The following is a 53,962-nucleotide window of genomic DNA, read 5'->3' on the forward strand; positions in this document are numbered from 1 at the left end:
GCCCAGGGTGAGGGCGTGGATGTTGAACGCACTGGCGCCTTCGTGCAGGTGCGGCACCTGCATCTCGTCGGGGTCTTTCTGCACGAACTCGTAGCGGCCGTACACGGTGGGGCGGCCCAGCGTGAGGTTGGTTTCGGTCAGCACGGCGTGCTCCCGGCCGTGGTCCGATTTATTCAGGCCCCAAATCAGCGAGGAGGCCACGAAGCGGTAATCGGCCCACTGGTGACTGTGGAGCACGGCGGCGGTGGTGCGCGTCACGTTGTCCTCGAGGTGCAGCTCCTCGGGGCTTTTGATGCGGGCCTGCCCGGCTTCGAGCACCAGCTCCTTGGTCGGGGCCCACTGCAGGCGGGCGGCCCAGGAGTCGGCGCGGGGGCGGTCGAAACCGTAGCGGTGCTCGTCGGGCTCCCGGCCGGTGAAGTTGGAGCCCTCGATTTTGAATTGCTTGTAGCGCAGGCCCACGGTGGCTACCCCGAAGGTGATGTGCGTCGCGTCGACCCAGTGGTGGGAGAGGGGCGCGTCGGGGTTGGGCATGGCCGAAATGCGGTGCATAAAGGCCGTCGGGCCCACGGCCGGCTCGCCGGGGTAGCCCAGGTACAGCGTCAGGTCCACGTCCTGCGAAAAGGCGTGGGTGTAGCCGATGCTCAGGGCCGAAAACAGGTCGTGCGGGTGCTGGCGGTCCACCAGCGGCTGGCCTCGGTAGGCTTCACCCGACTGAAACAGCAGCGGGTAGCCGTTGCCGCCCTCGGTCAGCGGGTCCAGCGAAATCATGGCCGTCAGGTTCAGCAGGCCTTTTTCGCCGATGTTGCGCTGGGCCATGGTCATAAACCAGTTGGGCGCGTCGAAGGTGCGGCCGCCGCGCTGGCCGCCGGAGCGGCCGAGGTTCTGGTTGGTGTAGCGGCCGAACAGGGCGCCGTGGTTCATCACCATCCACTTGCCGTGGTGGCTCATCCACATATACATCGGCGTGGCGTCGGGCTGCCAGGCCGTGCCCGAGCCGTTGCGGGCCATGGGCAGGTTGCGCGAGTACGCGTGCGACATGCCTTCCATCCCCCCGTGCATGTCGTGCGACATGGCGGAGTCGGCACCCATGCCCGGCATCGGGTGGCCAGCGTGCTGACTGTGGTCGGGGGCGGCTGGCTGAGCGTGGTCGGCGTGGTTCATGCCCGGCATGGCGTGGCCCTGGTGGGTGGTATCGGCGGGCGCCGGACGGGCGGGCTGCGCGGGCGGGTTATGCTGGTGCTGGGCAGCGGCAGCCAGGGGCAGCAGTAGCGCCAGGAGGGGCAGAAGTCGTTTCATCGGAGGCAGTAGTCAGTGCTAGCCTACATACCCCGATACCGGCCCCGGGGTTGGTGCAGGATTAGGGGTCCGGCCGTACGATATTTGGCGGGCCCGGCCGCACCCGAGGCGTGGTTTTGGTGTTAAGCGTAAACACCCGCGTGGGCCCCGCTGCCGCATTCCCGTATGAGCACGAATCCATTCTATCAGCAGATTCAGGCGGCGTACCGCGCCCAGCTACGGCCTTCGGAGCAGGAAATCGAGCAGGCGCTCCGCCGCATCTACGGCCACCAGTTTCACCTCACCTCCGCCGGCCCGCGCATGATTGCCGGCGCGGAATCGGTGCGCAATATCATCCGCACCATCAACCGTATCCGGCTGGAAACCGGGTTTCTGGAAAGCTATGTGGCCGTGCCCCCGCCCAGCCCGCCGGCCATCCGCTGCGCCCACGAGGGCTGCCAGGAGCTAGCCCTCGACCGGGGCAGCTTCTGCTACATGCACGACGCCGAGTAGCGCTAGGCTAGCTGGTCGAGCGAGGTGCGCCGGGGGTGGGCCTTGTACTCGGTTACCGTCTGGCCCGTCACCTGCCGAAACTGCGTGCTCAGGTGCTGGGAGGAGCTGTAGCGCAGCTCGTCGGCAATTTCGGCCAGAGTGAGCTGCCCGTAGCTGAGCAGCTCCTTCACCCGCTCAATTTTCAGGCGGATGAGGTATTTCTCCAGCGTCAGGCCCACCAGGCGCGAAAACAGCTTGCTCAGGTGGGCATACGACGCTTCAAACCGCTCTTCCAGGAAAGCCGAGGTGGTCAGCGGGGCGCGGGCCGTGCGCAGGTGCTCCAGGTAGGCGGCCAGCGCCACTTTCACCTGCTCCACCAGTTGCTCGTCGCGGCTTTGCAGCAGCTCGAAGCCGGCCGCTTCCAGCCGCGGGCGCAGCTGCGCCGGGTCGGCCGGGGTGGCCTCATGCAGCACGGCGTGGCCCAGCGTGACTTCCGTGGGCTGCAGGCCGGCGTCGGTCAGGATTTGCTGCACGGTGCTGATGCAGCGCGGGCAAACCATGTTTTTGATGTGCAGCTCGGTGGTCATGGCGCGGGTTAGTCGGAGGTGGTCGGCGTGCGGGGGGCGTAGCGGGTGGGCTTGGGCGTGGCCGGCGTTTTGGGCGTGTTGCTGGCCCGGGGCTTGCGCGCGGGCTGTGGCGTGGGATGCTCGGCCCAGCTGCGGCCAAACCAGTTGTCGGCCGCCCAGTTGACAAACGGCACCACCGCCAGAAAAGTGACGCCCAGCAGCACAAACCACACGAACGTGGCCCCCATCAGCCGGCCGAAAAAGCCGTCGAACCCGAACAGGTAGGCCACCAGCAGCAACGATAGCCCGAAGCTGACGGCCAGCAGGATGCCGGCCCGGCGCACCAGTGGGTGCGTCAGCCAGGATGAATTGCGGGAAGCAGAAGCGCGACGACGGGGAGCAGCCATTCGGCAAAGATAGACCCCGGAATCGGTCTGCCCGCAGGCCCGCCCGGGGGGCGGGCGCGGAGCCCTTGGCCGGGGGCAGGTGCGTTGCAAGCGGGGCATTCGGCCGGTTTCGGGGCAGCCGGGGCGCTTAGCGGCCGCGAAATCAACCACATAACCAAAGCCCGGCGGCCGCGTTTGTGCTAGCAGCGGCATTTTGCCGGCTCCGGCCGCTGCGTATATTGCCTGCCGACCATACTTACTCCCTCAACTTCCATGAACACCTTCCTCCACCCGCTGCGCACCCTGGGCGCGGCCCTGCTGCTGGCCGCCGGCCTCAGCGCCTGCAGCACCGGCACCGAATCGGGCGACACCAACGTGGAACGCGGCACCGAAAAAGTGGCCCGCGACCCTGGCGCCCAGTCCGCCAACGGCGGCATCGACACGATGCGGGCCCAGCGCGACACCGCCGTCAGCGCCCAGGAACGTCTCTACGATAAGTCGCGCAACCGGAAAGACCGCGACAACGACGGCAAAGCCGACCAGTAAATTGGCTGCCTGCTAACGAAACCGGCCCCGCCAGCACGTAGCTGACGGGGCCGGTTTATTGTAGTGAGGCTGGGCGCTCTGGGTCGGCTTAGCGGAACGAGAAGGCGCTGGCCCCGATGCCCACCGTAAACGAATCAACGGGCGCGTAGCTGGTGTTGTAGCGCACGGCGCGGCCATCGGCCGAGAACGAGCCGGTAGCCAGGTACAGCTCGTTGTTGCTCGGGTCGACGCCGAAGCCGTTGAAGCTGCGGCGGCGCAGCACCGGCGTCGTGGGCGGCGCCGTGGCGGTGGTGGCCATGCGGTAGATAGCCGAGCCGTAGCTGTAGTACAACGCCGTGCGGTCGGAGGAAAGCTGCAGCTCGGTGGGGCCGCCCGCCGTGAAGGCGAAGGTAGCCTGGCTGGCGTACGGGGCCGTGGCCGAAAAGCGAATCAGCGCCCCGGGCCTCGCGCCATAGTTGCCGTCGCAGGCCACCCACACGTTGCCGCTGGCGTCTTGCACGAGGGATTTGGGGCCCGCCGCCACGGTCAGCGTGGTTTCCACTTGGTTGGAGGTCAGGTCAACGACGCTGATGGTGTTTTCGTCGCCGTTCGGCACAAACAGCTTGTTGCCGGCCACCAAGGCCTTTTCCGGATTGCGGCCTACCGTCACGGTGCTGGTCACGCTGTTCGTGTTCAGATCGATGACGGACACGCGGCCGGCCAAATAGTTGGGGTAGGCGCCCTGCCACTCGGTGAGGTAGCCCTTGCTGCCGCTCGCAGCCAGGTAGCGCGGCTGCGAACGGCCGTCGATGGAGGCCACGGCGTTGAACTTGGGCAGTTCCACCACTTCCACCTTGCCGCTGTTGTTCACCACCACGTAGCCCTTGTTGCCCACCACCGTCATCGACTGCACCACGTCGCCCACGGTGCGGCCGTTAGCGCGTTGAAACTGGTCTTTTTCCGATTCCTTGGTTTCGCGCCGGTAGCCGCTCACCGAGCCATTCGGGGTACCGTACTGGCCCTGGTTCAGCACGTACACGTTGGCGTCAAGGGTCTTTTTTTCGGTTTCGTCTTTGCCGCAGCTGCTCAGTAGCGTGGCCGCCAGCGGCAGCGTCAGCAGGGGGCGAAGTCGGAGGGCGAGGGGAGAGAATTGCATGGGGTATGATGGAAAAGTGAATGTCGATTAGTGCCAGGCCACGCGCAGGCTCAGCGTGCCCGCGCGCGGCGGCATAGCCCGGAACGCGTAGTTCTGGTAGCGGGCGTTGGTGAGGTTATGGCCCTGCAGCAGGGCCGTCAGCTGCCAGCGGCCGCAGTGCCAGCGGCGCCCCACGCTGCCGTGCAGCAGGGCGTAGGCGGGCAGAAAGTCCGAGCCCGAGGCCGTGGTGTAGCGCTGGTCGGTGAAGGTGGCGGCCGTGGTCAGCAGCCAGCCGCGCCAGTCGTGGTCGGTGCTGAGCGAGGCGGTGTGCCGTGGCACGTAGGCCAGCTGCACGCCCACCGGGTCAGAATCCTGAACGTAACCGCGGCGCTTCTGGCTCTGAGTAAAGGCATAGCCAGCCGTGGCGCGCAGCTGGTAGCGCCCGCGGCGCCACTGGGCCTGGGTGCTGGCTTCGAGGCCCTGGCTGCGCACCTGGCGTAGGTTCTGGGGCGTCCAGGTACCGTTGGCGTCGGGCAGCCACTGCACCCAGTTGTCCACCAGCAGGCGGTAGGCCGTCAGGTCGGCCTGCAGGCTGAGCTGGGCGCTGGGCAGCGCTGCGTAGTGCAGGCCCGCTTCGCCACCGACGCTGGTTTCGGGCCGCAGGTCGGGGTTGCCGCCGGGGCGCCAGTACCGCTCGTTCAGGGTAGGGGCGCGGTAGCTGCGGGCGGCGCTGGCCTTCAGCCACAGCTGCTGCCGGGCCGTGCGCCAGGCCTGCCACTCCGCGCCGGCCGTGGGCGCCAGCGGCGGCCGGCGGCCGGGCAGCGCGGCCTGGCGGGCGTTCAGCGTGAGACGCAGCCGGGCCGAAGGGTCGTAGCGCAGCAGGGCAAAGCCGGCGTAGCGCTGCTCCTGCACCGGGCGACGGTAGCCATCCACGCGGGCCACGAAATGCTGGGCTTCGGCCCCAAGGCGCAGGCTGAGATTAGGGCGCCACTGCCAAGTGTGTTCCAGCTGGGCCTGCCGCACGCTGCTGCGCGAGTGGCTGGTGCTGAGCTGGTCGTTCTGGTAGTCGATCAGGTCGCCGAACCAGGCGGCCCGTACGCTGGTTTCGCTGCGGGCGGCGCGGCGGCGGTAGCCCAGCACCGCGCGGGCGCTTTGGTCCCGCTCGCGGGCGTGGTTGTTGCTGGAGCCGATGGCGGGCTGAATCTGCCGGTTGGCGTCGGTGAGCCAGAGCGCAGCCGTGACTTCGCCGCGCCGGCCGACCTGCACCGTCACGTCCTGCTGCAGACTGCTCTGCGTGAGGGCCGCGTTTTCCTGGCGCCGCCGCACCTCGCCCTGCAGCTCCCGGCTATAGTAATGGAAGTCGTTGTCGGCCTGCCGCACCAGGAAGCTGGTGCGCACCGCCACGCGGGCGTCGCGCTGGCTGCCGCTGAAGCTGAAGGCCCGGGCCCCAAAGCTGCCCGCTTCCGCCGAGGCGCTGACCTGCGTGCCCGTTGGCGCCGTGGCCGAGCCGAGGACCACCGCGCCGCCCACCGCGCCGGTACCGTAGAGCGCCGCCGCTGGCCCGTGCTGCACGTCCACGCGGCCCAAACCGGCCACTGGCAGCAGGGAAAAATCCGCTTCGCCCAGGGTCGGAAAGTTCAGGTTGAAGCCGTGCCAGAGCACCGCCGTGTGCCGCGCCGACGTGCCCCGAATCGACAAGGAAGCCAGCTGCCCCGGGCCGTAGGTGCGCAGATACAGCGGCGTGCGGCCCGATAGCGCATCGGCCACCGTGCCACCCTGGTAAGGCGCCAGCGCGGCCGAGTCGAGGGAGGTGAAGCGGCTACCGGCAGCGTAGCGCGTGGGCCGCAGGGCCTGCACCCGCACCGTGGGCAGCACGTGCCGGGCTGAATCAGCCGAGGCGGTACGGCCCGATTGTGCCCACGCCGGCGCGAGGCCGCTGCCAAGCAGCAGCGCTAGCCAACCGCGACCAAGCGCGGAGCAGAAACGGGGAGCGTACAACCGAACCAAAATTTTCGTAGCCGAAAAATTCGGTTCAGAACCAGGCGCGCGGCCGTGTAGGCTACTTACCGGGCTGAGGCAGAATCAGGGAAGCCGGGCCCGCCGCCAGATGACGACACCGCCCAAAATGATTCATTCTCCGCCCGTCCTCCGCAGGCGCCGAACACTAAGATGCGCACGGGCAGGTCTCCTGACTTGCTTCGCGCCGGGCGGCCTTCCCATTCCTCCGCCGGTCAGGTCGACCGGCATCAGCGGAACAGTGGCGAGGTGGGCCCGGCGCATGATGGAAGCTTACAGTTGCGGGGACAGCTGCCGAATTTCACGGCATTCCCTTTTCAGCCGCGCCCCCCGATTGGGGTCTGGCCACCCATGCGTGGGGCAAAGATAACCACGGATTCGACGGATTTTTCGGATTCCACGGATTTTGTGGACGGCTGCCGATGGGTTATTGCTGCTCGTCAGAAAGTTATCAGAGGAGCTGCGGCAGTCGTAGCCAGCCACAGCCCGCTTTGACCGTACAAGGCCCATGAAACTCCCGCTTGCCTACTACCGGCAGCCCGACGTGGTGGCCATTGCCCGCGACCTAGTGGGCAAATACCTCTTCAGCCGCATCGACGGCGTGCTGACCGGCGGCCGCATCGTCGAAACCGAAGCCTACGCCCACATCGACGACCAGGCCTGCCACTCCCACCTGGGCCGCTTCACCAAGCGCACCCGCGTGATGTACGAAGCCGGCGGTGTGGCCTACGTGTACCTGATTTACGGCCGCTACGCCCTGTTCAACATCATCACTAACGTGGCCGGCAAGGCCGACGCCGTGCTCATCCGGGGCCTGGAGCCCACCGAGGGCCTGCCCGAAATGCAGCTGCGCCGCGGCCTCAGCCAACCGGCCCGCAACCTCACCGCCGGCCCCGGCCTGCTCACCCAGGCCCTCGGCATCGGCGTGCCGCACTACGGCACCGACCTCACCGGCAACCTCATCTGGCTCGAAGACCGGCAGGAGCCCGTAGCCGCGGCCGATATCGTTGCCAGCCCCCGCGTCGGCATCGATTACGCCGGCGCCGATGCTGCCCTGCCGTGGCGCTTTCGCCTGAAAGGCAACCCCTGGACCAGCCCGGCGAAGTGAAATGGTGAGATGGTGAGTTTGACGTTCTGATAGCGCCTAAATACACAACGGCCCCGACAACCAAGGTTGCCGGGGCCATTGCTTCTGAAATAGATGATGGTGCCGATTGAACATCAACTCACCAGGTCACCACCTCGCCATTTCACCGCCCGTCAGGGCGCCAGCCGGTCACACACCAGCACGATCAGGCGGCCGGTCAGGTCCGTGGTGGCCATGAGGTAAGTGGTGCCGCCTTCGCGGATGCCGGTGCGGTGGCGGAAATCGGCTACCGAGTCGGGGAAGTTGCGGGTGGTGACGTGGGCGCGTTGCTCGGGCCCGAGGTGGCTCAGCAGCTCCTTTTTGTCGTAGCGGCATACGGCCCGGCAGCGGAAGATGCGCCCCGGAAAGTCCTCGCGCAGCTGATTGGAGGTGTAGAGGTGGCTGTGCTGGTGCAGCTTCAGCAGGCTGAAGCTGGTGCCAATGCTCTTGAAGCTGCCGGCCTTGAGCACCGCCACGTTGGGTTCGTAGATGTAATCCTGCGGTTCGGCATAGCGCGGCACGGCTTTGGTCTCCCGGGTGCGGTTCGAGCGGAAGGTCTGCTCCCGCCCGTCGCGTAGCAGGTTCACCGTCAGGCGTTCCGGGTCCACGGCCGGCTCCTGTCCCAGCTCGTACAGCACTTCCTTGCACTCGTTATCGACAGCCACCACCCAGAGGCGGCGCACGCGGCCCAGCTCCTGAATGGCCTGCTCCACGTCGAGCATGGGCGAGGTCTTGAGCAGCACGCGCTCGGCCTTGCGCAGCAGCAGCGGCAGCAACTTCACCACGTCCGGCTCGCAGTCGGCCAAGCGGTAGATTTTCTTGTCGGCCGAGTCGCGGCGGGCCGGGTCGAGGTACAGCCAGTCGAAATGCCCGTCAGGCTGCTCGCGCAGCCACGCGGCGGCGTCGCCTACGTGCAGGTGCACGTTGGTCATACCGAGCACCTCGAGGTTGTGGCGTACCACTTCCACCAGCTGCGCGTTGCGTTCCACGTAGTGCACTTCCTGCACGCTACGGGCGAAGTGGCTGCTGTCGACGCCAAAACCGCCGGTAAGGTCGGCCAGGCGGGTGCCGCTCACCAGCGAGGCCTTAAACGCCGCCGTGCGGGCCGACGAGGCCTGCTCCACCGACAGCGCAGGCGGAAATACCAGGTCGGGATTGGCCGCCCAGGTGGGTAGCTTGGTTTTGGCCTTCTGACGGGCCTGAATCTGGCGCACCAACTCGGGCACGGGCAGATTGGGGTAACGGCGGGCCTGCAGAGCCAGCTTGGCGGGGTCGTCGTGCAGGTGCTCGGCCACGTATTGGCGGGCCTCCGCCGACAGAGAAACGTCCATCACAACGGTAAGATAGCGCCCAAATGGCGCAAAGGTAGGGGTGGGACTAGCGCAACGTCCAGCCCACCAGCAGCTGCGGACGGCCCGTAGGGGCCGTCACGCCGAGCAGGTCGGGCATGGCGCGCTCCATTCCCATACGGCGCGCGGCCGGCGAAGTCGCATTCTGGGCCTCCACCGCGCGGATAAAATGCTGGTTGGTGTGGCGCGTGATAAACGCGTTCGAAATCAGGCTGACCACGGCCACGCCGATAGCGGCCTTCTGGACGTTGCTGAAATACTGCGGCTTATCGGTGCTGAGGATCTGCTGGGCGTATACCCCGGCCGACCCTACGAATACCGCCCGCTCGGCCAGGTGCAGCCAGCGCTGCCGGCGGTAGCTGTCGAGGCTGGCAATGGCTTGCTCGTCGGTGAGGTAAGGACGCAGGCGCTGGCCGAAAAAGCCCGCGTTCTGGTACTGCTCGCCGCTGCCAGTGGTAAACCAGAAGTTCTTCTGCACGCCATTCAGGCCGCGGTCCTGGTCTTCAGGGCTCAGGCGGATGCTGGTGCCGGGCGTCACCGGCGTCTGCTGGGCCAGGGCCGGAGCCGCGGCGCCACACAGCAAGGGCAAGAAGAGAGCAGCGGCGCTTTGGCGCAACGGTTTCAGCAGGGCGGTAGACGTCATGCTACAAAGTTAATATTCAGGGACTCGGAATTGGGCAGGTTCCGACGAACAGCCCAACCAAACCGACGAACGTTACGTTTTCAGGCCCAACGCATGTGGTGTTCACTTAATTCCTTCCTTCATGAACCACCCTCTGAAACGCATTGGTCACCTCCTGCTTCTGGCCGCGGTGCCAGCCACCTTTCTCGCCAGCTGCGGCGGCGACGATGATCCGGATCCGGTGACGCCCGCCCCCGACCAGGGGCAGGTGCAGGCAGTACACGTAGCTCCCTACAACAAGGTCAAGATTGATCTGCTCGTCGATGACCAAAAAGCCGCCGACGCGGATTACGGCCGCGCCACCGGGTACAAGGCTGCCAACTCTGGCAACCGGGTGCTTAAGGTGAAAGCCACCACCACTCAGGCTGACGTGGTGCCTGCTATTACCCAGACCATCGAAAAAGACAAACGCTACACGCTGTACGTGTACAACCCCACGGCTTCCACCGTCGGTACCCTTATTACCACGGATGATCAAACCGCGCCTGCCGCGGGCAAAGCCAATGTGCGATTTGTCAATGCCGGCTTTGGGGCGGGCAACGTGACGTTGACGTACCAGGGCACCGGGGCGACGCCCATTGTGTCGAACCTGGCTTACGGTGCCGCTTCGCAGCAGCCCACGACGGTAGATGCCCGGGCGTACACCTTGGAAGCCCGCGAGGCGGCCGGGCTGGGCAACACGTTGAAATCCAAGGCCGTCACGTTCGAATCCGGGAAAATCTACACCGTAGTGCTGCGGGGGCGCAACTCCCTAGCCGTGCCGACGGATGAACAGTTGGAATTGGATGTGATTACCAACAACTAAAGCTCGTTTTCGAGCCACCTGCGCTAAGCCCGGGCCACTTGGTCCGGGCTTTTTGCTATGCCTAGTTCAAGGCAAACAAATTGGTTAACTTTGTACTTGTATTGCGACATTTCCACGACTGACCATGGTTGAGACCAAGACCTACGTACCGTATAAGGTAAAAGACATTTCGCTGGCCGAGTGGGGCCGCAAGGAAATCCGTTTGGCTGAGGCTGAAATGCCCGGTCTGATGTCCCTGCGCGCGCAGTACGGCGCCAGCAAGCCCCTGCAAGGTGCCCGCATTGCCGGCTGTCTGCACATGACCATTCAAACGGCCGTCCTGATCGAGACGCTGCAGGCCCTGGGCGCGGAAGTGACCTGGTCGTCGTGCAACATCTTCTCGACGCAGGACCACGCCGCCGCGGCCATTGCTGCCGCCGGCACGGCCGTGTACGCCTGGAAGGGCATGAACGAGGAGGAATTCAACTGGTGCATCGAGCAGACGCTGTTCTTCGGCGAGGAGCGCCAGCCGCTGAACATGATCCTCGACGACGGCGGCGACCTGACCAACATGGTGCTGGACCGCTTCCCCGAGTTGGTGAGCGGCATCCGCGGCATCTCGGAAGAAACGACCACCGGCGTACTGCGCCTGGTGGAGCGCATGAAAGCCGGCAAGCTGCCCCTGCCCGCCATCAACATCAACGACTCGGTTACCAAGTCGAAGTTCGATAACAAGTACGGCTGCAAAGAGTCGGCCGTGGACGCTATCCGCCGCGCTACCGACGTGATGATGGCCGGCAAGATTGCCGTGGTGGCCGGCTACGGCGACGTAGGAAAAGGCACCGCCGCCTCGCTGCGCGGCGCCGGCGCCCGCGTGGTCGTGACGGAAATCGACCCGATCTGCGCCCTGCAGGCCGCCATGGACGGCTACGCGGTGAAGAAGATGGAAAACGCCATCAAGGAGGCCGACATCGTCATCACCACCACCGGCAACTGCGACATCGTGCGCGAAGAGCACTTCCGCGCGCTGAAGGACAAGGCCATCGTCTGCAACATCGGCCACTTCGATGACGAAATCGACATGGCTTGGCTGAACCAGAACTACGGCCACACCAAGGACACGGTGAAGCCGCAGGTGGACATCTACACCATCGACGGCAAAGAGGTCATCATCCTCGCCGAAGGCCGCCTGGTGAACCTGGGCTGCGCTACCGGCCACCCCTCGTTCGTGATGTCCAACTCGTTTACGAACCAGACGCTGGCCCAGCTGGAGCTGTGGCAGAACCACGACCAGTACGAGAACAAGGTGTACACCCTGCCCAAGCACCTCGACGAAATGGTGGCCCGCCTGCACCTCGCCAAAATCGGCGTGGAGCTGGACGAGCTGACGCCCAAGCAGGCTGATTACATCAAAGTACCGGTGGAAGGCCCGTTCAAGTCGGACCTGTACCGCTACTAGGCTTGAAGCCGAGATAAAAAAGCCCCGCCGGACGATTCCGGCGGGGCTTTTTGCTTTCGTGGCGCATCAGGAGAAAATGCGCAGGGACAGTGGATACCGCCACAGCACGCCCTCGTTGGCCTTGATGGCACCGATGATGGGGAAGATCAGAGAAACCAGGCCCAGAATGGCCAGCAGCGGAAAACCAATCAAGACAAACACGAGCAGGCCGCCGACGGCACCGTAAATCAAGGCACTGATAAGCCAGTTGACGACCACTTTGCCGTGGGCATCAATACCGGGCAGCTCATCTTTCTTGAGTTGCCAGAGGATAATGGGCAGTATAAAGCCGGCGCCGGGAAGCAGCAGGCCGGCTAGCAGCGACAAATGCAGAAACGTGGCCCATTGCCGTGCCTCAGATTCGGTTGTGTAAGTCATTGGATGAAAGCCGGGAAAGTTGAAAGGCGGAAAGAACACGAAAAACCGGAACAAACTCTCGCCTTCCTTCTGATCTGAAGCCATGTGCTTAGCCAATGGAATACGGATATTTGCCCTTATGCCCACGGTTCCGCTCTCGGTTGTCATCATCACCTTCAACGAAGAAGCCAACATCGGCCGCTGCCTCGCGGCCCTGGACGGCCTGTCCGACGACGTGGTGGTGGTCGACTCCGGCTCCACCGACCGCACCGTGGCCATCTGCCGGGAGCATGGCGCCCGCGTCGTGGTGCATCCCTTCGCCGGCTACGTCGCGCAGAAGAACTTTGCCACCGCCCAGGCCCGCCACAACCACGTGCTGCAGCTCGACGCCGACGAAGTGCTGACCGAGGCCCTGCGCGCCGAAATCCAGCGCGTGACGGCCGACTGGCAGCACGCCGGCTACAGCCTGCCGCGCCTCACCAACTACTGCGGCCACTGGGTGCGCCACGGCGGCTGGTACCCCGACCGGAAGCTGCGCCTCTACGACCGGCGCCTGGGCGCCTGGCAGGGCCAGCTGCTGCACGAACGGTACGAGGTACAGCCCGGCCAGACGCTGGGCCAGCTCCAGTCCGACTTGCTGCACTATTCCTATCCGACCATCGAAAGCCACGTGCAGCAGCTCAACAAATTCACGACCATCGGCGCCGAGGAGCTGGCCGCCCGGGGCAAACGCGCCAACGGCCTGCAGCTGTGGGTGAAGCCGACGTGGAAGTTCTGGCACCTGTACCTGCTGCGCGGCGGCTGGCTCGACGGCTTTGCCGGCCTGAGCATTGCCGCGCTATCGGCCTGGGGCGTGTTTCTGAAGTACGCCAAGCTGCGCGTACTCACCCGCAAACCAGCTGCCGCATGAAGACCTTCCTCGTCAGCCGCACCGACGCCATCGGCGACCTGGTGCTGACTTTGCCCGTCTGCGGCTGGCTGAAGCAGCGCTACCCCGGCTGCCGCGTGGTCTTGCTCGGCCGCGACTACACCCGCGCCGTAGCCGCCGCCTGCCCCGCCGTCGACGAATTCATCAGCGACGATGACCTGCAAAAGCTGCCCGCCGCCGAACAGGTAGCCACGCTGCGCGCCGTGGGCGCCGACGCCGTGCTGCACGTATTTCCCAGCCGCCGCCTAGCCCGGCTGTGCCAGCGGGCCCGCATTCCGCTGCGCATCGGCACGCGCAACCGCTGGTTTCACTGGCTGAGCTGCAACCGCCTGGTGCCGCTCAGCCGCCGCCACTCGCCCCTGCACGAAGCCCAGCTCAACATGGAGCTGCTGCGCCCGCTCGGCCTCACCGCCATTCCCGCCCTGGCTGAGCTGGTGCCGCTTGGCCGCTTGGCCGCCGATTCGCCGTTGCTGCCTGCTCACGCGGCCATGTTGGCGCGCGAGCGGCCCGAACAGCTCAACATCATTCTGCACCCCCGCTCCCGCGGGCACGGCCGCGAGTGGGGCCTGGAGCACTACGGCACGTTGGCCCGGGCGCTGCACCAGCGCGGCCACCGCGTCTTCGTCAGCGGCACCCAGGCCGAGGGCGACTCCATGCGCGAGTGGCTGCAGGCGCACGCCGCCGTCCTCACCGACCTCACCGGGCAGCTGTCCTTGCCGCAGTTTCTGGCGTTCATTGCCGCCGCCGATGGGCTGGTGGCTTCCGGTACTGGGCCATTGCACCTGGCGGCGGCGCTGGGGCGGCACGCGCTGGGCGTGTTTCCGCCCATGCGGCCCATTCACCCGGGCCGCTGGGCGCCGCTGGGCCCGCACGCCGAGTACGTAGTGTTCGACAAGCCCGACTGCGAGGACTGCCGCTCAACGCCCGCCGCCTGCACTTGCATCAAGGCTATTACGGCCGCCGAGCTGCTGAGCCGCATCGATACTTGGCAGCCACTGGCCGCGTTGTAGCTTTAGCCGCTCGTTTTTGTCTTTTCGCGTGAATGTTCGTCTGAACCCGTTACCGGATTGGTACCGTCGCGGCTACCTGTCGCAATACTTACTGCTGATTGCCTGCGTAGCCGGTGGCATCGGGTTACTATTTACAGCCCGGGCCTTGGTGGCGCTGGCGCCCTTAGCGGCCGTTGTAGCAGCGCTGCTCAATCCTCACCTGCGCCGGGCTGTGCCGCAGTGGCTGCGCAACGGGGCCGCCCGCCGCGCTGCTGTACTCTACCTGCTCATCCCGCTCACTTGGTGGTACACCTCCGACTGGGACGTGTGGCGCCACGAACTGTACCGGCAGTTGCCGCTTATCGGCGTACCGCTGGCCTTTGTCTTGGCCGTGCCGTTGTCGGGGCGGCAGCGCTTCGGGCTGGGAGCGGGCTTCGTGGGTAGCACCGCACTGCTGGGCCTGGCTACCCTGGGCCGCTACCTCGCCGACCCTGTCTGGGCGCAGGAACTGATTGGTACCGGGCAAAATGTGCCTTCGGTCACCAATATCTTCCACATCTATTTCGGCGTGATGCTGGCCCTGGCGGCATTCTGGGCCGTGTCGCTCAGCCAGGAGCCGCGGGCCGGGCGGCTCGGGCGCTGGCTGCTGCTCGGCGCGGCGGCGGCGGCCACCGTCAGCCTGCACGTGCTGGTGTACCGCACCGGTTTGCTGGCGTTTTATACGGCGCTGTTCGTGTCGGGCCTGTTGCTGCTGTTCCGCCGGCCGCTGCTGGCGCTGGGGCTGCTGACCGTGGGCCTTGGGCTGGCCGTAACCGCTTACGTCAGCCTGCCCTCGGTGCAGAAACGCGTCGGGGCCACGCTCTACGACCTGCAGGAATACAACGCCGGCCGCGACATCAACCAGCTGTCCATCGGTCGGCGGCTGGCGGCCCTGCACAATGCGCAGGCGCTGGTAACCGAGCACCCCTGGCTGGGCGTGGCCCCGGCCGACGTGCGCCAGGCCATGGACGCGCAGTTCGCGTGGCAGACCTACGGCCTGGAGCAGCAGAACCGCGTGATGATTCACAACCAGTACGTGCACTACCTCGTCGGGGCCGGCGCACTGGGCCTGCTGGTGTGGCTCTGGGTGCTCATTACGCCCCTGGTGCAACCCGGGCTGCGCCAAAATCCGTACGTGAGACACTACCTGCTCATTTTCGCGGCGGCGGCCCTGGCCGATTCGCTGCTGGAAATGCAGATAGGCTTCAACCTGTTCGTCTTCCTCTATGGCTTTCTGGTCGTCGCGGCCGAACGGCGCCGCCAGGCCAGCGGTGTAACCCGTTGAACCCAACCTTTCGTTACATTTAGCCGAGGCAATACTCACCTGCCTGAACCACCCACCTCTATGAGCGACACTCCCGAACGGGTTCCTAAACTGAGCAAGGAGGAGAAAGACCGTCGTTTCCAAGCCGAGCTGCTGCCCGTGCTGGATTCCCTCTACAACTTTGCCTTCCGCCTGACTCTCGACGAAGACGACGCCAATGACCTCGTCCAGGAAACCTACCTGAAGGCCTACCGCTTCTTCGAATACTTTGAGCCCGGAACCAACGCCAAAGCCTGGCTGTTTCGCATCCTGAAAAATTCGTTCATCAACGATTTTCGGAAAAAAAGCAAGCAGCCCGCCAAGGTCGACTACAGTGAAATCGAGGGCTACTACAACACCGAGGACGTGGATGCCGACGCCGATACCGGCGCCACCTCGCAGGACATGCGCCAGCAGTCCACCCGCGACCTGATCGGTGACGAAGTAGCCAGCGCCCTGAACTCCCTGCCCGTCGACTTTCGCACCGTCATCATCCTCTGCGACCTGGAAGGTTTCACCTACGAGGAAATGGCCAAGGTGCTCGATATTCCTATCGGGACGGTCCGCTCCCGCCTGCACCGCGCCCGTAATTTCTTGAAAGACAAACTGGAGCGCTACGCAAAAAAAATGGGTTACGGCAACGATTCTGAGGAAGACGATGTTGCCCCAGCGTACGATGAAGACGAAGACTAAGTACATTTAACCTCCTCCACCGACCTACTTCCTCCGCTATGGCCCCGAAGTCTACACCCAACCAACAAGGCCCGGCCGCCCACATTGCCGCCGGCGCCGACTGTGAGCGTGTGAACACCATCCTCGACCAGATTATCGTAGGCCACGAGCCTACCATCGAGGACGAAGAGTACTTCGTCCATCATGCGGAAGATTGCTCGCCCTGCTTCGATAGTATTGATAAGCAGCGCGTTTTCGTTGACTTCGTGAACCAGTACGTAGGGCGCAAAGGCGTACCCGCTGGTCTTTCTGCCAACATTATGGCGCGCGTACAGGCCGAAAAGGTCTAATTTTGCCCTATGCAGGGCAAAATCATCGCGTTTTCGGCGCCTTCAGGGGCCGGCAAAACCACCATCGTCCACCGGCTCATGGAACGCATTCCGGAGCTGAGCTTTTCTATCTCGGCCTGCACGCGCGACCGTCGCGGCCGGGCCGAGCAGAACGGCAAGGACTACTATTTCATCACCGTTCAGGAGTTTCAGGAGAAAATCCGCCACGACGAATTTGTGGAGTGGGAGGAAGTCTACGAAGGCTCCTACTATGGCACCCTGAAGTCGGAAGTTGAGCGTATCTGGGAAGGCGGCAAGCACGCCATCCTCGATATCGACGTAAAGGGTGGCCTCAGCATCAAGGAGTTCTACAAAGAGCGTGCCTTGTGCATTTTCGTCAAGCCGCCGTCCCTGGAAGTGCTGGAGCAGCGCCTGAAGTCCCGCGCCACCGATTCGGCGTCGAGCATTTCGGCCCGCCTTTACAAGGCCAACTTCGAGCTGACTTTCGAGGACCGCTTCGACGCCGTTATCGTCAACGACGACCTCGACTTGGCCACCTTCCAGGCCGAAAAGCTGGTGCGCGACTTCATCACCGCCGAGCCGGCCATCGTCTGATGAGCAGCCCGCGCCGCGTGGGCCTGCTCTTCGGCTCGTTCAACCCCGTCCACGTCGGGCACCTGATCCTGGCCAACCACCTGGCCACCCGCACCGATCTGGAGGCGGTGTGGCTGGTGGTGTCGCCGCAGAGCCCGTTTAAGGTGGGGGAGGAGTTGCTATCCGAGCAGGCGCGCCTGCACCTCGTGCAGCTGGCCATTGCCGGCAACGAACGGCTGCGCGTGCTCGACGTGGAGTTCGGCCTGCCCAAGCCCAGCTATACCATCGATACCCTCGATGAGCTGCGCCGGCAGTATCCGGGCACCGAGTTCGTGCTGCTCATGGGCGGCGACAACCTGCCGGGTTTGCCCCGCTGGAAGTCCGCCGACCGCCTGCTGACCGAGTTTGAAGTGTACGTGTACCCCCGGTCCGGTTATGCGCTGCCGGAGCCGTTGCCCGCGAAGGTGCGCGTGGTGGAAGCTCCGCTGCTGGATATTTCGGCTACGTTCATCCGTGCCAGCATCCACGCCGGGCAATCCATCCGCTACCTCGTACCGGAGGCGGTGGAGCGTGAGATAGAAGCGCAGGGCTACTGGCGCGGCAACTAGACCAAGTAAACGCAACGCGGCCCGGCTGATTTCTCAGTCGGGCCGCGTTGTTTTTCAGCTTGAGCCGAAAGCTTAGATGGTCATAATCTCCGCTTCCTTCTTGCTCATCGCGTCGTCAATCTTCACGATGTAGCTGTCGGTGTACTTCTGCACCTTGGTTTCGGCGTCCTTCACGGCGTCTTCCGAAGCGCCTTCCTTCTGCAGCTTGCGCAACGACTCGTTCACGTCCTTGCGGATGCCGCGGATGCGGACTTTGCCGTTTTCGGCTTCGTTCTTCACCTGCTTCACCAGGTCGCGGCGCCGCTCCTCGGTCATCGGGGGCAGGTTCAGGCGAATCGAGTCGGCATCCGAAATGGGGTTCAGGCCCAGGTCGCTGTTCTTGATGGCCTTGGAGATTTCGCCCAGCATGTTCTTTTCCCAGGGGCGGATAACCAGCGAGCGGGCGTCGGGGGCCGATACGTTGGCCACCTGCGCCACCGGCGTAGGCGTGCCGTAGTAGTCGACGCGCAGGGAGTCCAGCATCGAGGGCGTGGCCTTGCCGGCCCGGATGCGGCTCAGCTCCGTGTTGGTGTGCTGCAGCGCCTTCGCCATCGATTCTTCGGCGTCGCTCAGGTACAGCTGAATTTCTTCGTCCATGTGTGGAAAGGGAATGGTTAAATTGTTGAATGGCTAAAGGGTTGATTGTTCTGCAAACCTAGAACGACCAGCCGTTTAACCATACAGCCATTTGACAATTAAGAGTTACGCCTGTTGCCCGCTGGCAGCGGGGGAGGAGTGGTGCAGGTCGGGCTGCAAGCCGCTGTGCTTGGGGTCGAGGTTGGGTTCGGCACCGTTCATCGTCACCAAAGTACCCACGGCCTCGCCGCGGAGCAGCTTCTGCAGGTTGCCTTCCTTGTTCATGTCGAACACGATGATGGGCAGATTATTCTCCTTGCAGAGCGTGAAGGCGGTCATGTCCATCACGTTGAGGTTCTTTTCCATCACCTCGTCGAAGGTAATCTGCGGGTAGCGCGTGGCCGTGGGGTCCTTCTCGGGGTCGGCCGTGTAGATGCCGTCGACGCGGGTACCCTTCAGCACCACGTCGGCCTCCACTTCGATGGCGCGCAGCGAGGCGGCCGAGTCGGTGGTGAAGTACGGGGAGCCGATGCCGGCGCCGAAGATGACCACGCGGCCTTTTTCGAGGTGGCGCATGGCCCGGCGGCGGATGTACGGCTCGCACACGCGCTGAATGGTGAGGCCCGAGAGCAGGCGCGTAGGCGTGCCCAGCTTTTCCAGGGCGCTCTGCAGGGCCATCGAGTTGATGACCGTGGCCAGCATGCCCATGTAGTCGCCCTGCACGCGGTCGAGCCCGAAGGCTTCGGCCTGCACGCCGCGGAAGATGTTGCCCCCGCCGATGACCACGGCCACTTGCACGCCCAGCTCGGCCACGGCGCGTACTTCTTCGGCGTACTGCATCAGGCGCTCAGCATCAATGCCGTACTGCTGCTTGCCCATCAGGGCCTCGCCGCTCAGCTTCAGCAGGATTCGGTTGTATTTCAACGGTCTGGAGTTAGGTTGATGACTTTGCTAGGTACGCGACGCGGCAAGGGAGCGGCCGAAACAGCTTAGGCAAACTGAATCAGCACCTGGCCCTTCTGCACGTTGTCGCGCATGCCCACTTTTACGGCGCCTACCACCCCGTCGCCGGGCGACTTGAGGATGTTCTCCATTTTCATGGCTTCCAGCACCAGCAGCGGGTCGCCCTTCTGCACGGCCTGGCCCGGCTCCACCCGAATGGCTACGATAAGGCCCGGCATGGGGGCTTTCACCTCGTTGATCTTGGTACTGGCCGCCTGGCTCATGCCCAGTTTATCGAGCAGCAGGTCGAAACGGTCCTTGGCCTGCAGCTCAAAACGCTGCCCGTTAAGCTTAAGATGCACGGTCTTGCTGGCCGCGTCGATTTCCAGCAGTTCGGCGGCGTAGGAGCGCCCCTGATACAGCAGGTGGTAGCGGCCTTCGCCCAAGTCAATCAGGTCCCACTCAAAGGGTTGCTCGTCGACGGAGATGCCGTGGGCGTTGATGTCGACACTCCATGAGTGTCCGGGGCCAGCGCTGACCTGTAGCATGCGGGTGGGGTAGGATGAGGGGGAGAATGCGGCGGAAAAGGGCTTAAAGATAGAGGGAATCTGAAATTATTTCGGAACTTCAACCCTCAGATTACCCCAACTAGCTCCTCATGAAATATCCGGCACTCGGGGCTTTTACGCTGGCTATTGCATTGCCTTTTACCTTGCTGGGACAGCCTTCGAAGCCGGGTTCGGCCAAGAAGAACACCCCCCACAAGGCCGCGGCCACCGAGCCGACCGACAGCAGGCAGCCGGCTTCCCAGTCCATCATGATTGTGCCGAACTGGCTGCCGCCGGTCAATCCCGTTCAGCCCGCCGCCACCCTGCTGCACGACCTGGTCGATACCAAGCTCGACGTGCGCTTCGACTGGGCCAAGCAGTGGCTGCTGGGTACGGCCACCCTCACCGTGCGCCCGCATTTCTACCCGCAGACGCAGCTGGTGCTCGACGCCAAGGGCTTCGACGTGAAGAGCGTGAAGCTGGTGACGAGTGGCAAGGAAAAGACCCTGAACTACCAGTACGACAAGCGCCGCCTGGCTATTACGCTGGACCGGGCCTACGCCCGCACTGAACCGTACCAGGTCCGTATTCAGTACGTGGCCAAGCCCAATGAGCTGCCCGCCGGCGGCAGCGCGGCCATTCGGGCTTCCAAGGGCCTGTACTTCATCAACCCACTCGGCGCCGAGAAAAACAAGCCCCGCCAGCTGTGGACGCAGGGCGAGACGGAAGGCAGTTCCTGCTGGTTTCCGACCATCGACCGGCCCAACCAGCGCATGACGCAGGAAATCAGCCTGACGGTGGAGCAGCAGTTCAAGACCCTGTCCAACGGCTTGCTGATCGGCTCGAAGAAGAATAACGACGGCACCCGCACCGATACCTGGAAGCAGAGCCTCGCCCACGCGCCCTATCTGGCCATGATGGCCGTCGGCGACTTTGCCGTCGTCAACGACTCCTGGCACGGCAAGGCCGTCGACTACTACGTGGAGCCGCAGAACACCGCCGACGCCCGGCCGCTGTTCGGGCGTACCCCGCAGATGCTGGAATTCTTCAGCAAGAAGCTTGGCATGGAGTTTCCCTGGGAGAAATACAGCCAGGTCGTCGTGCGCGACTACATCTCGGGGGCCATGGAGAATACCTCGGCCACCGTACACGGCACCGAGATGACGCTGAAAACCCGCCGCCAGCTCCTCGACGGCAACAGCGACGACGTCATTGCCCACGAGCTGATTCACCAGTGGTTCGGCGACCTGGTCACGGCCGAATCCTGGAGCAACCTGCCGCTCAACGAGGCCTTCGCCAATTACGGCGAGTACCTCTGGAATGAATTCAAGTACGGCCGCGACGCCGCCGACCTCTGGAGCCAGAAGCAGGCCGCGCTGTATTTCGAGGAGGCCCAGAGCAAGCGTGAGCCGTTGGTGCGCTACCGCTACGCCGACAAGGAGGACATGTTCGACCGCCATTCTTACCAGAAAGGCGGGCAGGTGCTCCACATGCTGCGCAACTACGTCGGCGACGACGCCTTCTTCACGGCCCTCAACCGCTACCTGACCCAGCACAAGTTCTCGGCCGTGGAGCTGGCGGAGCTGCGCATGACCTTCGAGGAAGTCACCGGCGAAGACCTGAACTGGTTTTTCGACCAGTGGTTTCTGCAGCGCGGCCACCCCACGGTTGCCGTGGCGCATTCCTATGCCGATGGGAAAGTGACGCTGCGCGTGGTGCAGAAGCAGGATACCCTCTACCAGCCCATCTACCGCCTGCCCGTTACCGTTACCACCTGGGTCAACGACAAGCCCACCGACCACCGCATTGTCGTTACCAAAGCCAGCCAGACCTTCCAGCTGCCCGTTAGCCAGAAGCCCGGGCTAGTACAGTTCGACTCAGATAAGACCTTGCTGGCCGAGCTGACCGAGGAGAAAAGCCAGGACGAGCTGGTGTATCAGTTCTACCACGCCCGCAACCTGCTCTCGAAAACCCAGGCCATTGCCGAGTTGAAGCCCAAGCTGGCCGATCTGGGCGTGAGCAGCATGATGCGCAACGCTCTTAACGACCCGTTCTGGGGCGTGCGGGCCGCCGCCGCCGAAGGCCTGCGCCGCTACCGCGGCCCCGAAGGCGGTGCGGTGCGCAAAGACCTGGAGCGCGTAGCCACTACCGACAAGGACAGCCGCGTCCGCGCGACAACCCTAACCACCCTCGCCGCCTTCCAGAACGAGGACTTCGGCAAAGTATTCACCCAGGCGCTGAACGACAGCTCCTACTTAGTAATGGGCGCCGCCATTACGGCCCTGACCAAGGCGCCCACGGTGGCCGCGCAGTCGCGCATCGACGGCCTGCGCACCGAGAAGAACCCGCTCATCGTCGGGGCCCTCTCGACGTATTTTACCCTGAACGGCAGCATCGACCAGTACCAGTGGTATCTCGCCCAGCTCGACGACGCCGACGCCGCCACGCTCTACCAGCTGCTGCAGGATTTTGGTACCTACATGCTGCGCATTCCGGCCGTGGAACGCGACAAGGCCTTGAAGAAAATGGAGCAGATGGCCCGGACCAATCCGAACTACGAAGTGCGCCTCGGGGCCTACAAAGGGCTCAGCACGCTGTCTTCGAACATGCCGGCGCTGAAAACTACCCTGGCCGACATTCGCAGCAAGGAAAAAGATGAGCGCCTCATCGGTATCTATAACCTGCTGCAATAGCGCGGTTTAGGCCTTTTTCGAGGAAAACGACGAAAAAAAATAGTTCAGGTTTTTGCGCGGGTGCTTGACTTGCATCAGAAAGCCCCTAATTTTGCAATCCAATTCAGCGACCTAGCTACCACGGCGGGTTAATGAGGCGAACAAAATGAGTTTCGGCATCCGGCCGAAGTCCTGAAAACGGGGGGATTCCAGAGCGGCCAAATGGGACGGACTGTAAATCCGTTGTCTTACGACTTCGAAGGTTCGAATCCTTCTCCCCCCACTTCATTTCTTCTTGCTAATCAGCTCATCACGCGGGAGTAGCTCAGTTGGTAGAGCGGCAGCCTTCCAAGCTGCAGGTCGCGGGTTCGAACCTCGTCTCCCGCTCTTTTTCCGCTGACCGAGTCTGATAAAACAAGAAACAAGCCGTTGTAGCTCAGGGGTAGAGCACTTCCTTGGTAAGGAAGAGGTCCGGGGTTCAAATCCCCGCAACGGCTCAAGAGTGAACCTAACGGGGCAGCGCGCCTGCCGCCGTCTGGCCTGCAGCAAGCGACGTGCAGTTTTTTCCTAGGGAGAAGTCTGCGTATCGCTTTCTTGCAGTATACCCGCAGCGCGTAAGCACCCTCTTTTCCCTCAAAATTTCTTCCCAATCTCTTTACAATGGCTAAAGAAACTTTTGACCGGTCCAAGCCGCACGTAAACATCGGCACGATCGGTCACGTGGACCACGGCAAAACGACTCTGACCGCCGCCATCACCACGGTGCTGGCTAACAAAGGTCTGGCCGCTAAGCGTGACTTCTCCTCGATCGACAACGCTCCGGAGGAAAAAGAGCGCGGTATCACCATCAACACCGCTCACGTCGAGTACTCCACCGCCAACCGTCACTATGCTCACGTTGACTGCCCGGGTCACGCTGACTACGTGAAGAACATGGTAACCGGTGCTGCTCAGATGGACGGCGCTATCCTCGTGGTAGCTGCTACCGACGGCCCGATGCCCCAGACCCGTGAGCACATCCTGCTGGCTCGCCAGGTAGGTGTACCGCAGCTGGTGGTGTTCATGAACAAAGTCGACATGGTCGACGACCCCGAGCTGCTCGAACTCGTTGAGATGGAAATCCGCGAGCTGCTGTCGTTCTACGACTTCGACGGTGACAACATCCCGGTTATCCAAGGTTCGGCCCTCGGCGGTCTGAACGGTGATGCCAAGTGGGTTGGTACCATCGAGGCTCTGATGGATGCTGTTGACTCCTTCATTCCGATTCCTCCCCGTCTGACGGACCAGCCGTTCCTGATGCCGGTAGAAGACGTCTTCTCGATTACCGGCCGTGGCACCGTAGCTACCGGTCGTATCGAGCGCGGCGTAATCAACTCGGGTGAGCCGGTTGAAATCCTCGGTATGGGTGCTGAAAACCTCAAGTCGACCGTAACGGGCGTTGAGATGTTCCGCAAGATCCTGGACCGTGGCGAAGCTGGTGACAACGTAGGTCTGCTACTCCGCGGTATTGAAAAAGAGGCCATCCGTCGCGGTATGGTTATCTGCAAACCCGGCTCGGTAACCCCCCACAAAAAGTTCAAGGCTGAAGTTTACGTTCTGTCGAAGGAAGAAGGTGGCCGTCACACGCCGTTCTTCAACAACTACCGTCCGCAGTTCTACTTCCGCACCACCGACGTAACCGGTATCATCACGCTGGCTGAAGGCGTAGAAATGGTAATGCCCGGCGACAACGTGACCATCAACGTTGAGCTGATCAACGCTGTGGCCATGGAGAAAGGTCTGCGCTTCGCTATCCGCGAAGGTGGCCGCACGGTAGGTGCCGGTCAGGTAACCGAAATCCTCGACTAATTACGACCTCTGGTCTTATTAGACACACGGCCTCTACTGGGAAACCGGTAGAGGCCGTAGTGTTTTTAAGCTATTGGAATAAGCTTATAAGCCCCAATTTACCGGTTATCGACTTCGGTTTCTAATAAGGGCACTGGTTGGCCAGAATAGGGTTAAATCAGGCTCACGATGCTATTTGCAGTTGTCGGCGTATATGATGCCTGAGCGCCGCATTGGTCTTAAAGTGCAGAAGGACGACAACCCTATTTACTGTAATTAGCGGACCGTCAAGAGCATCCGATAACGTTTTTTTTACGCTTGAATTTGTTTTATCCATAACCTTCGGTACATTTGCACTCCGAATTGAAGCATAGCTGCCTCAATAAGCGCTTACACGGGCGTAGTTCAAGGGTAGAATAGAGGTCTCCAAAACCTTTGATGGGAGTTCGAATCTCTCCGCCCGTGCAGATTAAACCTAAAGACGGCCGCTGCTGAAGCGGCCGCTTTTGCCTTACCGCCAACCGGTCCTTCAATCATGGATAAGCTGTCGAAATACTTCCGCGATACCGTCGAAGAGATGCGCTACAAGGTGACTTGGCCATCGTTCGAGGAATTGCAGAAGAGCGCCGGTCTGGTGCTCATCGGTTCGCTGGTGTTTGCCATCGTGGTGGGCCTGATGGACGTGACCTTTGAGTCGCTGCTGAAGGCGTTCTACAACTCGTTCCGCTAACCTTCACCTATAACCTAACTACGCAGGACAATGGGAGAATTGAAGTGGTACGTGGTACGCTCGGTAAGCGGCCAGGAGAAGAAAGCCAAGCAATACCTCGAAACGGAGATTCACCGTCACGGGCTCGACGAGCTGGTACCGCAGGTGCTGATTCCGGCCGAGAAAGTGTACGAGATGCGCAACGGCAAGAAGCGGGTGCGCGAGCGTAGCTTCTTCCCCGGTTACATCCTCATCCACGCCGATTTGACGCACGGGGAGGTGGACCACATCATCACCACCACGCCGGGCGTGCTGGGCTTTCTGAGCGACAAGGAAAACAAGACGGCTAATGCCAAGCCCATTCCGCTCCGCATGAGCGAAGTGAACCGCATCCTCGGTATCGTGGATGAGACGGAAGAGCAGCCGGCAGCGCTGGAAGTGCCTTTCGTGGTTGGCGAGCTGGTGAAGATTATCGACGGCGGCTTCGCGGGTATGTCGGGTACGGTATCCGAGGTATTCGAGGAGCGCAAGAAGCTGAACGTAATCGTGAAGATTTTTGGCCGTAGCACTCCGATGGAGTTAAGCTACACCCAGGTCGAGAAAGAAGTCTAGAACTGTTACAGTTGGGCTATCGGTCGTCCGCTCCGGACTGGTAGCCGCTTCCATAGGAGCATTTTTCACAACGGCGGTGGGAGCCACCCACAGTCGAAGTAATCAACCAAATGGCCAAGGAAATCAGAGGTTACCTGAAGCTTCAGGTAAAGGGAGGCGCGGCTAACCCAGCTCCGCCGATTGGACCTGCGCTTGGTTCGAAAGGCTTGAACATCATGGAGTTCTGCAAGCAGTTCAATGCTCGCACCCAGGATAAAGCCGGCCAAGTGTTACCTGTTCTCATCACCATGTACACTGACAAGTCGTTTGACTTTGTCATTAAGACGCCGCCTGCGCCGATCCTGCTCATGGAAGCAGCGAAGATTCAGAGCGGGTCGAAAGAGCCGAACCGGAACAAGGTTGGCTCGGTGACCTGGGACCAAGTCCGCCAAATTGCCGAAACGAAGATGCCCGACCTGAACGCGTTCAAGATCGAGTCGGCCATGAAACTCGTTGCCGGTACCGCTCGCAGCATGGGCCTCACCATTACGGGCGAAAGCCCCCTCACCAAGTAATCGGCTAAGACCATGGCTAAAGTGAGCAAAAAGCGCAAGGAAGCCCTTGCCAAATTCGATCTGACGGAAGTACGGTCGCTGCAGGACGCCGCCAAAGTGGTAAAGGAAATCACCTTCACCAAGTTTGACGCTTCGGTAGACATCGACGTACGCCTGGGCGTTGACCCGCGCAAAGCGGACCAGATGGTTCGCGGCGTGGCCACGCTGCCCCACGGCACAGGTAAAACCGTACGGGTGCTGGCGCTGGTGACCCCGGACAAAGAAGCTGAAGCTACGGCAGCTGGTGCTGATTTCGTGGGTCTGGACGACTACATCTCGAAAATCGAGAAGGGTTGGACCGACGTGGACGTTATCATCACGATGCCGGCCGTAATGGCGAAAGTGGGCCGTCTGGGCCGGGTACTGGGTCCGCGTGGCCTGATGCCGAACCCGAAGTCGGGCACCGTAACCACGGACGTGGCCAAGGCTGTGCAGGAAGTGAAGGCTGGTAAAATCGACTTCAAAGTTGACAAGACCGGCATCATTCACACCTCGGTTGGCAAAGTGTCGTTCGACGAGCAGAAGCTGGCCGAAAACGCACTGGAGCTTATCCAGACCCTGCAGCGTCTGAAGCCTTCGTCGGCTAAGGGTACGTACATCAAGAGCATCACGCTCTCGAGCACGATGAGCCCCGGCGTGCCGGTTGACACGGCTGCCAATTCCGCCAAGTAATTATCACGCCTGATCATGACGAAGGAAGAAAAATACGCCCTCGTAGATGAGCTGGCCGGTAAATTCGGCGAGTACAGCTTCTTCTACATCACGGATGCCTCGGGCATGTCCGTGGCGAAGATCAACGAATTCCGTCGCCTGTGCTACAACCGCGGGATGGAATACAAGGTCTACAAAAACACGCTGATCCGTAAGGCTCTTGACCGTCTGGAGGGTGATACCTCAGCGATGGACGAGGCGCTGAAAGGCCAGTCGGGCATCCTGTTCTCGCAGGAATCCGGTTCGGCTCCGGCGAAGCTGCTGAAAGACTTCTACAAGTCGCAGAACTACGGCCGCGGCGTTGAGCCCAAGCCGGTGTTCAAAGGTGCTTACCTGGACAGCGACGTGTACGTTGGTACCAACCAGCTCGACACGCTCAGCACCATCAAAGGCAAGCAGGAACTCATCGGTGACATCATCGGTCTGCTCCAGTCGCCCGCCAAAAACGTTATCAGCGCTCTGTCGAGCGGTGGCAACAAGCTGGCCGGCATCCTCAAAACCCTTTCGGAAAAAGAAGAGGCCGCAGGCTAACCGCTGCTCTCTTTCTCTCTCAATTCATCGTTTTCAACAACACCCCAAATTTTTTGCAAAATGGCAGATCTGAAAGCATTTGCAGAGCAGCTCGTTAGCCTGACCGTTAAAGAAGTTAACGAACTGGCTGGTATCCTGAAGGACGAGTACGGCATCGAGCCGGCTGCTGCTGCTCCGGTAATGATGGCCGGTGGTGGCGCTGGCGCTGCTGCTGACGCTCCCGAAGAGAAAACCTCGTTCGACGTCATCCTGAAAGCCGCTGGTGCTCAGAAACTGGCTGTCGTGAAGCTGGTGAAAGACCTGACGGGCCTGGGCCTGAAAGAAGCCAAAGAACTGGTTGACGGCGCTCCGAAGCCCCTGAAAGAAGGTGTGACCAAGGACGAGGCTGAAGGCCTGAAGAAGCAGCTGGAAGAAGCTGGTGCTGAAGTAGAGGTTAAGTAATTACCTCTCTCCACTACCTGCTTTAACCGGACTGATCAAACCTTAAACAGAAACGGTCGATTCCATTTGCCGCACCTGTTTTTCCAGTCCGACAAAGCATGGATTAGACCTGGCAACTAAGTCAGGTCTTTTCCTGTTTGTAGCCTGCAAACTTTGCTAAAAGCTGTTTCTGCGCTCTGGGAGCGTTTTTACGGCGAATCAGTAGCGCGACCCTACCACGTCTCACTAGCACCGAAGAACGTTTTTGTAGCCCCCGGGGTTATTCTTCGATGCGTGAGTGGTTGGCTCGCGCTACTGGCATGGTTTGAAGATTCCATCCTCCCAGTGTCATTTTAATTCTTAACACATTGGCTACACCCAAAGCAAAGGCTACGGCCCTGGAGCGGATCAATTTCGCCAAGATTAAGAAGGTAATCGAATACCCGGACTTCCTGGACGTGCAGCTGCAGTCGTTCCGGGACTTCTTCCAGTTGGAGACGGCGGCCGAAAACCGCTCGAATGAGGGCCTGTTCAAGGTGTTTGCCGAGAACTTCCCCATCTCCGACTCGCGTGAGAACTTCGTCCTGGAGTTTATCGACTACCACGTTGATCCGCCGAAGTACTCCGTGGACGAGTGCATCGACCGCGGCCTGACGTACTCGGTTCCGCTGAAAGCCAAACTGCGCCTGCTCTGCAACGACGAGGACAACGAGGACTTCGAAACCATCGAGCAGGAGGTGTTCCTCGGGAACATCCCGTACATGACGGAGAAGGGCTCGTTCGTCATCAACGGCGCCGAGCGCGTTATCGTGTCGCAGCTGCACCGCTCGCCGGGCGTGTTCTTTGCCCAGAGCAAGCACACCAACGGCACGAAGCTGTACTCGGCCCGGATCATCCCGTTCAAAGGCTCGTGGATTGAATTCGCCACGGACGTGAACAACGTGATGTACGCGTACATCGACCGGAAGAAGAAATTCCCGGTGACGACGCTGCTGCGCGCAATCGGCTACGGCACCGATAAGGACATCCTGGACCTGTTTGGGCTGTCGGAAGAGGTGAAAGCCGACAAGAAAACCCTCAAGAAAGTAGTCGGCCGCAAGCTGGCCGCCCGGGTGCTGCGCACCTGGACGGAAGACTTCGTGGACGAAGACACCGGCGAGGTAGTGTCCATCGACCGCAACGAGGTGCTCCTGGAGCGCGACTCGACGGTGGAGGACCTGGATATTGACACCATCGTGGATTCGGGCGTGAAGTCCATCATCCTGCACCGCGAGAATGTCAACATCGCCGACTTCGCCATCATCTACAACACCCTCCAGAAGGACAACTCCAACTCGGAGAAGGAAGCTGTAGAGCAGATTTACCGCCAGCTCCGGAATACGGAAGCGCCGGACGAAGAAACCGCCCGTGACATTATCCAGAAGCTGTTCTTCTCGGATAAGCGTTACGACCTCGGCGACGTAGGCCGCTACCGCATCAACAAGAAGCTGGGCATCGACACGGGTTGGGACGCCCGCGTACTCACGAACGAGGACATTGTGCTCATCGTGAAGTACCTGATCGGCCTGATCAACTCGAAGGCCATCGTCGACGACATCGACCACTTGTCGAACCGTCGCGTGCGTACCGTAGGGGAGCAGCTGTACGCCCAGTTCGGCGTCGGCCTGGCCCGCATGGCCCGCACGATCAAGGAGCGCATGAACGTGCGCGACAACGAGGACTTCAAGCCCGTTGACCTGATCAACGCCCGGACGCTCTCGTCGGTTATCAACTCGTTCTTCGGCACGAACCAGTTGTCGCAGTTCATGGACCAGACCAACCCGCTGGCCGAGGTGACGCACAAGCGTCGCGTATCGGCACTCGGGCCGGGCGGTCTGTCGCGCGAGCGGGCTGGTTTCGAAGTACGTGACGTGCACTACACGCACTACGGCCGCCTCTGCACCATCGAAACGCCGGAAGGCCCGAACATCGGGCTGATTTCGTCGCTGTGCGTGCACGCCCGCGTTAACTCGATGGGCTTCATCGAAACGCCCTACCGCACGGTAGAAGGCGGCAAGGTGGACACCACCGACAACGTGAAGTACCTGACGGCCGAAGAGGAAGACACCCACCACATCGCGCAGGCCAACGCCCGCATCGATGACAAAGGCAACTTCATCAACGAACTCGTGAAGGGTCGTTTTGAAGGTGACTTCCCGGTGGTTGGCCCTTCGGAGTACAGCTACATGGACGTGGCCCCGAACCAGATTGTATCGGTGGCTGCTTCGATGATTCCGTTCCTGGAGCACGACGACGCCAACCGTGCGCTGATGGGCTCGAACATGCAGCGCCAGGCAGTGCCGCTGCTCAAGCCCCAGGCGCCCATCGTGGGCACCGGCCTCGAAGGCCGCGTGGCCATCGACTCGCGCGCCCTGGTGGTGGCCGAGGGCGACGGGGTCATTGACTACGTGGATGCCAACAAGATTATCGTTCGTTACGACCTCACCGCCGAAGACATCCTCGTGAGCTTCGACGCCGAGCGCGTGACCTACGAGCTGATCAAGTTCCGCCGTACCAACCAGGATACCTGCCTCAACCTGACTCCGATTGTGAAGAAGGGCGAGCGGGTATTGAAAGGTCAGCCGCTGTGCGAGGGCTACGCTACCGAAGCCGGTGAGCTGGCTCTGGGCCGCAACATGCAGGTGGCGTTCATGCCGTGGCAGGGCTACAACTTCGAGGACGCCATCGTCATTTCGGAGAAGGTAGTCCGCGACGACATCTTCACCTCGATTCACATCGAAGAGTTTGAGCTGGAAGTACGCGAGACCAAGCGCGGCGAAGAAGAGCTGACCTCGGAAATTCCGAACGTGAGCGAAGAAGCCGTCCGCAACCTCGACGAAAACGGTATCATCCGCATCGGTGCTGAGGTACGCGAAGGCGACATTCTGATCGGTAAAATCACGCCGAAGGGCGAGACGGACCCGACCCCGGAAGAGAAGCTGCTGCGCGCCATCTTCGGCGACAAGGCCGGCGACGTGAAGGATGCCTCCCTCAAGGCGCCGCCCTCCCTGCAGGGTGTCGTCATCGAGACGAAGCTGTTCTCGCGCCCCAAGAAGGACAAAAACCTGCGGGCCAAGTCCAAGCGCGAAGTGGAAGAGCTCAAGGACCGTTACGCCGCCGAGCTGCGCGGGGTGAAGTCCGTGATGGTCGACAAGCTGGTGCAGCTGCTGGAGGGCAAAACCTCGCAAGGCATCAAGCACAAGTTTGGCGACGAGCTGTTGACCAAAGGGGCCAAATTCGGCAAGAAGAACATCACCGATGCCCTCTTCCCCGAGAAGAACCCCTATAAGGACGAGAGCAACTACGCCGTGCCGGAAGAGGTGAACCTGTTCAAGGACCTCATCCTGGAGAACTGGACCGCCGACGAGAAGGTCAACGGGATGGTGGCGGAGCTGGTGAAGAACTACACCAAGCGCCGCAACATCGTAACGGCCCGCTTCAAGCGCGACCGGTTCACGCTGGAAGTAGGCGACGAACTCCCGGCTGGTATCGTGCAGCTGGCTAAAGTGTACATCGCCAAGAAGCGCAAGCTGAAGGTGGGTGACAAGATGGCCGGCCGTCACGGTAACAAAGGGGTGGTGGCCCGCATCGTGCGCGATGAGGACATGCCCTTCCTGCCCGACGGCACCCCGATGGACATCGTGCTCAACCCGCTGGGGGTACCGAGCCGCATGAACATCGGTCAGATCTACGAAACGGTACTGGGCTGGGCCGGCCTCAAGCTGGGCCGCAAGTACTCGACCCCCATCTTCGACGGTGGTACCGAAGAAGAGGTGGCCAAGGAGCTGACCGAAGCCGGCCTGCCGGATTGGGGCCGCGCGTACCTGCACGATGGTCTGTCGGGTGACCGGTTCGACCAGCCCGTGACGGTAGGTGTGATTTACATGCTGAAGCTGGGTCACCTTGTCGACGACAAGATGCACGCCCGTTCGATCGGGCCGTACTCGCTCATCACGCAGCAGCCGCTGGGTGGTAAGGCGCAGTTCGGTGGTCAGCGTTTCGGCGAGATGGAAGTGTGGGCGCTGGAGGCCTTTGGCGCGTCGAACATCCTGCAGGAAATCCTGACGGTGAAATCGGACGACGTGATTGGCCGGGCCAAAGCCTACGAAGCCATCGTGAAGGGCGACGTGCTGCCCAAGCCGAATATCCCGGAGTCGTTCAACGTACTCATTCACGAGCTGCGTGGTCTGGCCCTGGAAATCACGCTGGACTAGTTAAAAGCTGCTAACAGAATGGTTGTCGGTGCCTCGGTGCCGGCAACCATTTTGCGCATCCTGCCCTAGGCTGACTCGTCGGCAAGCAGGGGAGGAGCTTGGCAAACCAGACAGATAGTACGAGCGGCTTTGCGACATGCTTTTTGGCCGTTGTTCCGAGATAAGGTCAGGACAACACTACAAGGCCCGGAAGTCATCAATGAGCTGGTCGATTGGAGCCGACGAGGCTTCGCCCAGACCCGATAAAACCTACTGCGCGGCGTACCTATCCGACCCGCAGAGCACTTTTACCGAAGTCGAGCTGTTCTGAGTGTTTGGGCACTGCCCGAAGAAACCGAACGGTGAAATAGCAACAAGCTAAAGCTTAAACACAAGCAACATGGCGTTTGCAAAAACGAAAAAGCTGGTTCAAGACTTCTCGAAAGTCACCATCTCGCTCGCCTCTCCGGAAGCCATTCTGGAGCGCTCGAACGGGGAAGTGGTGAAGCCCGAGACGATCAACTACCGCACGTACAAGCCCGAAATGGGCGGCCTGTTCTGCGAGCGGATCTTCGGACCGGTAAAAGACTGGGAGTGCCACTGCGGCAAATACAAGCGTATTCGCTACAAGGGCATCATCTGCGACCGGTGCGGCGTGGAGGTGACTGAGAAGAAAGTGCGCCGCGAGCGGATGGGCCACATCGAACTGGTGGTCCCCGTCGCGCACATCTGGTACTTCAAGTCGCTGCCCAACAAGATTGGTTACCTGCTGGGCCTGCCCACCAAGAAGCTCGACCAGATCATCTACTACGAGCGTTACGTGGTAGTGCAGCCGGGCTTGCTGGAGGCCGACGGCGTGCAGCAGCTCGACTTCCTGACGGAAGACGAATACCTGGACATCATCGACAAGCTTCCCCGCGAGAACCAGATGCTGCCCAACGAGGACCCGCAGAAGTTCATCGCCAAGATGGGTGCCGAAGCGCTGTACATGCTGCTGGAGCGCCTGAACCTGGACGAGCTGAGCTACTCCCTGCGTGACTCCGCCGCCCACGAAACTTCGCAGCAGCGTAAGGCGGAAGCCTTGAAGCGTCTGCGCGTGGTGGAAGCTTTCCGTGAAGCCAACGGCCGCATCGAGAACCGCCCCGAGTGGATGGTGATTCGCATGGTGCCGGTGATTCCGCCGGAGCTGCGCCCCCTCGTGCCCCTGGACGGTGGCCGTTTCGCTACCTCCGACCTGAACGACCTGTACCGTCGCGTTATCATCCGCAACAACCGCCTCAAGCGCCTGATCGAAATCAAGGCGCCGGAGGTGATTCTGCGCAACGAGAAGCGCATGCTGCAGGAAGCCGTCGACTCCTTATTCGACAACTCGCGCAAGGTGAATGCCGTGCGCGCCGAAGGCAACCGCGCCCTGAAGTCGCTGTCCGACATGCTGAAAGGCAAGCAGGGCCGCTTCCGTCAGAACCTGCTCGGTAAGCGCGTCGACTACTCGGGCCGTTCGGTTATCGTGGTAGGCCCCGAGCTGAAGCTGCACGAGTGCGGCCTGCCCAAGAACATGGCGGCCGAGCTGTTCAAGCCGTTCATCATCCGCAAGCTCATCGAGCGCGGCATCGTGAAGACGGTGAAGTCGGCCAAGAAAATCGTGGACCGCAAGGACGCTGTGGTGTGGGACATCCTGGAGAACGTGCTGAAAGGCCACCCGGTGCTCCTGAACCGCGCTCCTACGCTGCACCGCTTGGGTATCCAGGCGTTCCAGCCGCGTCTCATCGAGGGCAAGGCCATCCAGCTGCACCCGCTGGTGTGTACCGCCTTCAACGCTGACTTTGACGGTGACCAGATGGCTGTGCACGTGCCCCTCGGGCCGGCCGCCGTGCTGGAAGCCTCGATGCTCATGCTGGCCTCGCACAACATCCTGAACCCGGCCAACGGCGCTCCGATTGCGGTACCGTCGCAGGACATGGTTCTGGGCTTGTACTACGTGACCAAAGGCAAGCGCACCACCGAAGAGGAAGTAGTGCAGGGCGAAGGCCGTGCGTTCTACTCCGCGGAGGAAGTCGTTATTGCCATCAACGAAGGTCAGCTTTCGAAGCACGCCTACATCAAGGTGCGCACGAAAATCCGCGACGAGGAAGACAACCTGGTAACGAAGGTGATTGAGACCGTGGCTGGCCGCGTGCTCTTCAACCTGCACGTGCCGGAGGAAGTCGGCTTCGTGGACGAGCTGCTGACCAAGAAGAAGCTGCAGCAGATCATCTCGCTGGTGTTCAAGCGCACGGGCATGGCCCGCACGGCGCAGTTCCTCGACGACATCAAGACGCTGGGCTTCCAGTCGGCTTACAAAGGTGGTCTGTCGATGGGTCTGGGCGACATCAACATCCCGAAAGAGAAGGATGAGCTGATTCTGCAGGCGCAAAACGACGTGAAGGCGGTAACCCAGAACTACCAGATGGGTCTGATTACCGACAACGAGCGTTACAACCAGGTTATCGACATCTGGACGCGCATCAACAACCAGATTACCGAGACGCTCATGTCGCGTTTGGAGAAGGAGAAGCAAGGCTTCAACTCCATCTACATGATGATGCACTCCGGTGCCCGTGGTTCGCGCGAGCAGATTCGTCAGCTCGGCGGTATGCGTGGTCTGATGGCCAAGCCGCAGAAGTCGCTGCAGGGTTCGGTGGGCGAAATCATCGAAAACCCGATCCTGTCCAACTTCAAAGAAGGCCTGGACGTAATCGAGTACTTCATTTCGACCCACGGTGCCCGTAAGGGTCTGGCCGACACCGCACTGAAAACGGCTGACGCCGGCTACCTGACCCGCCGTCTGGTGGACGTGTCGCAGGACGTCATCGTGAACGATGTGGACTGCGGTACCCTCCGCGGCATCGAGACCTTCGCCCTGAAGGACAACGAGGACATCGTGGAGCCGCTGGCCGAGCGTATCCTGGGCCGCGTAGCCGTGCACGACATCGTGGACCCGCTGACGGACGAGGTAATCCTGCCGGCTGGCGAGGAAATCACCGAGGAAATCACGCGTCGCATCGACCAGACCAGCATCGAATCGGTGGAAATCCGCTCGGTACTGACCTGCGAAGCCAAGCGTGGTATCTGCGGCAAGTGCTACGGCCGTAACCTCTCGTCGGGCCGCATGGTCCAGAAAGGTGAAGCCGTCGGTGTAATTGCTGCCCAGTCCATCGGTGAGCCGGGCACCCAGCTCACGCTGCGTACCTTCCACGTAGGTGGTACGGCCTCGAACATTGCCGTGGAAGCCAACATCCGCGCCAAGTTCGCCGGCGTTATCGAGTTTGAAGACGTGCGCACCGTGGATTCGGTGAATGCCGAAGGCGAACCGGTGAAAGTGGTGATGGGCCGCTCGGGCGAAGTACGTATCGTGGAGAAAGGCACCGGCAAGGTGTACATCTCGAACCACGTACCGTACGGCTCGTTCCTGCTCGTCGACGAAGGTCAGGAGGTCGAGAAGGGCCAGGAGCTCAACAACTGGGACCCCTACAACGCCGTTATTCTGGCCGAATTCGATGGTACCATCGTCTACGAGGGTATCAAAGAGGGCATCACCTACCGCGAGGAGTCGGACGAACAGACCGGCTACCGCGAGAAAGTGGTTATCGAATCGAAGGACAAAACCATGGCTCCGGCTATTATGGTGAAGGCCGGACGTTCGGGCGGCGACGAAAACCAGAAGGCGTACAACATCCCCGTAGGCTCGCACATCAACGTGGAGAACGGCGAGAAAATCAAGGCTGGTCACATCCTGGCTAAGATTCCGCGCGCCGTGGGCAAAACCCGTGACATTACGGGTGGTCTGCCCCGCGTAACCGAGCTGTTCGAAGCCCGCAATCCGTCGAACCCGGCAGTGGTGTCGGAAATCGACGGCGTGGTAACCTACGGGACGGTGAAGCGTGGTAACCGTGAAATCTTCGTGGAGTCGAAAGACGGCGTGAAGAAGAAATATATGGTGCCGCTGTCCAAGCACATTCTGGTGCAGGACAACGACTTCATCCGCGCCGGTTCGCCGCTGTCGGATGGCGCCATCACGCCGAACGACATCCTGAGCATTCAGGGCCCTGGTGCCGTGCAGGAGTACCTCGTGAACGAGATTCAGGAAGTATACCGCTTGCAGGGTGTGAAAATCAACGATAAGCACATCGAGGTGGTCGTCCGCCAGATGATGCAGAAGGTGATTATCATGGACCCGGGCGACACCTCGTTCCTGGAGCACCAGTCGGTCGACAAGGTGACGTTCATGGAAGAAAACGACTCCATCATCGACATGAAAGTCGTGACGGAGGAAGGTGATTCTTCCATCCTGAAGCGTGGTCAGATCGTGACGGCCCGCAAGCTGCGCGACGAGAATTCCTCGTTGCGCCGCCGCGACCTGAAACTGGTGGAAGTGCGCGACGCTTCGCCGGCCGTTTCGCGTCCGACGCTGCAGGGCATCACGCAAGCCTCGCTGGGCACGCAGTCGTTCATCTCGGCCGCTTCGTTCCAGGAGACGACCAAGGTGCTGTCGGAAGCTGCCATCCGTGGCAAAGCCGACGAACTGCTGGGCCTGAAGGAAAACGTTATCGTGGGTCACCTCATTCCGGCCGGTACCGGTCTGCGCGAATACACGCGCATTCAGGTCGGCTCGACGGAGGACCCGGAACCGGCTCCTGCCGCTCCGGCCGCCACGGAAACGCGCCCCGCCCGCGCCAGCCGCAGCAAGCGCGAAGTATCGGCCGATTAACGTTGGCTGATTGAACAGGGAAGCCCGCCGGAAGCAATTCCGGCGGGCTTTTCTTTTATGTATGTTTGACTAATGCTTGTTAAACTCATAATGAGCGACGGAACTCTATTTCTACTATTGGATGGTGGGCGACTCCCTAATTGGATTGCCGGCTTGGCGATGATGGCGTTTTGGGCTCCGCAACTATTATGGGCCGGCTTGATGCTGTGGGCATTGCAAAAAGGCCTAAAGAATACGGCAGAGTCGATAATGCCGGTGGTTTGGCCTTATCTCGGAGTTGGGCTGGTCCCGCTAGTAGCCATGAGCATCGGCGGAGTGAGCAGGGAGGCATTCGCGCTACCGACTTTGGGGCCTACTTGGTTAGGGCTATTGGTCATGTTGATTATGCACGCCGTCTTTCTGTACCGCAGCCGCTAATTTTTCAGCGGTAAATTGCTGCATAAAGTGCTTTCCTGATCTTGAAACGCTAAACGCCCTGACATAGAATGGCCCAACAACCACCCGTACCCGGACCCGAAGAACAACAAATCAACATCGAATTGTCGGAAGACGTGGCCGAGGGCGAATACGCCAACCTGGCCATGATTGCGCATTCCAGCAGCGAATTCGTCATCGACTTCATCCGCCTGATGCCCGGCCTGCCCAAGGCCAAGGTGAAGGCCCGCGTCGTCATCACGCCGGAGCACGCCAAGCGGCTGCTGTCGGCGCTGCAGGACAACCTGGACCGCTACGAGCGGAGCTTCGGCCCGGTGAAAACGCAGACGGAAATGACCAGCTTCCCGATGAACTTCAGCGGGACGATGGGGGAGGCGTAAGCCTTACCTGCTACTGACAAAGAGCCGCGGCATTCCCCGCGGCTCTTTGTATTTTGTACCCATGGCCCTCGACCGTTTCTCCTCCCACGCCGCTCAGTACGCGCAGTTCCGCATCAGCTACCCGCCGGCGCTGTACAAGTTCCTGCTATCCGTCACGCCCGGCCGCGCCGCTGCCTGGGACTGCGGCACCGGCAACGGCCAGGTCGCCGCCGACCTGGCCCCGCACTTCGGCCGGGTGGAAGCCACCGATATCAGCGCGAAGCAGCTGGCCCAGGCGGTGCAGCAGCCCAACATCCGTTACCAGGTCAGCGGCGCCGAGCAGACGCCATTTGCCGCCGATACCTTCGACCTCGTGGCCGTGGCGCAGGCTCTGCACTGGTTCGATGCGGCGGCCTTTCACCGGGAAGCCACGCGGGTAGCCAAGCCGGGGGCCACCATTGGCGAATGGGGCTATGGGCTGGTGAAAGTCAACGAGCAGATTGATCCGCTGATTCAGCACTTCTACACCGATATCGTCGGACCGTACTGGGACGAGAACCGCCGGCACATCGACGATGAGTTTGCCCGCATTCCGTTTCCCTTCGCCGCAGTGCAGCACCGTCGATTCGAGGAACGGCAGCACTGGGATGCTGAGCGGTTTCTGCGTTATTTGCAGACGTGGAGCAGCGTGCAGCGCTACCAGCAGGCAGTAGGGGAGGAGCCGCTCCAGCAGATTGAGCAACCGCTGCGGGAGCTATGGGGCGCGGAAAAGCGCGAAGTATGCTTCCCGATATTCCTGCGGGCCGGCCAAATCAGTAAGTAGTAAATCTTGCTACAAAAAGTCGCTATTGGTAAATCAGCTTACGAGCTAAAGCAATGTGCTTAATAGAAACCGGCTTTGAGTACCGCATTATCTGCACGTTGACTATTGAGCAGGCCAATAGCATCCTCGGCAAAGCCCCCAGCTTCGACCACTGCGACGAGTTGGGCCTGCACGAGTACCGCGGCTCCGGCAGCCTCGCCAGCCTCCCCGACGCCGTGCTGCAGCGCGCCGAGTACGGACTCTACTTCTGCGACTACAGCCGCGGCCGCGTCAGCCTGGAAGTACTCGGCTACGTGCTCAGCCGCTGCGCCGACTTTGGGCCGGTGACGTTGCAGGCGGCGGATTAACACAAGCACCGTTTAGATGAAACTGACCCGCTACTGGATTGAATTGAAGGGAAAGGCCGCACCTGCGAACCAATTTGGCGTTACTGCTTATACCGTAGATGATGCACTGGGCCTGATTACGGAGTATTTCGAGCGTACTTATCAGGAAGAGGGACCGGTAGAAGCACTTCGGATTGTTGAGAATGTCGATGTCAGCACACTGGATGAGGGACATGTGCTGCCGAACATGCTTCCACCTACCTATAGGGGCGTTTGGTACCCGATGAGTTGAAAGGAAAGGCCCGCTGAGCGCAAAGCTTGGCGGGCCTTTCTGCTTAGTGTTGTTCAGCCGCCTCAAAAGTCCTTGATACTGAGCCTGCAGGCCTCTTCAGGTTAAGTTACATTACCCGTTTGCTATTGTAAATCAGAGTGTCTACCTTTGCAAGCCTAATTTTTTGGGAGAAGACCCTCCCGGACAAAACGCTCAATAGATGCCAACCATCAACCAATTAGTGCGCAAAGGCCGCGAGAAGCTGACGACGAAATCCAAGTCGCCGGCCCTCGATTCGTGCCCGCAGCGCCGTGGTGTGTGCACCCGCGTGTACACCACCACGCCCAAGAAGCCGAACTCGGCCATGCGTAAAGTAGCTCGCGTGCGCCTGACCAACGGCAAAGAAGTTAACGCCTACATCCCGGGCGAAGGCCACAACCTGCAGGAGCACAGCATCGTGCTGATCCGCGGTGGTCGTGTGAAAGACCTTCCCGGCGTGCGTTACCACATCATCCGTGGCGCCCTCGACACCGCCGGCGTAAACGGCCGTCTGCAGCGTCGCTCGAAGTACGGCGCCAAGCGTCCGAAGCCCGGTCAACCGGCTGCAGCAGCTGGCAAAGGTGGCAAACCCGCAGGCAAGAAGAAATAGTAATCAGGTAGTTGGGGCCTGAACGTTGACCACGGGTCTGAGTAATGCGCCGCAGGGCGCGTGAAGCTAGGTCGACGAACTACCCCAGTCCCCACGACTCCTCATATACCATGAGAAAAGCAAAACCGAAGAAGCGTATCCTCCTGCCGGACCCCAAGTTCGGCGAGACGCTGGTAACCCGTTTCGTTAACTACCTGATGTACGACGGCAAGAAGAGCCTGGCGTACGGCATCTTCTACGATGCCCTGGAGCAGGTAGAATCGCGCACCAAGGAAAACGGCCTCGAGCAGTGGCGCAAAGCCCTGAACAACGTGATGCCGACCGTGGAAGTAAAGAGCCGCCGCGTAGGCGGTGCTACCTTCCAGGTGCCCACCGAAGTTCGCCCCGACCGTCGTATTGCCGTTGGCTCGAAGTGGCTGATTCAGTACTCGCGTCGCCGCGGTGAGAAGACGATGAAAGACAAGCTGGCCGGCGAGATTATCGCCGCCGCCAAAGGTGAAGGTGCCGCCGTCAAGAAGAAGGACGACACCCACCGGATGGCTGAAGCCAACAAGGCCTTCTCGCACTTCCGCTTCTAATTCAGCGAATGACGCAGATGAGGGAATGAGTGATTTTGCCGCTACGGAACCTAATCACTCATTCCCTCATTCTCTCATTCACTCATTGACACAGAGAAATGGCTGTTAACGAAAACCTGAAGTACCTCCGCAACATTGGGATTATGGCGCACATCGACGCCGGTAAGACCACGACCTCGGAGCGCATTCTTTACTACACGGGCAAGACCCACAAAATCGGGGAAGTGCACGAAGGTGCCGCCACGATGGACTGGATGGAGCAGGAGCAGGAGCGTGGTATCACCATCACCTCGGCCGCTACCACCACGTTCTGGAACTACCCGACCAACGAGCAAGGTGACCCGACCCCGGACACCAAGCAGTACAAAATCAACCTGATTGACACCCCCGGCCACGTTGACTTCACCGTTGAAGTTGAACGCTCGCTGCGCGTGCTCGACGGTGCCGTTGCCCTGTTCTGCGCCGTATCGGGCGTAGAGCCGCAGTCGGAAACCGTATGGCGTCAGGCCGACAAATACAAAGTGCCGCGCATCTGCTTCGTCAACAAGATGGACCGCGCCGGTGCTGACTTCTTCAAAGCCGTAACCGAAATCAAGGACAAGCTGGGTGCTAACCCGGTGCCCCTGCAGATTCCGATTGGCGCTGAAGACACCTTCAAAGGCGTAGTTGACCTGCTGACCGGCAAAGCCATCGTGTGGGACGACGCTACCCAGGGCAAATCGTACCACGAAATCCCGGTTCCCGAGGATCTGGTGGAAACGGTAGCCGAGTGGCGCCAGAAGCTGGTGGAAAGCGTTGCCGAATACGACGACGCCCTGCTGGAGAAATTCTTCGAAGATCCGGACAGCATCACCCGCGAGGAAATGATGAAGGTAATCCGCCAGGCGGTTATCGACATGAAGTTCTCGCCCGTAATGTGCGGCTCGGCCTTCAAAAACAAGGGTGTTCAGTCGATGCTGGATGGCGTAATGGCCTACCTGCCCTCGCCGCTCGACATGCCCGCCATCATCGGTACCAACCCCGACACCGGCGAGGAAGTGGAGCGTCACCCCGACAACTCGGAGCCCTTCACCGCCCTGGCGTTTAAGATTGCCACCGACCCCTTCGTGGGCCGTCTGTGCTTCTTCCGCTGCTACTCGGGCCAGCTCGATGCCGGTTCGTACGTGTTCAACAACCGTACGGGCAAGAAGGAGCGCATCTCGCGTCTGATGCAGATGCACTCCAACAAGCAGAACCCGATCGACAAAATCCAGGCTGGTGACATTGCCGCCGGCGTGGGTTTCAAAGACATCAAGACCGGTGACACCCTGACGGAAGAGAAAGACCGTCTGGTTCTCGAGTCCATGTCGTTCCCCGAGCCCGTAATCGGCTACGCCATCGAGCCCAAGACTCAGGCGGACGTCGACAAGATGGGTATGGCCATTGCCAAGCTCGTGGAAGAAGACCCCACCCTCACGGTATTCACCGACCAGGAGACTGGCCAGACGGTACTGCGCGGCATGGGTGAGCTTCACCTGGAAATCATCATCGACCGCATGCGCCGGGAGTTCAAGGTTGAAATCAACCAGGGTGCTCCGCAGGTAGCCTACAAGGAGATGATTACCAAGAAAATCGAGCACCGCGAAGTCTACAAAAAGCAGACGGGTGGTCGTGGTAAATTCGCTCACATCGAATTCGAAATCGGTCCGAAAGAAACCGATCCGGAGAAACCCGGTCTGGAATTCGTCAACGGCATCACCGGCGGCGTTATCCCGAAAGAATTCATTGCTCCGGTGCAGAAAGGCTTCGAAGAAGCGATGAAGCACGGCGTACTGGCGGGCTTCCCGATGGACTCGATGCGCGTACGTATCTACCACGGTTCGTACCACGACGTTGACTCGGACGCCCTGTCGTTCGAAATGGCCGCTCGTCTGGGCTACAAAGAGGCAGCCCCGCGTTGCGCTCCGAAGCTGCTCGAGCCCATCATGGCCGTGGAAGTAGTGTCGCCGGACGAGTACACGGGCCCGGTAACGGGTGACCTGAACCGTCGTCGTGGCATCATGAAAGGCATGGACACGAAGGCTGGTGCCCAGGTTATCAAGGCTGACGTTCCGCTGTCGGAGCTGTTCGGCTACGTAACCGACCTGCGCACCATCTCGTCGGGCCGCGCCTCGGCTTCGCTGACCTTCTCGCACTACGAGCAGGTGCCGCAAAACCTCGCCGAGGGCATCATCGCCAAAGTAAAGGGCGGTAAATAATCATTGCTTTCACAAGCTGACCTCATGAACCAGAAAATTCGTATCAAACTGAAGTCTTACGATCATAACCTCGTCGACAAGTCGTCGGAGAAGATCGTAAAGGCGGTGAAAGCAACGGGTGCCATCGTGAGCGGCCCGATTCCTTTGCCGACGGTAAAAGAAAAGTTCACCGTGCTCCGTTCGCCCCACGTGAACAAGAAGTCGCGTGAGCAATTCCAGCTCTGCACCTACAAGCGCCTGGTAGACATCTTCTCGACTTCGTCGAAGACGGTGGACGCCCTGATGAAGCTCGAACTGCCGAGCGGCGTTGACGTAGAAATCAAAGTCTGAGCCTAACCACTCAGCAAAAAAGCCCCACTGGCCTCGGCCGGTGGGGCTTTTTTATGTGCAACCATTTCCCGATGCCCCGACTCTGCGTAGAAGGTGGGCAACGCCGTGCCGGGCAAGGCTGGCACGAAATCGGTAACTTGCGTTTCGCCCAAGCGTGCAGCTGTGGGTATGCGTTCAACGTCTGTGAGTATTTCTGCCGCTTCAAGTACATCCTCCTGGCTAACGGTCGGCCGCATCCAAACCGCCGCGGCTATCAGCTGCGGCATGGTAATTACCGGGTTGTTCACCTTCCCGTTTTTTCGCGTGCTGTCGAGTATCGGTCAGGGCTGCTTGGTCTTGTCAGCGCTGGCTTACCTAGCGCAGTTTCGGGAAGTAGCGCAGCTGCGTAAGTGGCCCGTCTACTTCTGCTTCGTGCTGATTTTTGTGATGCACCTGGCGGCGGGCTTGAATACCACCGCGGCCAACGCCAAAGAGTTCTGGCGGGACGTAGTGCTGCAGCTGCCCTTCCTACTGCTGCCGTTGTCGTTCTGGATTCTGCCCCCCCTGCGGATCGACGATCTGAAAAGGCTCTATAAGCTGCTGCTGGGCGTTACCACGTTTTCCGCCTTCGGCAGCACGATTTACTACCTGTTGAATGCGGATTACATCAATGAGTTGTACATCCACTCCAAGATAATGCCCACGGTACCGGACCATATCCGGTTCAGTCTGCTCATCGTGCTTTCCGTGGCCGTGGGTGCTGTTATGCTCAACCGCAAAGTGCTGACCGGTTGGCGGCGGGCGGCGGTGATGGGCGCGACTATCTTCTTGGCGGGGTTTCTGCACCTGCTGGCGGTGCGCAGCGGGTTGGTGGCGCTGTACGTGCTGGCCGTAGTGGCCATCGGGTATTTGCTGAAGAAGCAGGCTTGGCGCAAAGCCGCTTCGGTAGCGGCTCTGATGGTAGTGCTGCCCGTGGTCAGCTATTTCACGCTGCCCACGTTTTACAACAAATACCATAATACCAAGGACGACGCCAGCCGCGTCGAGCAGACGCATTCGGCCAACAACTATTCCCTCGTAGGTCGGGTGTACTCGTACCAGACGGCCCTGCAGGTCTGGAAAGACAATCCACTGCTGGGAGTTGGCAAAGCGGATCTGCGCGACGAAATGGCGGAGCGCTACCGGGAGTTTTTCCCACAGATCGATACCATGCACCAGATTCAGCCGCACAATCAGTTTCTGCTGTATCTGGTAGCTTTCGGGGCGCTGGGACTGGCACTATTTATTGCGGCCTTTTACTACCCACTGTGGTGGGCCCGCCGCCGGCACGCGCCCATGCTCGTGGCCCAGTACCTCATCGTGACCTTATCCTTCATGGTCGAGCCGACGATGGAGGGACAGACGGGACTCACGTTTTCCTTGTTCTTTCTGCTGTTGCCGCTGAGCAGCGTGGCTGAATGCAGGAAAGAGCGTGGCGTGCGTAAAGGCCGCCAGTGGCGCCCGGCATAATCCAAAAACAGGTGTGGGAATAGGATTCGGCCGCGCTTAGCAAATTGCTGACCAGTTTCGCAAAGCAGATGGGGGAGCGGTTGAGAAAGCAACCGGTGTCGGCAGCAAACTGATTGACTAGTAGCCGCAAGGACAGACCGATCTATCTGAATTATTTTCAGATGGGGTGATGCTTTTGTCTTAACAATTCCCTAGCTTTGCACTCCCTTTCCGAAAACGTCATTCGGGCGTTTTCACTGTGTCTTTTCTAAAACCCCATTCGAATGCCTGGCATTATCGGTAAAAAAATCGGTATGACAAGCCTCTTCACTGCCGATGGCCGGAACGTGCCCTGCACGCTCATCCAAGCCGGCCCGTGCGTAGTGACGCAGGTGAAGACGCTCGAAGTTGACGGCTACACGGCCGTTCAGCTCGGTTACGGCGACAAGAAGGCCAAAAACACCAACAAACCGTTGGCTGGCCACTTCGCTAAGGCGGGAGTTACCCCCCGCAAAAAACTCGTCGAGTTCCGCACCGACGACGTGGCATCCTACTCGCTAGGTGCTGAAATCAACGCTGACTACTTCGCCGAAGGTGACTTCGTAGACGTGGTTGGTACCTCGAAAGGCAAAGGTTTCCAGGGCGTTGTAAAGCGTCACAACTTTGCTGGTGTAGGTGGCCAGACCCACGGTCAGCACAACCGCGGCCGTCACCCTGGCTCGATCGGTGCTTGCTCCTGGCCTTCCCGCGTGTTCAAAGGCATGCGTATGGCTGGCCGCATGGGCGGTGACCGTGTAAAGATCCAGAACCTGAAAGTGCTGCGCGTGATGAACGAGCAGAACCTCATCCTGGTGAGCGGCTCGGTACCCGGTGCTAAAAACGGTTACGTGATTCTGGAGAAATAGGCGCGATGGAACTCTCTGTATTGACGATCAAAGGCGAGGACACCGGCCGCAAGGTGACGCTGTCCGACGCAATCTTCGGGCTGGAGCCGAACGAGCACGCCATGTACCTCGACGTGAAGCTGTACCTGGCCAACCAGCGCCAGGGCACGCACAAGTCGAAGGAACGTGCTGAAATCGCCCGCACGACTAAGAAACTGAAGAAGCAGAAAGGCACCGGCGGTGCCCGCGCTGGTTCGATGAAGTCGCCGGTGTTCATCGGTGGTGGCCGCGTATTCGGTCCCAAGCCCCGTGACTACGGCTTCAAAGTGAACAAGAAAACCAAGCAGCTGGCCCGCCTGTCGGCCCTGTCGGTTCTTGCTCGCGAAAACCGTCTGGCCCTGGTGGAGAACTTCTCCCTGGAAGGCCCCAAGACGAAGGATTTCCTGAACATCCTGAGCGGCCTGAAGCTGGACAACGGCAAGAAGACCCTGCTGGTAACCGGCTCGGTTGACAAGAACGTGGTACTGTCGGCCCGCAACATCCAAAAGGTGAAGGTGGCTGTTCCCACGGCTCTCAACACCCACGACCTGCTGAACACCGACACGCTGCTGCTGTCGGAAGCTGGTCTGGAGACGCTCACCCAACTTTACACGGCCGCTGAGTAATGAGCATCATCAAGAAGCCCATCGTGACCGAGAAGGCAACGTCGCTGAACGAGAAAGGCCAATACGCCTTTGAAGTGGAGCGCACCGCCAACAAGGTTGAAATCAAAAAAGAAATCGAGAAGCTCTACGGCGTGACCGTGGTGGGCATCAGCACCATCCGCAGCCAGGGCAAACTCAAGTCGCGCTTCACCAAAACAGGTGCCGTTACCGGCCGTCGTGCTTCCAGCAAGAAGGCCATCGTAACCGTGAAGGAAGGCGAAGTAATCGACTTCTACAGCGGCATCTAAGCCGACTGAATTTCTGACCGAGGCCCCTCGCTAGAGCATTTTCGCTATAAAATGGCACTCAAAAAACTAAGACCAACATCACCGGGTCAGCGCTTCCGTATCGCCCCGGGTTTCGACGAGATTACCACGTCGACGCCGGAGAAGTCGCTGTTGGCACCCAAGAAAAAATCCGGTGGCCGGAATGATTCCGGGAAAATGACCAACCGTTACATCGGTGGTGGTCACAAGCAACAGTATCGTATCATCGACTTCAAGCGCAGCAAGCACACCGTGCCGGCTACCGTGAAGTCTATCGAGTACGATCCGAACCGTACGGCGCGCATCGCCCTGCTCAGCTACGCTGACGGCGAGAAGGCCTACATCATCGCCCCGAATGGCCTGCAGGTGGGTGCTACCGTGGTAGCCGGCCCCGGCGCCGCACCGGAACTGGGCAACGCCCTGCCGCTGCGCGAAATGCCGCTCGGTACGATTGTTCACAACATCGAGCTGATGCCGGGTGCCGGCGCAGTGCTGGCCCGCTCGGCCGGTACCTACGCCCAGCTGGTGGCTCGCGAAGAAAAATACGCGACGCTGAAACTGCCCTCCGGCGAGATGCGCATGGTTCTCGTGACCTGCATGGCTACGGTCGGCACCGTTTCGAACGGTGAGCACATGAACGTACGTCTCGGCAAAGCCGGTCGTCACCGTTGGTTGGGCTACCGTCCGCGCGTTCGTGGTGTGGCCATGAACCCCGTCGACCACCCGATGGGTGGTGGTGAAGGCCGCTCGAGCGGTGGTCACCCGCGCAGCCGCAAAGGCTTGCTTGCGAAGGGCTACAAGACCCGCAACAAGAACAAGTACTCTGAGCAACTCATCGTTTCGCGTAAAGGCAAGAAGTAATGGCACGTTCGCTTAAAAAAGGCCCGTACATCGACTTCCGCCTGGAGCGGAAAGTGCAGGTGATGGAGGAGTCCAACAAGAAATCGGTGGTGAAGACCTGGTCGCGCCGCTCGATGATTTCGCCGGACTTCGTAGGGCATACCTTCGCCGTGCACAACGGCAATAAGTTCATCCCGGTGTACGTGACCGAAAACATGGTTGGTCACAAGCTTGGGGAATTTGCGCCGACGCGCAACTTCCGCGGCCACGTAGCCAAGAAAGATAAAGGCAAGCGCTAAGACATGGAAGCAGTAGCCAAACTCCGTAACGTACCGACCTCGCCGCGCAAGATGCGCCTCGTGGCCGGCCTAGTACGCGGCAAAAGCGTTACCCGTGCCTTGGGCTTGTTGAAGTTTGAGGCCAATTCGGGTGCTGAGAAAATCGAGAAACTGCTCCTGTCGGCCCTGGCCAACTGGCAGCAGAAGAACGAGGACGAGCGCATCGAAGACGCTAACCTGTACATCAAAGAAATCTTCGTTGACGAAGGCCGCCAGCTGAAGCGCCTGCGCCCCGCCCCCCAGGGCCGTGGCCACCGCATCCGTAAGCGTAGCAACCACGTCACGCTGATCATCGACTCCAAGGTGGAAGCCATCGGCAGCCGCCAGGGTCTGAAGAACGCCGCTGCCAAGCAGGAAACTGCCCCGGCCGCTGCTCCGGCTGCTGAAGAAGCTCCGAAGAAGACGGCCCGTCGTTCGACCAAGAAAGCTGACACCCAAACCGCGGCTAACGCCGCCGAATAGTAACCATGGGACAGAAAGTTAATCCCGTTGGCTTCCGCCTCGGTATCGTTAAAGGTTGGGACTCTAACTGGTACGGCGGCAAAGACTTCGCCGACAAGCTGGTAGAGGACGAAAAGATCCGCAAATACATTCTGGCACGCATCCCGAAGGGCGGCATCTCGAAAATCATCATCGAGCGCACCCTGAAGCGTATCACCATCACCATCAACACGGCTCGTCCGGGTGTGGTAATCGGTAAAGGCGGTCAGGAAGTTGATAAGATCAAGGACGAACTGAAAAAGCTCACGAGCAAGGACGTTCAGATCAACATCTTCGAAATCAAGCGTCCGGAACTCGACGCCAAGCTGGTAGGTGAGAGCATTGCTCAGCAGCTGCAGGCTCGTATCTCGTTCCGTCGTGCGATGAAGCAAGCCATTCAGGGCGCACTCCGCGTGGGCGCTGAAGGCATCAAGGTGCAGTGCGGCGGCCGCCTCGGCGGTGCTGAAATTGCCCGTTCGGAACAATACAAGGAAGGCCGCACCCCGCTGCACACCCTCCGCGCCGATATCGACTACGCCCTGTCTGAAGCTCAGACCGTGTATGGCAAAATCGGCATCAAGGTGTGGATCATGCGTGGCGAGGTATTCGGCAAGCCCGACCTGTCGCCCAACCAGCTGCTAAGCCAGCAGCAAGGCCCGGCCGGCAACGACCGCGGCGACCGTGGCCCGCGCGGTGAGCGTGGCGACCGGGGTGACCGTGGTGGCCGTGGCGGCGACCGTGGTGGCCGTGGTGGCAACGACCGTGGCCCGCGTGGCGGCGGTGACAACCGTGGTGGCCAAGGTGGCTTCGGCGGTGGTGCCGGTGGCAACCGTGGCGGCCAAGGTGGCGGCGCTAATCGTGGCGGTCAAGGCGGCGGCGCAAGCCGTGGCCCGCGTCGCTAGTCCTTCTTCCTTCCACTTCTTTTTCGAGACTAAGACATGTTACAACCGAAAAGAACCAAGTATCGGAAGATGCAGAAGGGCCGCGTAAACGGCCTGGCCTATCGTGGCAGCTCGCTGGACTTCGGTTCGTTTGGCATTAAGTCGCTGGAGGCCGCTTGGATCACCGCGCGTCAGATTGAAGCTGCTCGTATCGCTATGACCCGCGCTATGAAGCGTGAAGGTCAGGTATGGATTCGCATCTTCCCAGACAAGCCTATCACCAAGAAGCCTGCCGAGGTACGTATGGGTAAGGGCAAAGGCTCGCCCGAGTACTGGGTAGCCATCGTGAAGCCCGGCACCATCCTCTTCGAATCGGATGGCGTTTCGCTGGAACTTGCACAAGAGTCGCTGCGTTTGGCGGCTCAGAAGCTGCCGGTTCGCACCAAGTTTGTCGTTCGTCGTGACTTCGTTGAGGCATAAGCAAGATGAAAAACGCTGAAATCCGTGCCCTTTCGATCGAGGATCTGAAAGAGCAAATCAACAAGGAGCAGTCGGGCGCGCAAACCCTGCGTTTCGCTCACGCTATTTCCCCGCTCGAAAACCCGGTCCGCATCAAAACGGCCCGGCGCAACATCGCCCGCCTGCTCACCGAGCTGAAGCGTCGCGAGCAGGAGCAGCAATCGTAGTCCCCCGCTAGTAATGGAAAACAACGCAGAACAGCAGGGCACCGCTACGGTAGAGCGTAACCTGCGCAAAGAGCGTATCGGCCGCGTGACCAGCAACAAGATGGATAAAACCATCGTGGTCGTGGTCGAGAGCAAAATGAAGCACCCGATTTACGGCAAGTTCGTGTCGAAATCGACCAAGTTCACCGCCCACGACGAGAACAACGAGTGCGGCGAAGGCGATACGGTGCGCATCATGGAAACCCGCCCGCTGAGCAAGCGCAAGCGGTGGCGTCTGGTAGAAATCGTAGAGCGAGCCAAGTAATATGATCCAGCAAGAATCCCGTCTGACGGTAGCCGACAACAGCGGCGCCAAAGAAGTGCTCTGCATCCGTGTCCTCGGTGGCACCGGCAAAAAGTACGCTTCGGTAGGCGACAAAATTGTCGTAGCTATCAAGTCGGCCATCCCCTCGGGCAACGCCAAGAAGGGTTCCGTATCAAAAGCTGTGGTGGTTCGCACGAAGAAGGAAGTACGCCGTAAAGACGGTTCGTACATCCGCTTCGACGACAACGCCGCCGTGCTGCTCAACAACAACGACGAGCCTCGCGGCACGCGTATCTTCGGCCCGGTGGCCCGCGAACTGCGCGAGAAGCAGTTCATGAAGATCGTTTCGCTGGCTCCTGAAGTTCTCTAACCGCAATGGCACTGAAAACCAAAGAAGCAAAGCCCGCGAAGCTGCACGTGAAAACCGGTGATACCGTCCAGGTAATCGCCGGTGACGAGCGCGGCAAGACTGGCGTCATCAAATCGGTGAACCGCCAGACCCAGCGCGTCATCATCGAAGGCCTGAACCTGGTCACGAAGCACTCGAAGCCGAGCGCCAAGAACCCCCAGGGCGGCATCTCGAAGATCGAGTCGCCGATTCACGTCAGCAATGTCAAGCTTGTTAGCTCGGCTAACGCCTAATCAAGTATCCGACAATGGCTCGACTGAAAGAAATTTACGACAAGGAGATTCGCCAGCAGCTGCAGGAGAAATTCCAGTTCAAGAGCACCATGCAGGTGCCGCGCATTACCAAAATCTGCATCAACCGCGGTATTGGTAAGGCCGTAGCCGACAAGAAGCTTGTTGACAACGGCGTGGACGAACTGACCATCATCACCGGTCAGAAAGCCGTTCCGACCATCGCCAAGCGTTCGGTTTCGAACTTCAAGCTGCGCGAGGGCATGCCGATCGGCGCCCGCGTAACGCTGCGTGGCAACCAGATGTACGAGTTCCTGGACCGTCTGCTGACCGTGGCCCTGCCCCGCGTCCGCGACTTCAAAGGCATCAACGACAAAGGCTTCGACGGCCGTGGTAACTACACCCTCGGCATCAAGGAGCAAATCATCTTCCCGGAAATCTCCATTGACAAGATCAAGGAGATTGGCGGGATGGATATTACCTTCGTGACGACGGCTGAAAACGACGAGCAGAGCTACGAGCTGCTGCGCGCCTTCGGGATGCCGTTTGCTAACGCCAAGAAAAACAGCTAATCCATGGCTAAGGAATCCATCAAAGCAAGAGAGCGGAAGCGTGAAGCGCTGGTAGCTCGCTACGCCGAGAAGCGCAAGGCCCTGAAAGCCGCTGGCGACTTCGAAGGCCTCGACAAACTGCCCCGCAACGCGTCGCCCGTACGTCTGCACAACCGCTGCAAACTGACCGGCCGTCCGCGTGGCTACATGCGCAAGTTTGGCATCAGCCGCGTAACGTTCCGGGAAATGGCTTCGGCCGGCAAAATCCCCGGCGTAACGAAAGCCAGCTGGTAGTCCGCTACCGCCAGCAACGCTCAGCAAAACTGCTCAGCTGAAACTCTCCCGGGAGTTTTGGCTGAGCAGTTTTCTTTTTGTCATTTGGCTACGCCTTCGACTCTTCCTCCTATGTTTTACTCTTGCTCGCTCCATATTGCTCTGCTCTGCCTTTCTAGTAATTCTAATCAGTCCAGTTGGCGTATTGAAAATAATCTAAGCCTGGTAAACCCGAAGCCAAATATCAAGACCCAGCAGCTTGGAGTAATAAAAACGGCCAATGGGCAAGTAGCATTTTACGTTACAACCCAATTCGAAACGGTTCAGGCGGCGATTGTATTACATGGACATAGCTGGGTCTGCTTTTATGATGTCCAACGCAGGCTTGTAGCTAGATATGAAGTTGGTTCTCCTGATGAGCTTCCAATCAAGTTGGTCAGGAATACTCTGTATTTCTCTTACTATGATAAGAACAAGCTAAAAAAGACCTTTACTCAGAGTGTAAATGCGAAGCTACCGGATGCATTGTGCGTAGCTCCTGACGATTGTTATACCCGAAAGAAGTAGAATGTGGTTTGCTCGGTAGCTGCGAACAATCTATCAATTAAGCTACTGTGCCTATTGCTTTTGTGTTAAGCATTTACGTATCTTTGCACCCCAGAATGCTCTAGGGCAGTGGGGGACGCCCCACATACCATTTGGCAGGTTGCCACAAGAAACCATTGGCTGCGGCGGAAACGCTGTGGATGTCAAGTAGTCTTAACCGAGGATTTCGCCGTCATAGGAAGACTATGGCTGCGAAATTTTCCTACCTTTGCGGTTCCCTTAAAACGGGATGCCCTTCAAATCATCCAAATGAACACAGATCCGATTGCCGACTACCTGACCCGGGTGCGCAACGCCATCAAGGCCAACCACCGGGTAGTAGAAATTCCGGCTAACAAAATCAAAAAGGAAATCACGAAAGTGCTCTACGAGAAAGGGTACATTCAGAGCTACCGTTTTGATGACTCGGCAGTACAAGGCACGATCAAAATCGCGCTGAAGTACCACCCCGTGACCAAGAAGCCCGCCATCCAGAAGCTGCAGCGGATCAGCACCCCGGGCCTGCGTACGTACGCCCACGTTGAAAACCTGCCGCGCGTGCTGAGCGGTCTGGGCATTGCCATCCTGTCGACCTCGAAAGGGGTAATGACGGAGAAGGAAGCTCGCACCCAGAACGTAGGCGGCGAGGTGCTGTGCTACGTGTACTAAGCTCAACGCAGCAGTAAACTCCCGACAATATGTCCCGCATTGGTAAACTCCCGATCAGCCTGCCCTCGGGCGTGCAGGTATCGGTTGATAACGACAACACCATCACGGTTAAAGGCCCCAAAGGGGAACTGAAAACCGCTGTCGACCGCGACATCACGGTACGCTCCGAAGACAACACCGTAGTCGTAGAACGTCCTACCGAGCAAAAGCGCCACAAGGCCATGCACGGCCTCTACCGTTCGCTGCTCAACAACATGGTAACCGGTGTCAGCACCGGCTACACGCACCAGCTGGAACTGGTGGGCGTAGGTTTCAAGGCAACTGCTACCGGCTCGACGCTGGAGCTGGCCTTGGGCTACTCGCACAACATCTTCCTGGCGCTGCCGAAAGAAGTAACCGCTACGGCCGTTACCGAAAAAGGTAAGAACCCCATCATCACCCTGACCAGCATCGACAAGGAACTCATCGGCCAGGTGGCCGCTAAGATTCGTTCGCTGCGCAAGGTGGAGCCCTACAAAGGCAAAGGTGTGCGCTTCGTTGGTGAGCAGATTCGTCGTAAGGCTGGTAAGACTGCCTCGAAATAACCGAGCATCATGGCTTTTAATAAAACTGAGAGAAGACTCCGGATCAAGCGCCACATCCGCACGAAAGTGTCGGGTACCGCTGAGCGCCCCCGCCTGTCGGTGTTCCGCAGCAACAAGGGCATCTACGCCCAGATCATCGACGACACCGCTGGCCGCACGCTGGTAGCTGCTTCGTCGAAGAACGTAACGGTTGGCGACTCGCCGGTAGCTACTGCTGCCGCCGTAGGCAAAGAGCTGGCCTCGCGGGCAACGGCCGCTGGTATCACGACGGTTGTATTCGACCGTTCGGGCTACCTCTACCACGGTCGCGTTAAATCATTGGCAGAAGGTGCCCGCGAAGGCGGCCTGAATTTCTAAGCAGCTATGCGCGAGCAAAATAAACCCACGGCGAAGACCACCGAGTCGGACCTGAAGGAAAAAGTAGTTGCCATCAACCGCGTAGCGAAGGTGGTAAAAGGTGGTCGTCGCTTCAGCTTCTCGGCCATCGTAGTAGTAGGTGACGGCGCTGGCACCGTAGGCTACGGCCTGGGCAAAGCCAACGAAGTAACCGACGCCATTGCCAAAGCCATTGACGATGCCAAAAAGAACCTGGTGAAGGTGCCGCTGTACAAGCACACCGTTCCCCACGTGATGGAAGGCAAGTACTCGGGTGGCTTCGTGCTGGTGCAGCCGGCTGCTGCCGGTACCGGCGTAATTGCTGGTGGTGCCATGCGTGCCGTGTTCGAAAGCGCCGGCATCAAGGACGTACTGGCCAAGTCGAAAGGCTCCTCAAACCCCCACAACGTGGTGAAGGCTACCTTCGACGCCCTGAACAAGATGCGCGACCCGATGCAGATTGCACAGCAGCGCGGCATCTCCCTCGCCAAAGTATTTAACGGCTAAGCGACGATGGCACTGATTCAAATCAAGCAAGTGCGCAGCGTAATTGACCGCCCCGAGCGTCAGAAGCGCACGATGAAGGCCCTGGGCCTCACCAAAATCGGCGCAGTGA

At 60.3% G+C, this 53,962-nt stretch carries 62 protein-coding genes, 4 tRNA genes and 1 riboswitch (2 of these 67 only partly in view); of the genes, 55 read left to right on the forward strand and 11 right to left on the reverse strand.

All coding sequences use genetic code 11. The annotated features are described in order from the left end of the window. Positions 1-1,296, reverse strand: the 5' portion of a protein-coding gene (locus FDY95_RS17020) for a hypothetical protein (protein ID WP_138079663.1). 183 nt of this gene lie to the left of the window's left edge; 1,296 of the gene's 1,479 nt are visible here — the first part of the coding sequence; the start codon lies at positions 1,294-1,296; its stop codon lies off the left edge, out of view. A 165-nt stretch (positions 1,297-1,461) separates the two neighbouring features. Here FDY95_RS17020 and FDY95_RS17025 point away from each other — a divergent pair, with 165 nt between their 5' ends. Then, positions 1,462-1,788 (forward strand): hypothetical protein, encoded by a 327-nt coding sequence (locus FDY95_RS17025; protein WP_138079665.1) that lies wholly within the window; start codon positions 1,462-1,464, stop codon positions 1,786-1,788. A gap of 2 nt (positions 1,789-1,790) precedes the next feature. On the opposite strand, the gene FDY95_RS17030 is transcribed toward FDY95_RS17025, so the two are convergent. Together FDY95_RS17030 and FDY95_RS17035 are read right to left on the reverse strand one after the other, a co-directional pair. Then, entirely contained in the window at positions 1,791-2,354 is a 564-nt protein-coding gene (locus FDY95_RS17030; protein ID WP_138079667.1) for a helix-turn-helix domain-containing protein, read from the reverse strand. 8 nt (positions 2,355-2,362) lie between these two features. Beyond that, a complete protein-coding gene (locus FDY95_RS17035) occupies positions 2,363-2,740 on the reverse strand; it encodes a magnesium transporter (protein ID WP_138079669.1) in 378 nt (125 codons plus the stop codon). Between the two features lie 252 nt (positions 2,741-2,992). Between FDY95_RS17035 and FDY95_RS17040 the strand changes: the two genes are divergently transcribed. Then, the gene (locus FDY95_RS17040; RefSeq protein ID WP_138079671.1) at positions 2,993-3,265 is read left to right on the forward strand and encodes a hypothetical protein; all 273 of its coding nucleotides are present in this window, start codon (positions 2,993-2,995) and stop codon (positions 3,263-3,265) included. A gap of 88 nt (positions 3,266-3,353) precedes the next feature. Here FDY95_RS17040 and FDY95_RS17045 read toward each other — a convergent pair whose 3' ends face one another. Both FDY95_RS17045 and FDY95_RS17050 read right to left on the reverse strand, forming a co-directional pair. Beyond that, complete coding sequence (locus tag FDY95_RS17045; RefSeq protein WP_138079673.1) at positions 3,354-4,400, reverse strand: YncE family protein; 1,047 nt, start codon at positions 4,398-4,400, stop codon at positions 3,354-3,356. Positions 4,401-4,427: 27 nt separating this feature from the next. Further along, on the reverse strand, positions 4,428-6,254 hold the full coding sequence (locus FDY95_RS17050) for a TonB-dependent receptor (RefSeq protein ID WP_138079675.1): 1,827 nt from the start codon (positions 6,252-6,254) through the stop codon (positions 4,428-4,430). Positions 6,255-6,540: 286 nt separating this feature from the next. Further along, a riboswitch (cobalamin riboswitch) is annotated at positions 6,541-6,763 on the reverse strand. Between the two features lie 140 nt (positions 6,764-6,903). Here FDY95_RS17050 and FDY95_RS17055 point away from each other — a divergent pair. Then, complete coding sequence (locus FDY95_RS17055; protein ID WP_138079677.1) at positions 6,904-7,503, forward strand: DNA-3-methyladenine glycosylase; 600 nt, start codon at positions 6,904-6,906, stop codon at positions 7,501-7,503. 152 nt (positions 7,504-7,655) lie between these two features. On the opposite strand, the gene FDY95_RS17060 is transcribed toward FDY95_RS17055, so the two are convergent. Then, the gene (locus FDY95_RS17060; protein WP_138079679.1) at positions 7,656-8,852 is read right to left on the reverse strand and encodes a class I SAM-dependent methyltransferase; all 1,197 of its coding nucleotides are present in this window, start codon (positions 8,850-8,852) and stop codon (positions 7,656-7,658) included. 46 nt (positions 8,853-8,898) lie between these two features. After that, positions 8,899-9,513, reverse strand: coding sequence for a hypothetical protein (locus FDY95_RS17065; RefSeq protein ID WP_138079681.1), 615 nt, complete (start codon positions 9,511-9,513; stop codon positions 8,899-8,901). A gap of 121 nt (positions 9,514-9,634) precedes the next feature. On the opposite strand from FDY95_RS17065, the gene FDY95_RS17070 reads away from it, so the two are divergent. Together FDY95_RS17070 and ahcY are read left to right on the forward strand one after the other, a co-directional pair. Then, on the forward strand, positions 9,635-10,357 hold the full coding sequence (locus FDY95_RS17070; RefSeq protein WP_138079683.1) for a DUF4397 domain-containing protein: 723 nt from the start codon (positions 9,635-9,637) through the stop codon (positions 10,355-10,357). Between the two features lie 124 nt (positions 10,358-10,481). Next, positions 10,482-11,795, forward strand: coding sequence for an adenosylhomocysteinase (ahcY, locus tag FDY95_RS17075; protein ID WP_212744917.1), 1,314 nt, complete (start codon positions 10,482-10,484; stop codon positions 11,793-11,795). A gap of 66 nt (positions 11,796-11,861) precedes the next feature. Here the strand turns inward: ahcY and FDY95_RS17080 are convergent, their stop codons facing one another. Beyond that, complete coding sequence (locus FDY95_RS17080) at positions 11,862-12,296, reverse strand: DUF4870 domain-containing protein (RefSeq protein ID WP_246074062.1); 435 nt, start codon at positions 12,294-12,296, stop codon at positions 11,862-11,864. 34 nt (positions 12,297-12,330) lie between these two features. On the opposite strand from FDY95_RS17080, the gene FDY95_RS17085 reads away from it, so the two are divergent. The 7 genes from FDY95_RS17085 to nadD are packed head-to-tail and all read left to right on the forward strand — an operon-like array spanning position 12,331 to position 17,653. Further along, positions 12,331-13,101: a glycosyltransferase family 2 protein gene (locus FDY95_RS17085; RefSeq protein ID WP_171025727.1), complete on the forward strand. Its 771-nt coding sequence runs from the start codon at positions 12,331-12,333 to the stop codon at positions 13,099-13,101. Continuing rightward, a complete protein-coding gene (locus FDY95_RS17090) occupies positions 13,098-14,129 on the forward strand; it encodes a glycosyltransferase family 9 protein (protein ID WP_138079689.1) in 1,032 nt (343 codons plus the stop codon). Before FDY95_RS17085 ends, FDY95_RS17090 begins: the two co-directional genes overlap by 4 nt. 28 nt (positions 14,130-14,157) lie before the next feature. After that, positions 14,158-15,432, forward strand: coding sequence for an O-antigen ligase family protein (locus FDY95_RS17095; RefSeq protein ID WP_138079691.1), 1,275 nt, complete (start codon positions 14,158-14,160; stop codon positions 15,430-15,432). Positions 15,433-15,492: 60 nt separating this feature from the next. After that, positions 15,493-16,143: a sigma-70 family RNA polymerase sigma factor gene (locus tag FDY95_RS17100; protein ID WP_138079693.1), complete on the forward strand. Its 651-nt coding sequence runs from the start codon at positions 15,493-15,495 to the stop codon at positions 16,141-16,143. A 38-nt stretch (positions 16,144-16,181) separates the two neighbouring features. Next, on the forward strand, positions 16,182-16,472 hold the full coding sequence (locus FDY95_RS17105) for a hypothetical protein (protein WP_138079695.1): 291 nt from the start codon (positions 16,182-16,184) through the stop codon (positions 16,470-16,472). A 9-nt stretch (positions 16,473-16,481) separates the two neighbouring features. Next, positions 16,482-17,066: a guanylate kinase gene (gmk, locus tag FDY95_RS17110; RefSeq protein ID WP_138079697.1), complete on the forward strand. Its 585-nt coding sequence runs from the start codon at positions 16,482-16,484 to the stop codon at positions 17,064-17,066. Next, entirely contained in the window at positions 17,066-17,653 is a 588-nt protein-coding gene (gene nadD / locus FDY95_RS17115; protein WP_138079699.1) for a nicotinate (nicotinamide) nucleotide adenylyltransferase, read from the forward strand. Before gmk ends, nadD begins: the two co-directional genes overlap by 1 nt. Before the next feature lie 72 nt (positions 17,654-17,725). Here nadD and frr read toward each other — a convergent pair whose 3' ends face one another. The 3 genes from frr to FDY95_RS17130 form a co-directional block, all read right to left on the reverse strand. After that, a complete protein-coding gene (gene frr, locus FDY95_RS17120) occupies positions 17,726-18,289 on the reverse strand; it encodes a ribosome recycling factor (protein WP_138079701.1) in 564 nt (187 codons plus the stop codon). Between the two features lie 105 nt (positions 18,290-18,394). Continuing rightward, positions 18,395-19,192 carry a UMP kinase gene (pyrH, locus tag FDY95_RS17125; RefSeq protein ID WP_138079703.1) on the reverse strand — a complete coding sequence of 266 codons (798 nt, stop codon included), beginning with the start codon at positions 19,190-19,192 and terminating at the stop codon, positions 18,395-18,397. Positions 19,193-19,257: 65 nt separating this feature from the next. After that, a complete protein-coding gene (locus tag FDY95_RS17130; RefSeq protein WP_138079705.1) occupies positions 19,258-19,758 on the reverse strand; it encodes a biotin/lipoyl-containing protein in 501 nt (166 codons plus the stop codon). 164 nt (positions 19,759-19,922) lie between these two features. Here FDY95_RS17130 and FDY95_RS17135 point away from each other — a divergent pair, with 164 nt between their 5' ends. The 43 genes from FDY95_RS17135 to rpmD all read left to right on the forward strand — a co-directional run. Continuing rightward, on the forward strand, positions 19,923-22,451 hold the full coding sequence (locus tag FDY95_RS17135; RefSeq protein WP_246074063.1) for a M1 family aminopeptidase: 2,529 nt from the start codon (positions 19,923-19,925) through the stop codon (positions 22,449-22,451). A gap of 179 nt (positions 22,452-22,630) precedes the next feature. Next, positions 22,631-22,713, forward strand: a tRNA-Tyr gene (locus FDY95_RS17140). A gap of 31 nt (positions 22,714-22,744) precedes the next feature. After that, a tRNA-Gly gene (locus FDY95_RS17145) sits at positions 22,745-22,817 on the forward strand. 38 nt (positions 22,818-22,855) lie between these two features. Next, a tRNA-Thr gene (locus tag FDY95_RS17150) sits at positions 22,856-22,927 on the forward strand. A gap of 163 nt (positions 22,928-23,090) precedes the next feature. Next, on the forward strand, positions 23,091-24,278 hold the full coding sequence (gene tuf, locus FDY95_RS17155) for an elongation factor Tu (RefSeq protein ID WP_138079707.1): 1,188 nt from the start codon (positions 23,091-23,093) through the stop codon (positions 24,276-24,278). A 373-nt stretch (positions 24,279-24,651) separates the two neighbouring features. Beyond that, positions 24,652-24,722: transfer RNA gene (locus FDY95_RS17160), tRNA-Trp, on the forward strand. A gap of 70 nt (positions 24,723-24,792) precedes the next feature. Further along, on the forward strand, positions 24,793-24,987 hold the full coding sequence (gene secE, locus FDY95_RS17165) for a preprotein translocase subunit SecE (protein ID WP_111478181.1): 195 nt from the start codon (positions 24,793-24,795) through the stop codon (positions 24,985-24,987). Positions 24,988-25,017: 30 nt separating this feature from the next. Next, a complete protein-coding gene (gene nusG, locus FDY95_RS17170) occupies positions 25,018-25,578 on the forward strand; it encodes a transcription termination/antitermination protein NusG (RefSeq protein WP_138079710.1) in 561 nt (186 codons plus the stop codon). A 110-nt stretch (positions 25,579-25,688) separates the two neighbouring features. After that, complete coding sequence (gene rplK, locus FDY95_RS17175; protein WP_078013211.1) at positions 25,689-26,132, forward strand: 50S ribosomal protein L11; 444 nt, start codon at positions 25,689-25,691, stop codon at positions 26,130-26,132. A 12-nt stretch (positions 26,133-26,144) separates the two neighbouring features. Next, on the forward strand, positions 26,145-26,843 hold the full coding sequence (gene rplA / locus FDY95_RS17180; protein ID WP_138079712.1) for a 50S ribosomal protein L1: 699 nt from the start codon (positions 26,145-26,147) through the stop codon (positions 26,841-26,843). A gap of 15 nt (positions 26,844-26,858) precedes the next feature. Further along, positions 26,859-27,413, forward strand: coding sequence for a 50S ribosomal protein L10 (gene rplJ / locus FDY95_RS17185; protein ID WP_138079714.1), 555 nt, complete (start codon positions 26,859-26,861; stop codon positions 27,411-27,413). A gap of 60 nt (positions 27,414-27,473) precedes the next feature. After that, positions 27,474-27,854 carry a 50S ribosomal protein L7/L12 gene (rplL, locus tag FDY95_RS17190; protein ID WP_138079716.1) on the forward strand — a complete coding sequence of 127 codons (381 nt, stop codon included), beginning with the start codon at positions 27,474-27,476 and terminating at the stop codon, positions 27,852-27,854. 347 nt (positions 27,855-28,201) lie between these two features. Then, entirely contained in the window at positions 28,202-32,086 is a 3,885-nt protein-coding gene (rpoB, locus tag FDY95_RS17195; RefSeq protein WP_246074064.1) for a DNA-directed RNA polymerase subunit beta, read from the forward strand. Between the two features lie 379 nt (positions 32,087-32,465). Then, the gene (rpoC, locus tag FDY95_RS17200; RefSeq protein ID WP_138079718.1) at positions 32,466-36,812 is read left to right on the forward strand and encodes a DNA-directed RNA polymerase subunit beta'; all 4,347 of its coding nucleotides are present in this window, start codon (positions 32,466-32,468) and stop codon (positions 36,810-36,812) included. Between the two features lie 485 nt (positions 36,813-37,297). Continuing rightward, positions 37,298-37,627, forward strand: coding sequence for a DUF3467 domain-containing protein (locus FDY95_RS17205; protein ID WP_138079720.1), 330 nt, complete (start codon positions 37,298-37,300; stop codon positions 37,625-37,627). Between the two features lie 61 nt (positions 37,628-37,688). Further along, on the forward strand, positions 37,689-38,429 hold the full coding sequence (locus tag FDY95_RS17210; protein ID WP_138079722.1) for a class I SAM-dependent methyltransferase: 741 nt from the start codon (positions 37,689-37,691) through the stop codon (positions 38,427-38,429). 53 nt (positions 38,430-38,482) lie between these two features. Next, positions 38,483-38,776, forward strand: a complete 294-nt coding sequence (locus tag FDY95_RS17215) for a hypothetical protein (protein ID WP_138079724.1) — start codon at positions 38,483-38,485, stop codon at positions 38,774-38,776. Positions 38,777-38,792: 16 nt separating this feature from the next. Further along, complete coding sequence (locus FDY95_RS17220) at positions 38,793-39,047, forward strand: hypothetical protein (RefSeq protein WP_138079726.1); 255 nt, start codon at positions 38,793-38,795, stop codon at positions 39,045-39,047. A gap of 199 nt (positions 39,048-39,246) precedes the next feature. Further along, positions 39,247-39,675, forward strand: a complete 429-nt coding sequence (gene rpsL / locus FDY95_RS17225; protein WP_078013202.1) for a 30S ribosomal protein S12 — start codon at positions 39,247-39,249, stop codon at positions 39,673-39,675. 110 nt (positions 39,676-39,785) lie between these two features. Continuing rightward, entirely contained in the window at positions 39,786-40,253 is a 468-nt protein-coding gene (gene rpsG / locus FDY95_RS17230) for a 30S ribosomal protein S7 (RefSeq protein ID WP_111478191.1), read from the forward strand. A gap of 98 nt (positions 40,254-40,351) precedes the next feature. Beyond that, on the forward strand, positions 40,352-42,490 hold the full coding sequence (gene fusA / locus FDY95_RS17235; RefSeq protein ID WP_138079728.1) for an elongation factor G: 2,139 nt from the start codon (positions 40,352-40,354) through the stop codon (positions 42,488-42,490). A gap of 24 nt (positions 42,491-42,514) precedes the next feature. Beyond that, entirely contained in the window at positions 42,515-42,820 is a 306-nt protein-coding gene (rpsJ, locus tag FDY95_RS17240; protein WP_111478193.1) for a 30S ribosomal protein S10, read from the forward strand. 303 nt (positions 42,821-43,123) lie between these two features. After that, entirely contained in the window at positions 43,124-44,308 is a 1,185-nt protein-coding gene (locus tag FDY95_RS17245; protein WP_171025728.1) for an O-antigen ligase family protein, read from the forward strand. 263 nt (positions 44,309-44,571) lie between these two features. Further along, complete coding sequence (gene rplC / locus FDY95_RS17250; protein ID WP_138079732.1) at positions 44,572-45,192, forward strand: 50S ribosomal protein L3; 621 nt, start codon at positions 44,572-44,574, stop codon at positions 45,190-45,192. 5 nt (positions 45,193-45,197) lie between these two features. Then, positions 45,198-45,836 (forward strand): 50S ribosomal protein L4, encoded by a 639-nt coding sequence (gene rplD / locus FDY95_RS17255; RefSeq protein WP_138079734.1) that lies wholly within the window; start codon positions 45,198-45,200, stop codon positions 45,834-45,836. After that, a complete protein-coding gene (gene rplW / locus FDY95_RS17260; RefSeq protein ID WP_078013195.1) occupies positions 45,836-46,123 on the forward strand; it encodes a 50S ribosomal protein L23 in 288 nt (95 codons plus the stop codon). Before rplD ends, rplW begins: the two co-directional genes overlap by 1 nt. 51 nt (positions 46,124-46,174) lie before the next feature. After that, positions 46,175-47,002 (forward strand): 50S ribosomal protein L2, encoded by an 828-nt coding sequence (rplB, locus tag FDY95_RS17265; RefSeq protein WP_138079735.1) that lies wholly within the window; start codon positions 46,175-46,177, stop codon positions 47,000-47,002. After that, a complete protein-coding gene (gene rpsS, locus FDY95_RS17270) occupies positions 47,002-47,280 on the forward strand; it encodes a 30S ribosomal protein S19 (RefSeq protein WP_078013193.1) in 279 nt (92 codons plus the stop codon). The genes rplB and rpsS overlap by 1 nt, the downstream gene beginning before the upstream one ends. Positions 47,281-47,283: 3 nt before the next feature. Beyond that, positions 47,284-47,781, forward strand: a complete 498-nt coding sequence (rplV, locus tag FDY95_RS17275; protein ID WP_138079737.1) for a 50S ribosomal protein L22 — start codon at positions 47,284-47,286, stop codon at positions 47,779-47,781. A gap of 5 nt (positions 47,782-47,786) precedes the next feature. Next, positions 47,787-48,701: a 30S ribosomal protein S3 gene (gene rpsC / locus FDY95_RS17280; protein ID WP_111478199.1), complete on the forward strand. Its 915-nt coding sequence runs from the start codon at positions 47,787-47,789 to the stop codon at positions 48,699-48,701. Positions 48,702-48,737: 36 nt separating this feature from the next. Next, positions 48,738-49,160 (forward strand): 50S ribosomal protein L16, encoded by a 423-nt coding sequence (gene rplP, locus FDY95_RS17285; RefSeq protein ID WP_078013190.1) that lies wholly within the window; start codon positions 48,738-48,740, stop codon positions 49,158-49,160. A 5-nt stretch (positions 49,161-49,165) separates the two neighbouring features. Further along, on the forward strand, positions 49,166-49,366 hold the full coding sequence (gene rpmC / locus FDY95_RS17290) for a 50S ribosomal protein L29 (protein WP_078013189.1): 201 nt from the start codon (positions 49,166-49,168) through the stop codon (positions 49,364-49,366). Positions 49,367-49,379: 13 nt separating this feature from the next. After that, a complete protein-coding gene (gene rpsQ / locus FDY95_RS17295; RefSeq protein WP_138079739.1) occupies positions 49,380-49,670 on the forward strand; it encodes a 30S ribosomal protein S17 in 291 nt (96 codons plus the stop codon). 1 nt (position 49,671) lies between these two features. Next, positions 49,672-50,040, forward strand: a complete 369-nt coding sequence (gene rplN / locus FDY95_RS17300) for a 50S ribosomal protein L14 (RefSeq protein WP_111478202.1) — start codon at positions 49,672-49,674, stop codon at positions 50,038-50,040. A gap of 5 nt (positions 50,041-50,045) precedes the next feature. Beyond that, a complete protein-coding gene (rplX, locus tag FDY95_RS17305) occupies positions 50,046-50,312 on the forward strand; it encodes a 50S ribosomal protein L24 (RefSeq protein WP_111478203.1) in 267 nt (88 codons plus the stop codon). Positions 50,313-50,326: 14 nt separating this feature from the next. Then, positions 50,327-50,881 carry a 50S ribosomal protein L5 gene (rplE, locus tag FDY95_RS17310; protein ID WP_138079741.1) on the forward strand — a complete coding sequence of 185 codons (555 nt, stop codon included), beginning with the start codon at positions 50,327-50,329 and terminating at the stop codon, positions 50,879-50,881. A gap of 3 nt (positions 50,882-50,884) precedes the next feature. Next, positions 50,885-51,154 carry a 30S ribosomal protein S14 gene (gene rpsN, locus FDY95_RS17315; RefSeq protein WP_111478205.1) on the forward strand — a complete coding sequence of 90 codons (270 nt, stop codon included), beginning with the start codon at positions 50,885-50,887 and terminating at the stop codon, positions 51,152-51,154. 111 nt (positions 51,155-51,265) lie between these two features. Next, positions 51,266-51,700 (forward strand): hypothetical protein, encoded by a 435-nt coding sequence (locus tag FDY95_RS17320; protein ID WP_138079743.1) that lies wholly within the window; start codon positions 51,266-51,268, stop codon positions 51,698-51,700. 288 nt (positions 51,701-51,988) lie between these two features. After that, on the forward strand, positions 51,989-52,387 hold the full coding sequence (rpsH, locus tag FDY95_RS17325) for a 30S ribosomal protein S8 (RefSeq protein WP_059072181.1): 399 nt from the start codon (positions 51,989-51,991) through the stop codon (positions 52,385-52,387). Positions 52,388-52,416: 29 nt separating this feature from the next. Beyond that, positions 52,417-52,971: a 50S ribosomal protein L6 gene (gene rplF / locus FDY95_RS17330; RefSeq protein WP_078013184.1), complete on the forward strand. Its 555-nt coding sequence runs from the start codon at positions 52,417-52,419 to the stop codon at positions 52,969-52,971. Between the two features lie 9 nt (positions 52,972-52,980). Then, positions 52,981-53,328, forward strand: coding sequence for a 50S ribosomal protein L18 (rplR, locus tag FDY95_RS17335; protein ID WP_138079745.1), 348 nt, complete (start codon positions 52,981-52,983; stop codon positions 53,326-53,328). 6 nt (positions 53,329-53,334) lie between these two features. Continuing rightward, positions 53,335-53,853, forward strand: a complete 519-nt coding sequence (rpsE, locus tag FDY95_RS17340) for a 30S ribosomal protein S5 (protein ID WP_078013182.1) — start codon at positions 53,335-53,337, stop codon at positions 53,851-53,853. A gap of 6 nt (positions 53,854-53,859) precedes the next feature. Next, a protein-coding gene (gene rpmD / locus FDY95_RS17345; RefSeq protein WP_138079747.1) for a 50S ribosomal protein L30 crosses the window boundary here: on the forward strand, positions 53,860-53,962 show its 5' portion. It continues 77 nt past the right edge of the window; only the first 103 of its 180 coding nucleotides appear in the window; it begins with the start codon at positions 53,860-53,862; the stop codon falls past the right edge of the window.

It is taken from the genome of Hymenobacter jeollabukensis, assembly GCF_005771675.1.
Lineage (GTDB): Bacteria > Bacteroidota > Bacteroidia > Cytophagales > Hymenobacteraceae > Solirubrum > Solirubrum jeollabukense.

What these genes read in the sequence shown, in the direction of transcription:
- FDY95_RS17065 (WP_138079681.1), bottom strand. Translation starts at nt 9,513, where the DNA reads ATGACGTCTACCGCCCTGCTGAAACCGTTGCGCCAAAGCGCCGCTGCT.
- FDY95_RS17070 (WP_138079683.1), top strand. Translation starts at nt 9,635, where the DNA reads ATGAACCACCCTCTGAAACGCATTGGTCACCTCCTGCTTCTGGCCGCG.
- rpsJ (WP_111478193.1), top strand. Translation starts at nt 42,515, where the DNA reads ATGAACCAGAAAATTCGTATCAAACTGAAGTCTTACGATCATAACCTC.
- FDY95_RS17215 (WP_138079724.1), top strand. Translation starts at nt 38,483, where the DNA reads ATGTGCTTAATAGAAACCGGCTTTGAGTACCGCATTATCTGCACGTTG.
- FDY95_RS17220 (WP_138079726.1), top strand. Translation starts at nt 38,793, where the DNA reads ATGAAACTGACCCGCTACTGGATTGAATTGAAGGGAAAGGCCGCACCT.
- rplV (WP_138079737.1), top strand. Translation starts at nt 47,284, where the DNA reads ATGGAAGCAGTAGCCAAACTCCGTAACGTACCGACCTCGCCGCGCAAG.
- rplD (WP_138079734.1), top strand. Translation starts at nt 45,198, where the DNA reads ATGGAACTCTCTGTATTGACGATCAAAGGCGAGGACACCGGCCGCAAG.
- rplE (WP_138079741.1), top strand. Translation starts at nt 50,327, where the DNA reads ATGGCTCGACTGAAAGAAATTTACGACAAGGAGATTCGCCAGCAGCTG.
- rpoC (WP_138079718.1), top strand. Translation starts at nt 32,466, where the DNA reads ATGGCGTTTGCAAAAACGAAAAAGCTGGTTCAAGACTTCTCGAAAGTC.
- FDY95_RS17105 (WP_138079695.1), top strand. Translation starts at nt 16,182, where the DNA reads ATGGCCCCGAAGTCTACACCCAACCAACAAGGCCCGGCCGCCCACATT.
- FDY95_RS17100 (WP_138079693.1), top strand. Translation starts at nt 15,493, where the DNA reads ATGAGCGACACTCCCGAACGGGTTCCTAAACTGAGCAAGGAGGAGAAA.
- rplL (WP_138079716.1), top strand. Translation starts at nt 27,474, where the DNA reads ATGGCAGATCTGAAAGCATTTGCAGAGCAGCTCGTTAGCCTGACCGTT.
- rplN (WP_111478202.1), top strand. Translation starts at nt 49,672, where the DNA reads ATGATCCAGCAAGAATCCCGTCTGACGGTAGCCGACAACAGCGGCGCC.
- rplK (WP_078013211.1), top strand. Translation starts at nt 25,689, where the DNA reads ATGGCCAAGGAAATCAGAGGTTACCTGAAGCTTCAGGTAAAGGGAGGC.
- FDY95_RS17130 (WP_138079705.1), bottom strand. Translation starts at nt 19,758, where the DNA reads ATGCTACAGGTCAGCGCTGGCCCCGGACACTCATGGAGTGTCGACATC.
- FDY95_RS17025 (WP_138079665.1), top strand. Translation starts at nt 1,462, where the DNA reads ATGAGCACGAATCCATTCTATCAGCAGATTCAGGCGGCGTACCGCGCC.
- FDY95_RS17055 (WP_138079677.1), top strand. Translation starts at nt 6,904, where the DNA reads ATGAAACTCCCGCTTGCCTACTACCGGCAGCCCGACGTGGTGGCCATT.
- FDY95_RS17210 (WP_138079722.1), top strand. Translation starts at nt 37,689, where the DNA reads ATGGCCCTCGACCGTTTCTCCTCCCACGCCGCTCAGTACGCGCAGTTC.
- rplA (WP_138079712.1), top strand. Translation starts at nt 26,145, where the DNA reads ATGGCTAAAGTGAGCAAAAAGCGCAAGGAAGCCCTTGCCAAATTCGAT.
- rplW (WP_078013195.1), top strand. Translation starts at nt 45,836, where the DNA reads ATGAGCATCATCAAGAAGCCCATCGTGACCGAGAAGGCAACGTCGCTG.
- FDY95_RS17085 (WP_171025727.1), top strand. Translation starts at nt 12,331, where the DNA reads ATGCCCACGGTTCCGCTCTCGGTTGTCATCATCACCTTCAACGAAGAA.
- frr (WP_138079701.1), bottom strand. Translation starts at nt 18,289, where the DNA reads ATGGACGAAGAAATTCAGCTGTACCTGAGCGACGCCGAAGAATCGATG.
- tuf (WP_138079707.1), top strand. Translation starts at nt 23,091, where the DNA reads ATGGCTAAAGAAACTTTTGACCGGTCCAAGCCGCACGTAAACATCGGC.
- rplJ (WP_138079714.1), top strand. Translation starts at nt 26,859, where the DNA reads ATGACGAAGGAAGAAAAATACGCCCTCGTAGATGAGCTGGCCGGTAAA.
- rpsG (WP_111478191.1), top strand. Translation starts at nt 39,786, where the DNA reads ATGAGAAAAGCAAAACCGAAGAAGCGTATCCTCCTGCCGGACCCCAAG.
- rpmC (WP_078013189.1), top strand. Translation starts at nt 49,166, where the DNA reads ATGAAAAACGCTGAAATCCGTGCCCTTTCGATCGAGGATCTGAAAGAG.
- nusG (WP_138079710.1), top strand. Translation starts at nt 25,018, where the DNA reads ATGGGAGAATTGAAGTGGTACGTGGTACGCTCGGTAAGCGGCCAGGAG.
- FDY95_RS17090 (WP_138079689.1), top strand. Translation starts at nt 13,098, where the DNA reads ATGAAGACCTTCCTCGTCAGCCGCACCGACGCCATCGGCGACCTGGTG.
- rpsS (WP_078013193.1), top strand. Translation starts at nt 47,002, where the DNA reads ATGGCACGTTCGCTTAAAAAAGGCCCGTACATCGACTTCCGCCTGGAG.
- rpsQ (WP_138079739.1), top strand. Translation starts at nt 49,380, where the DNA reads ATGGAAAACAACGCAGAACAGCAGGGCACCGCTACGGTAGAGCGTAAC.
- rplC (WP_138079732.1), top strand. Translation starts at nt 44,572, where the DNA reads ATGCCTGGCATTATCGGTAAAAAAATCGGTATGACAAGCCTCTTCACT.
- rpsN (WP_111478205.1), top strand. Translation starts at nt 50,885, where the DNA reads ATGGCTAAGGAATCCATCAAAGCAAGAGAGCGGAAGCGTGAAGCGCTG.
- rplX (WP_111478203.1), top strand. Translation starts at nt 50,046, where the DNA reads ATGGCACTGAAAACCAAAGAAGCAAAGCCCGCGAAGCTGCACGTGAAA.
- FDY95_RS17080 (WP_246074062.1), bottom strand. Translation starts at nt 12,296, where the DNA reads ATGGCTTCAGATCAGAAGGAAGGCGAGAGTTTGTTCCGGTTTTTCGTG.
- FDY95_RS17035 (WP_138079669.1), bottom strand. Translation starts at nt 2,740, where the DNA reads ATGGCTGCTCCCCGTCGTCGCGCTTCTGCTTCCCGCAATTCATCCTGG.
- gmk (WP_138079697.1), top strand. Translation starts at nt 16,482, where the DNA reads ATGCAGGGCAAAATCATCGCGTTTTCGGCGCCTTCAGGGGCCGGCAAA.
- rpsL (WP_078013202.1), top strand. Translation starts at nt 39,247, where the DNA reads ATGCCAACCATCAACCAATTAGTGCGCAAAGGCCGCGAGAAGCTGACG.
- FDY95_RS17030 (WP_138079667.1), bottom strand. Translation starts at nt 2,354, where the DNA reads ATGACCACCGAGCTGCACATCAAAAACATGGTTTGCCCGCGCTGCATC.
- rpsC (WP_111478199.1), top strand. Translation starts at nt 47,787, where the DNA reads ATGGGACAGAAAGTTAATCCCGTTGGCTTCCGCCTCGGTATCGTTAAA.
- FDY95_RS17205 (WP_138079720.1), top strand. Translation starts at nt 37,298, where the DNA reads ATGGCCCAACAACCACCCGTACCCGGACCCGAAGAACAACAAATCAAC.
- FDY95_RS17045 (WP_138079673.1), bottom strand. Translation starts at nt 4,400, where the DNA reads ATGCAATTCTCTCCCCTCGCCCTCCGACTTCGCCCCCTGCTGACGCTG.
- FDY95_RS17040 (WP_138079671.1), top strand. Translation starts at nt 2,993, where the DNA reads ATGAACACCTTCCTCCACCCGCTGCGCACCCTGGGCGCGGCCCTGCTG.
- rpsE (WP_078013182.1), top strand. Translation starts at nt 53,335, where the DNA reads ATGCGCGAGCAAAATAAACCCACGGCGAAGACCACCGAGTCGGACCTG.
- fusA (WP_138079728.1), top strand. Translation starts at nt 40,352, where the DNA reads ATGGCTGTTAACGAAAACCTGAAGTACCTCCGCAACATTGGGATTATG.
- rplF (WP_078013184.1), top strand. Translation starts at nt 52,417, where the DNA reads ATGTCCCGCATTGGTAAACTCCCGATCAGCCTGCCCTCGGGCGTGCAG.
- rplP (WP_078013190.1), top strand. Translation starts at nt 48,738, where the DNA reads ATGTTACAACCGAAAAGAACCAAGTATCGGAAGATGCAGAAGGGCCGC.
- rplB (WP_138079735.1), top strand. Translation starts at nt 46,175, where the DNA reads ATGGCACTCAAAAAACTAAGACCAACATCACCGGGTCAGCGCTTCCGT.
- FDY95_RS17060 (WP_138079679.1), bottom strand. Translation starts at nt 8,852, where the DNA reads ATGGACGTTTCTCTGTCGGCGGAGGCCCGCCAATACGTGGCCGAGCAC.
- secE (WP_111478181.1), top strand. Translation starts at nt 24,793, where the DNA reads ATGGATAAGCTGTCGAAATACTTCCGCGATACCGTCGAAGAGATGCGC.
- rplR (WP_138079745.1), top strand. Translation starts at nt 52,981, where the DNA reads ATGGCTTTTAATAAAACTGAGAGAAGACTCCGGATCAAGCGCCACATC.
- FDY95_RS17320 (WP_138079743.1), top strand. Translation starts at nt 51,266, where the DNA reads ATGTTTTACTCTTGCTCGCTCCATATTGCTCTGCTCTGCCTTTCTAGT.
- ahcY (WP_212744917.1), top strand. Translation starts at nt 10,482, where the DNA reads ATGGTTGAGACCAAGACCTACGTACCGTATAAGGTAAAAGACATTTCG.
- rpsH (WP_059072181.1), top strand. Translation starts at nt 51,989, where the DNA reads ATGAACACAGATCCGATTGCCGACTACCTGACCCGGGTGCGCAACGCC.
- nadD (WP_138079699.1), top strand. Translation starts at nt 17,066, where the DNA reads ATGAGCAGCCCGCGCCGCGTGGGCCTGCTCTTCGGCTCGTTCAACCCC.